46 protein-coding genes, 1 tRNA gene and 1 pseudogene are annotated in these 46,736 nt (G+C 61.9%); 22 read left to right on the top strand and 26 right to left on the bottom strand.

What is annotated here, in order from left to right:
- Positions 1-306 precede the first annotated feature (306 nt).
- From HMPREF3056_RS07090 to HMPREF3056_RS07060, 7 genes are all read left to right on the top strand, one after another.
- Positions 307-852 (top strand): TetR/AcrR family transcriptional regulator, encoded by a 546-nt coding sequence (locus tag HMPREF3056_RS07090; RefSeq protein WP_034666346.1) that lies wholly within the window; start codon positions 307-309, stop codon positions 850-852.
- On the top strand, positions 849-1,208 hold the full coding sequence (locus tag HMPREF3056_RS07085; RefSeq protein ID WP_048733039.1) for a DMT family transporter: 360 nt from the start codon (positions 849-851) through the stop codon (positions 1,206-1,208). The genes HMPREF3056_RS07090 and HMPREF3056_RS07085 overlap by 4 nt, the downstream gene beginning before the upstream one ends.
- Positions 1,205-1,534, top strand: a complete 330-nt coding sequence (locus HMPREF3056_RS07080; RefSeq protein ID WP_003849969.1) for a DMT family transporter — start codon at positions 1,205-1,207, stop codon at positions 1,532-1,534. Before HMPREF3056_RS07085 ends, HMPREF3056_RS07080 begins: the two co-directional genes overlap by 4 nt.
- Positions 1,535-1,633: 99 nt before the next feature.
- Complete coding sequence (locus tag HMPREF3056_RS07075) at positions 1,634-1,948, top strand: NIPSNAP family protein (protein WP_174232238.1); 315 nt, start codon at positions 1,634-1,636, stop codon at positions 1,946-1,948.
- Positions 1,949-2,048: 100 nt separating this feature from the next.
- Positions 2,049-2,654, top strand: coding sequence for a hypothetical protein (locus tag HMPREF3056_RS07070; RefSeq protein WP_070754416.1), 606 nt, complete (start codon positions 2,049-2,051; stop codon positions 2,652-2,654).
- A gap of 328 nt (positions 2,655-2,982) precedes the next feature.
- The gene (locus HMPREF3056_RS07065) at positions 2,983-3,324 is read left to right on the top strand and encodes a transposase (RefSeq protein WP_141759851.1); all 342 of its coding nucleotides are present in this window, start codon (positions 2,983-2,985) and stop codon (positions 3,322-3,324) included.
- Positions 3,321-4,241, top strand: a complete 921-nt coding sequence (locus HMPREF3056_RS07060) for an IS3 family transposase (RefSeq protein WP_011117481.1) — start codon at positions 3,321-3,323, stop codon at positions 4,239-4,241. The genes HMPREF3056_RS07065 and HMPREF3056_RS07060 overlap by 4 nt, the downstream gene beginning before the upstream one ends.
- Positions 4,242-4,264: 23 nt before the next feature.
- On the opposite strand, the pseudogene HMPREF3056_RS07055 reads toward HMPREF3056_RS07060, so the two are convergent.
- The 20 genes and pseudogenes from HMPREF3056_RS07055 to rho all read right to left on the bottom strand — a co-directional run.
- A pseudogene (locus HMPREF3056_RS07055) lies at positions 4,265-5,020 on the bottom strand (ABC transporter substrate-binding protein); the annotation flags it as partial.
- A 209-nt stretch (positions 5,021-5,229) separates the two neighbouring features.
- Positions 5,230-6,165 (bottom strand): tetratricopeptide repeat protein, encoded by a 936-nt coding sequence (locus HMPREF3056_RS07050; protein ID WP_070645969.1) that lies wholly within the window; start codon positions 6,163-6,165, stop codon positions 5,230-5,232.
- Positions 6,162-6,470, bottom strand: a complete 309-nt coding sequence (locus HMPREF3056_RS07045) for a thiamine-binding protein (RefSeq protein WP_070754415.1) — start codon at positions 6,468-6,470, stop codon at positions 6,162-6,164. Before HMPREF3056_RS07045 ends, HMPREF3056_RS07050 begins: the two co-directional genes overlap by 4 nt.
- Before the next feature lie 10 nt (positions 6,471-6,480).
- Positions 6,481-6,765 carry a hypothetical protein gene (locus HMPREF3056_RS13740; protein WP_083317788.1) on the bottom strand — a complete coding sequence of 95 codons (285 nt, stop codon included), beginning with the start codon at positions 6,763-6,765 and terminating at the stop codon, positions 6,481-6,483.
- A complete protein-coding gene (gene nucS, locus HMPREF3056_RS07040; RefSeq protein ID WP_070754414.1) occupies positions 6,765-7,457 on the bottom strand; it encodes an endonuclease NucS in 693 nt (230 codons plus the stop codon). The genes HMPREF3056_RS13740 and nucS overlap by 1 nt, the downstream gene beginning before the upstream one ends.
- Positions 7,458-7,480: 23 nt before the next feature.
- Positions 7,481-7,966, bottom strand: a complete 486-nt coding sequence (locus HMPREF3056_RS07035; protein WP_070528738.1) for a DUF2550 domain-containing protein — start codon at positions 7,964-7,966, stop codon at positions 7,481-7,483.
- Between the two features lie 182 nt (positions 7,967-8,148).
- Complete coding sequence (locus HMPREF3056_RS07030) at positions 8,149-8,517, bottom strand: F0F1 ATP synthase subunit epsilon (protein ID WP_070754413.1); 369 nt, start codon at positions 8,515-8,517, stop codon at positions 8,149-8,151.
- A gap of 10 nt (positions 8,518-8,527) precedes the next feature.
- On the bottom strand, positions 8,528-9,976 hold the full coding sequence (gene atpD, locus HMPREF3056_RS07025) for a F0F1 ATP synthase subunit beta (protein WP_010187062.1): 1,449 nt from the start codon (positions 9,974-9,976) through the stop codon (positions 8,528-8,530).
- A gap of 3 nt (positions 9,977-9,979) precedes the next feature.
- The gene (locus HMPREF3056_RS07020) at positions 9,980-10,963 is read right to left on the bottom strand and encodes a F0F1 ATP synthase subunit gamma (protein WP_070511577.1); all 984 of its coding nucleotides are present in this window, start codon (positions 10,961-10,963) and stop codon (positions 9,980-9,982) included.
- 56 nt (positions 10,964-11,019) lie between these two features.
- Positions 11,020-12,660, bottom strand: a complete 1,641-nt coding sequence (gene atpA, locus HMPREF3056_RS07015) for a F0F1 ATP synthase subunit alpha (protein ID WP_010187069.1) — start codon at positions 12,658-12,660, stop codon at positions 11,020-11,022.
- A 60-nt stretch (positions 12,661-12,720) separates the two neighbouring features.
- The gene (locus HMPREF3056_RS07010) at positions 12,721-13,536 is read right to left on the bottom strand and encodes a F0F1 ATP synthase subunit delta (protein ID WP_010187070.1); all 816 of its coding nucleotides are present in this window, start codon (positions 13,534-13,536) and stop codon (positions 12,721-12,723) included.
- Between the two features lie 6 nt (positions 13,537-13,542).
- Positions 13,543-14,115 (bottom strand): F0F1 ATP synthase subunit B, encoded by a 573-nt coding sequence (locus HMPREF3056_RS07005; RefSeq protein WP_010187072.1) that lies wholly within the window; start codon positions 14,113-14,115, stop codon positions 13,543-13,545.
- Positions 14,116-14,160: 45 nt separating this feature from the next.
- Positions 14,161-14,403, bottom strand: a complete 243-nt coding sequence (locus tag HMPREF3056_RS07000) for an ATP synthase F0 subunit C (protein ID WP_010187073.1) — start codon at positions 14,401-14,403, stop codon at positions 14,161-14,163.
- Positions 14,404-14,501: 98 nt separating this feature from the next.
- Entirely contained in the window at positions 14,502-15,314 is an 813-nt protein-coding gene (gene atpB, locus HMPREF3056_RS06995; protein WP_049155068.1) for a F0F1 ATP synthase subunit A, read from the bottom strand.
- A gap of 447 nt (positions 15,315-15,761) precedes the next feature.
- On the bottom strand, positions 15,762-16,196 hold the full coding sequence (locus HMPREF3056_RS06990) for a Cg1360 family ATP-synthase-associated protein (RefSeq protein ID WP_049155069.1): 435 nt from the start codon (positions 16,194-16,196) through the stop codon (positions 15,762-15,764).
- Between the two features lie 16 nt (positions 16,197-16,212).
- Entirely contained in the window at positions 16,213-17,388 is a 1,176-nt protein-coding gene (locus tag HMPREF3056_RS06985) for an MraY family glycosyltransferase (RefSeq protein ID WP_049155071.1), read from the bottom strand.
- A gap of 10 nt (positions 17,389-17,398) precedes the next feature.
- Positions 17,399-18,076: an L-threonylcarbamoyladenylate synthase gene (locus tag HMPREF3056_RS06980; protein ID WP_049155072.1), complete on the bottom strand. Its 678-nt coding sequence runs from the start codon at positions 18,074-18,076 to the stop codon at positions 17,399-17,401.
- Between the two features lie 54 nt (positions 18,077-18,130).
- A complete protein-coding gene (prmC, locus tag HMPREF3056_RS06975) occupies positions 18,131-19,051 on the bottom strand; it encodes a peptide chain release factor N(5)-glutamine methyltransferase (RefSeq protein ID WP_070754412.1) in 921 nt (306 codons plus the stop codon).
- Between the two features lie 22 nt (positions 19,052-19,073).
- On the bottom strand, positions 19,074-20,150 hold the full coding sequence (gene prfA, locus HMPREF3056_RS06970; protein WP_070754411.1) for a peptide chain release factor 1: 1,077 nt from the start codon (positions 20,148-20,150) through the stop codon (positions 19,074-19,076).
- Positions 20,150-22,093 (bottom strand): transcription termination factor Rho, encoded by a 1,944-nt coding sequence (rho, locus tag HMPREF3056_RS06965; protein ID WP_070511570.1) that lies wholly within the window; start codon positions 22,091-22,093, stop codon positions 20,150-20,152. The genes prfA and rho overlap by 1 nt, the downstream gene beginning before the upstream one ends.
- A 466-nt stretch (positions 22,094-22,559) precedes the next feature.
- Between rho and HMPREF3056_RS06960 the strand changes: the two genes are divergently transcribed.
- From HMPREF3056_RS06960 to HMPREF3056_RS06940, 5 genes are all read left to right on the top strand, one after another.
- Positions 22,560-24,314 carry a long-chain fatty-acid--CoA ligase gene (locus HMPREF3056_RS06960; protein ID WP_070547243.1) on the top strand — a complete coding sequence of 585 codons (1,755 nt, stop codon included), beginning with the start codon at positions 22,560-22,562 and terminating at the stop codon, positions 24,312-24,314.
- 49 nt (positions 24,315-24,363) lie between these two features.
- A complete protein-coding gene (gene moaA / locus HMPREF3056_RS06955; RefSeq protein WP_070754410.1) occupies positions 24,364-25,503 on the top strand; it encodes a GTP 3',8-cyclase MoaA in 1,140 nt (379 codons plus the stop codon).
- 10 nt (positions 25,504-25,513) lie between these two features.
- Positions 25,514-26,731, top strand: coding sequence for a molybdopterin molybdotransferase MoeA (locus HMPREF3056_RS06950; protein ID WP_049155082.1), 1,218 nt, complete (start codon positions 25,514-25,516; stop codon positions 26,729-26,731).
- 126 nt (positions 26,732-26,857) lie between these two features.
- Entirely contained in the window at positions 26,858-27,343 is a 486-nt protein-coding gene (moaC, locus tag HMPREF3056_RS06945) for a cyclic pyranopterin monophosphate synthase MoaC (protein WP_049155083.1), read from the top strand.
- Between the two features lie 6 nt (positions 27,344-27,349).
- Complete coding sequence (locus HMPREF3056_RS06940) at positions 27,350-27,916, top strand: molybdenum cofactor guanylyltransferase (RefSeq protein ID WP_049155084.1); 567 nt, start codon at positions 27,350-27,352, stop codon at positions 27,914-27,916.
- Here HMPREF3056_RS06940 and HMPREF3056_RS06935 read toward each other — a convergent pair.
- Positions 27,903-29,282, bottom strand: coding sequence for a multicopper oxidase domain-containing protein (locus HMPREF3056_RS06935; RefSeq protein ID WP_070754409.1), 1,380 nt, complete (start codon positions 29,280-29,282; stop codon positions 27,903-27,905). The genes HMPREF3056_RS06940 and HMPREF3056_RS06935 overlap by 14 nt on opposite strands.
- On the bottom strand, positions 29,263-30,462 hold the full coding sequence (locus tag HMPREF3056_RS06930) for a beta-carotene 15,15'-monooxygenase (RefSeq protein ID WP_070754408.1): 1,200 nt from the start codon (positions 30,460-30,462) through the stop codon (positions 29,263-29,265). The genes HMPREF3056_RS06935 and HMPREF3056_RS06930 overlap by 20 nt, the downstream gene beginning before the upstream one ends.
- 93 nt (positions 30,463-30,555) lie before the next feature.
- On the opposite strand from HMPREF3056_RS06930, the gene HMPREF3056_RS06925 reads away from it, so the two are divergent.
- From HMPREF3056_RS06925 to HMPREF3056_RS06910, 4 genes are all read left to right on the top strand, one after another.
- Entirely contained in the window at positions 30,556-30,816 is a 261-nt protein-coding gene (locus tag HMPREF3056_RS06925; protein WP_049155089.1) for a DUF2249 domain-containing protein, read from the top strand.
- 22 nt (positions 30,817-30,838) lie between these two features.
- The gene (locus tag HMPREF3056_RS06920) at positions 30,839-31,561 is read left to right on the top strand and encodes a molybdate ABC transporter substrate-binding protein (protein ID WP_070754407.1); all 723 of its coding nucleotides are present in this window, start codon (positions 30,839-30,841) and stop codon (positions 31,559-31,561) included.
- A 9-nt stretch (positions 31,562-31,570) separates the two neighbouring features.
- The gene (locus HMPREF3056_RS06915) at positions 31,571-33,316 is read left to right on the top strand and encodes an ATP-binding cassette domain-containing protein (RefSeq protein ID WP_232751643.1); all 1,746 of its coding nucleotides are present in this window, start codon (positions 31,571-31,573) and stop codon (positions 33,314-33,316) included.
- A 117-nt stretch (positions 33,317-33,433) separates the two neighbouring features.
- On the top strand, positions 33,434-34,135 hold the full coding sequence (locus HMPREF3056_RS06910; RefSeq protein ID WP_070511551.1) for a helix-turn-helix transcriptional regulator: 702 nt from the start codon (positions 33,434-33,436) through the stop codon (positions 34,133-34,135).
- A gap of 1 nt (position 34,136) precedes the next feature.
- Here HMPREF3056_RS06910 and thrB read toward each other — a convergent pair whose 3' ends face one another.
- The 4 genes from thrB to argS all read right to left on the bottom strand — a co-directional run bounded on the left by thrB (position 34,137) and on the right by argS (position 39,566).
- Positions 34,137-35,060, bottom strand: coding sequence for a homoserine kinase (thrB, locus tag HMPREF3056_RS06905; RefSeq protein WP_010187115.1), 924 nt, complete (start codon positions 35,058-35,060; stop codon positions 34,137-34,139).
- Positions 35,061-35,077: 17 nt separating this feature from the next.
- Positions 35,078-36,403, bottom strand: coding sequence for a homoserine dehydrogenase (locus HMPREF3056_RS06900; RefSeq protein WP_070528834.1), 1,326 nt, complete (start codon positions 36,401-36,403; stop codon positions 35,078-35,080).
- A 151-nt stretch (positions 36,404-36,554) separates the two neighbouring features.
- A complete protein-coding gene (lysA, locus tag HMPREF3056_RS06895) occupies positions 36,555-37,892 on the bottom strand; it encodes a diaminopimelate decarboxylase (RefSeq protein WP_070754406.1) in 1,338 nt (445 codons plus the stop codon).
- 12 nt (positions 37,893-37,904) lie between these two features.
- The gene (argS, locus tag HMPREF3056_RS06890) at positions 37,905-39,566 is read right to left on the bottom strand and encodes an arginine--tRNA ligase (RefSeq protein ID WP_070754405.1); all 1,662 of its coding nucleotides are present in this window, start codon (positions 39,564-39,566) and stop codon (positions 37,905-37,907) included.
- A 236-nt stretch (positions 39,567-39,802) separates the two neighbouring features.
- On the opposite strand from argS, the gene HMPREF3056_RS06885 reads away from it, so the two are divergent.
- The 6 genes from HMPREF3056_RS06885 (at position 39,803) to HMPREF3056_RS06860 (ending at position 46,612) form a co-directional block, all read left to right on the top strand.
- On the top strand, positions 39,803-41,455 hold the full coding sequence (locus HMPREF3056_RS06885; RefSeq protein ID WP_070754404.1) for an L-lactate permease: 1,653 nt from the start codon (positions 39,803-39,805) through the stop codon (positions 41,453-41,455).
- A gap of 324 nt (positions 41,456-41,779) precedes the next feature.
- A complete protein-coding gene (locus tag HMPREF3056_RS06880; RefSeq protein WP_070754403.1) occupies positions 41,780-42,565 on the top strand; it encodes a (Fe-S)-binding protein in 786 nt (261 codons plus the stop codon).
- Positions 42,565-44,070, top strand: coding sequence for a LutB/LldF family L-lactate oxidation iron-sulfur protein (locus HMPREF3056_RS06875; protein WP_070443742.1), 1,506 nt, complete (start codon positions 42,565-42,567; stop codon positions 44,068-44,070). Before HMPREF3056_RS06880 ends, HMPREF3056_RS06875 begins: the two co-directional genes overlap by 1 nt.
- Positions 44,067-44,696 carry a LutC/YkgG family protein gene (locus HMPREF3056_RS06870; RefSeq protein WP_070754402.1) on the top strand — a complete coding sequence of 210 codons (630 nt, stop codon included), beginning with the start codon at positions 44,067-44,069 and terminating at the stop codon, positions 44,694-44,696. The genes HMPREF3056_RS06875 and HMPREF3056_RS06870 overlap by 4 nt, the downstream gene beginning before the upstream one ends.
- Positions 44,697-44,800: 104 nt before the next feature.
- On the top strand, positions 44,801-46,402 hold the full coding sequence (locus HMPREF3056_RS06865) for an alpha/beta fold hydrolase (RefSeq protein WP_070754401.1): 1,602 nt from the start codon (positions 44,801-44,803) through the stop codon (positions 46,400-46,402).
- 136 nt (positions 46,403-46,538) lie between these two features.
- Positions 46,539-46,612: transfer RNA gene (locus HMPREF3056_RS06860), tRNA-Arg, on the top strand.
- Positions 46,613-46,736: the final 124 nt, after the last annotated feature.

Raw genomic sequence — 46,736 nt, 5'->3', positions numbered from 1 at the left:
CAGGTGTCTACCAAACAGGGGTCAGGTCCGAGAGTCCACCATGCAGATCTTTCACCCGCGCCAACGCGGGCACAGAGTCAATATGACTTTCAATATGGAAACCATCAGACGATAACACCACACTCACCACTTTCTGTAAACATAAGGCCTAGACCCCACTATACACGTGTAAAACAATGCTAGGAACGGCCCTATTTTACAGGAAACATTCTGCCGCACACCGGCGTAACAATAGGGTGTACCCCAGGTGCCCCTACCAGCGCCCGCAGTTGAAGGCTTCACCTACCAAATGGTAAAGTTAGCTATATGCGAACCAGTCAGCGCTCCGAGATCCTGGAAGCTGCCCTCCGCGTCATGAACGCAGCGGAGGGTGGCGACATTACCCTTGACGCAGTGGCCCACGAGGCCGGGCTCACCAAACCGGGATTGCTATATCACTTCCGCAACCGCGACGTACTGCTCGCCGCGATCGTCGACCACGCTGCGGCCAACGTCGAGAACGACATGACTGCCACCCTTGGCAAGCCCCTCGAGAACGCCAACGCCACCGAGCGGCTCCTGAGCTACGTTCACGTCGCCGCCCACGGGGCCGCCAAGCGCGCCGAGTTCATCATCTGGGGCCAAGCGACGTATCGGCCCGAACTCACCGAACCGTGGACTACGCGGATGGGCCGCTGGCTCGAACTCCCGGACGATCTCGACGCCGCCACCCGAGCCAGGCTGACCACCGCCCGACTCGCCGCCGACGGACTCTGGGGCGCCCAGGCCACAGGTGTGTCCACCCTCCACGGCGCGGATCTCGAAGCCGTCGTCTCCAGCATTCGCTCCCTGATCGAAGGAACAACCCCATGAAGCAGTGGTTCCTGCTCGCTGGCGCCATCACTACCGAAGTGGCGGCGACGCTGTCTCTCAAGGCGGCGCTCAATCACCCATCCTGGTACATCGTGGTTGCTGCCGGATACATCGGCACTTTCGTCTTCCTCACCTTCTGCCTGCGCGAAGGAATGCAGATCGGCGTCGCCTATGGCATCTGGGGAGCCAGCGGGGTCGTGCTCGCCGCCGTGCTATCCGCCGCGATTTTCGGTGAACCTCTGACCGCTGTGATGGGTCTTGGAATGGTTGCGATCATCAGCGGTGTCCTCACCGTCGAACTCGGCTCCCAGAAAGCTCAGCAAACCGCAGCCCAGGAAGCAGGAGTCAACTCATGAGATGGATCTTCCTCGCAGGCGCCATCTTGTCCGAAGTCGTCGCGACCATGTCGCTACGAGCCTCCGACGGTGGCCGGGTGAAGAAATGGTTCATCGGCGTCATCGCGGGGTATCTCGTGGCGTTCGTCGCCTTAAGTCTCGCCTTGGCCGACGGCATGGCCCTTGGCGTCGCCTACGGCATCTGGGCAGCATCCGGCGTAGCTCTCACCGCGATCCTCGCCCGGGTCATCTTCCACGAACCCCTCACCCGAACCATGGCCCTCGGCATCCTCCTCATCGCCGTCGGAGTTCTCACCGTTGAACTCGGCGCCAACTTGGCGAACTGACGCATTTCCGCAGGTAAACCAGGCAGATTGGTGTGCTGCACCACGAGGCGCACAGACAAAGGCTCCCCAATGAGCGCCTGTGGGCCTAGCGTTGTGGATGTGATCACCTGTGTCGTCCACTACACCATCGACCCCGACCAGATCGCAGCCTTTGAACAGTTCGCCCGCGCTTGGATGCGGCATGTCGACGAACACGGCGGCACCCACCACGGGTACTACCTACCCGCGGAAGGTGTGAGTGACCGTGCGGAATCCCTGTTCAGCTTCCCCAGCCTGGCTGCCTACGAGCAGTACCGCACCTTGTTCGGCACCCACTCGGACTTCATCGCCGCTGACCGGATTCGAGACGAGTCCGAGTGCGTCCTGCGGTACGAGCGCACCTTCATGCGGCCGCTCCTACCCCAGGGACACTGAAAGGGACTCCGGCAGCACGCTCGGCACAACCCACAACGCCGCAGGTCAGCGCGTACAGATGGGTGTACTCTATATAACTAATATTACCTACGGAGATGGAATGATTGATTTTTTAGCGTGGAGTGGATCTGGGGCGGTCGTCGGGTCTTTTGCGACAATACTTTTCAATTACGTTAGAAACCGGAAAGTTGACAAGCAAAAGGAAAAATCTCTCGCCGATAGTAAGTTAGAGAAGAAGCGCATTCGGCAAATGGAGGCCGTTAGATCTGTCCTAGGGGAAACGCTAGAAGAAATGCAGCTTATAAGTAAGCCGCATGAAGTAGACAAGCTCGTATCTTCTGAAGAAGACTTTTCGGAAATTTCTAAGACGCTTGTGCAGAAATACCGTTTTCGAGTGAAGTCGGAGTTGGCAAAAGCGGATCCATTTGTATGTGATCCTTCAGTCAGGGAAAGCTTCGACAAGATTAAAGAAGCAGTATCTGATGAATGGTACGGTGATTTCCTTTTTGTTGTCGATTTCGCGACCGAGCGAAATGATGCCGAGGGGGTCATTCGTACATTTAGCGAGTATCTAGCAAAAGTAGCGGCAATTACAAACGAGGCACTTTCTAAGGCAGTGGAAGCATTGGACTCAGATGGACTTCCATTAACTGAGCTGGAAAGCGGCCCCGAGGTTGTCGAAAAGGTCAGACGGAAGCGCCGTTGACGGGACGGGCAAGGAACTACTCTTGCATTAATCGTCTTGTCGCTCTGTGTGGTTTCTTCATCTTTGTTATAGAGGTATGCCACATGTTTGCGTCCCCTGCGGGAAGTGCTGAACAATTCGGTAGTGGTTTCGCGGCACTTCTTGCCTTAGTCGGTTTCGCTGTGTTTCTGACTAGATCTTGTTGGATGCGGAGAGCTTCTAAATGTGGGTATCAAGTGACCGATAATCCGGACGATTATTCCCTAGAGAGAACCACGTTTTTTGCTTGGGTGCTTTTGGCTATCGTGCTGTTCATCGAAGCTTTGAAGTGTCCCAGGTTTTGTTCCGTTTGAGTAGATGGGAAAATCTGGAATATGCCAAGAAATTTGACCAGGATGCGAAGGATCGTGTGGTCCGTCTTGTAGAGGACCGCATCTTGGCGGAAAATATGTCGATGCAAGCCGCGTGCCAGGCAGTAGCCCCAAAGCTGGGGGTGTCATGGCACACAGCCCGTCAATGGACCCAACAGGCCCGCCGTGCGGGAAACATCCCAGAACCCGTGCCTGAAGATCTGGCCGCCGAAAACGCGAGGCTTCGCCGTGAAAATCAAGAGCTACGCGACACCAATGAACTTTTAAAGGCTGCCTCAGCTTTTTTCGCGTCGGAACTCGACCCAAAACGTCGGAAATGATCCGGTTCATCGATGAATACCGGAATCGTTTCTCTGTCGAGTTCATCTGTAAGACGTTGAAGAAAAACCGCGCTGGTGGGTTCATCACCTCGCGTGGGTATCGTCAGTCCAAGGCCCGTGGGGTAAGTGCTCGCGGCCTTCGTGATGCTGTGCTGGTTGAACGCATTAGTGCTATCCATCGGGATAATTACGGCATCTACGGTGTGCGGAAAATGTGGCATGCTCTTCATCGTGACGGAATCGATATCGGTCGTGAACAAACCGCGCGGCTGATGCGTCTAGCCGGTGTATCAGGCAAAGGCAAAGGCCGCTCGCCTATGACCACTCGCACACCTCAAAGGCCGGATTTGCGCCCGGACTTGGTGGAGCGAGAATTCAAAGCCGAAGGCCCGAACAAGCTGTGGGTGGCTGATATTACCTACGTGCGCACGAAGAAAGGCTTTGTGTATGCCGCGTTTGTCACCGATGTTTACTCCCGACGGATCGTTGGGTGGGCGTTATCAGATTCCATGCGCACCGAAGCGTTGCCGCTGCAAGCTCTCAACCAGGCGATCGCGTCTGCTGAGGAAACAACAGGTCTCATTCATCATTCGGATCACGGCTCGCAGTATGTCAGCGTTGTCTACAACGAGCGTCTTGCCCAGCACGGGATTGCCGCTTCCACCGGAACTGTTGGCGACTCCTATGACAATGCTCTGGCGGAAAACGTTAATGGTTCCTACAAAAACGAGCTGATCCATACTCGCAGGTGGGATGAGGTTGTCGAGGTGGAAATCGCGACGTTTGAGTGGGTGTCATGGTGGAACGAGACGAGGCTTCACCAAAGCTTGGGCTACCGCACGCCAGCTGAAGTGGAAACCGAATTTTGGGACCAGCACCCGCCGCAAGCAATAATAGAAATCAAGGCAAACGCCTAGGAACAAAACCCGGGGCACTTCACTTCGAGGACATCGAGGTTATTCGCCAACAGGTCCATGTAGGCTGCGCTGGAATCGGCGTAGAAGGCGAACTCGATGCCCTCGTTCTGTGCTGCACGGTCCCCCTTGTACTCCGGGTTCGGCTCGATGATCAGGTTCTGGTTGTGGTTCCATTCCTTGATCTTGTAAGGGCCGTTCGACACCGGGGATTCGCCAAAGCCCTGCGGGTCCTCCAGCGCGGCCGCCGGAACCGGGAAGTAAGCGTTGTAGCCTAAACGGCTCGGAAAGTCGCTTTCTGGCTGGGTGAGCTCGATGGTGAAGGTGCGTTCATCGATAACCTTGAGGCCCTCCATTTCCTTGACGCCTTCCCCGTAGCCCTTGATGGAGGAGAAGAAGCTCTCATTGAGCTGTTCGTTGGCCACCGCGTAATTCCACGTATCGACGAAGGAATCGGCCGTCACGGCTGAGCCATCAGAGAACTTCAGGTCAGGCTTGAGCGTGACCTTGTAGGTCTTGTCCCCTTCCTTGTCGATGGACTCCGCCATCTCGTTGTGCACGTTGCCGTCGGCGTCGTAGTACACCAATCCGGAAAACAGCATATCGACGATACGTCCGCCACCGTTCTCATTCGTCATCGCGGGAATGAGCCCCTGCTGCGGTTCGGTGCCCAGAACGCGAACATAGTTGGCACCGCCGGCGCTATCGGAGCTATCGCTTCCGCAGGCAGCAAGGGTAAAAGCAAGAGAGGCGGCGCCGACGACGCCGAGGAGCTTGCGCATGAGAGTCCTCCTGAAAGAGCAAAAACAAATTGTGCGTGATAACACTAGAAAGAATTTAGCATGTGGTACCTCACACCGCGGTGTAGTTCAAACACAAAAAGGCCCTCAGGAGAGGACTCAACTGAGCCATCCTGAGGGTCCAGCCCGCGACAGTCCGGGAAGGTCGCTCTCGGGCCCGGCACAACTTGGGCCCTTTTACTACGCCGTCTTTAGTACAACGCGCTGGCCAGCTTCGTGCGCGCGGCCAGCACGCGCGGGTCGCCGGAATCAAAGAGCCCGAAGAGCTCCAAGAGGCGGGTCTTGAGCTGCTCCTTGTCACCCCCGGCGGTACGCTTCATCGCCTCAATGAGGCGCTCGAAGGCGCGGTCGGGAGCACCGGCGACGACCTCCGCGTCGGCGGCGTCGAGCTGCTTTGCCACGTCTTCTGGGGCAGCATCCGCAGCGACGATGGGATCCTCGCTGCGGTTCGCTGGGTCCAAGCGCTTAAGCAGCAGCGTGGTATCACGAGCCTGCTTGATTTCCACGTTGTCTGGCTCAGCAGCCAGGATCTCCTCGTAGGTGGCGATGGCAGCGTCGAAATCGCCGCGGTTGAGCGCGTCCTCAGCAAGGCTCAGGCGCGGATCCGCGGCTTCTTCCTCGGGGTTCTCCCCCGCCACATCTTGGTCAGGCAAGCCCTTGAGCTGGGGGCCGAGCTTATCGACGATCGCCGCTACCCACTGCTCCAGGTTCTCGCGCGGCTGCCCGCCCTCAAAGTTGGTGACGGGCTGGCCGGCGGCGATGGCAACGGTGGTCGGCAGATTCTGTACGCCAAAGACCTGCGCCACCTGGGGCACGACATCGGCGTTGATATAGCCGACGATGAACTTCAGCCCACCTGCGGCCGCCATCTCCTCGAAGTCCTTCTTGAGCTGCTCGGAGGCCGGGGAGCGCGGCGAGCCAATCAAGGCGATGACGGGTACTTCCGCAGAGCGGCGCACCAAGTCATTCTCGAAGTTCTGCTCGGTGACCTCGAAGAAAGGGGCAATTCCTCCGCCGGAGCCGGCGGCTCCGGCATGTGCGGGTTGGGATTGTGCTTGCGCCCGCGCCTCCGCCTGCTGCTTGATGGCGCCTAGGTCGAGGGCTCCTCCTACGTACGGTCCGGTCACTTATTCTCCTCCAGGTAACGGTTAACGGAATCTACTTTTTGGGTTATCTGCCCGGTCACGCCTTCGCGGATATCGGCCTTAATCACCAGGCTCGTGCGCGGCGAGACAGCACGCACGGCATCGGTGGCCTCCTTGATGACTGCGAAGACTTCATCCCACTCACCCTCGATGATGGTGAACATGGCATTGGTCTCGTTTGGCAGGCCGGAGGCCCGGACGACGCGCACTGCTTCAGCAACGGCATCGGACATCTCAGCGCGTTCATCACCCACGACACTGGGGGCTACGGAAAAGGCAACAATCATGCCCGCTATCCTACCGCCGCTCCCAGCAGTGCCGGTGCCAGTGTCGGCGATCATCTGCGCGCCCACCGGTGTCCCGCGGCCACGCCACGATGTGCGCCACCCCGGGAGGGATGTTTTGGTTGCATCCCGGGCACACGTAGTATTTCTGGGCGGCGGCGCTACCGACGTGTCGCATGAGGAATGGCTCCCCATGGGTCCAGCGCGGTCCAGAAACGGTTTGTGAACCGAGGAACGAGCTTCCATCGCGCGGCAGGGAGCGCGGCTCCGCACGAATTCGGCGGTTGCGACGAGGCACTAGAACAACCGCAGTTCGTTGGACTCGATGCCGCGCAGCTCCTGGTAATCCAAGACGACGCAACGAATGCCGCGGTCCTCCGCCAAGGTCCGCGCCTGGGGCTTGATTTCCTGCGCGGCGAACACGCCGTGGACGGGTGCCAGCAAATCATCGCGGTTCAGCAATTCGAGGTAGCGCGTGAGCTGCTCGACACCATCGATACCGCCGCGGCGCTTGACCTCCACGGCGACGAACTCGTTCTTATCATTCTTGGCCATGATGTCCACCGGACCAATAGCCGTGGGATACTCGCGACGCACGAGCGAGTACTTCTCCCCCAACGTTTCGATGTGCTCGGCCAGAAGCTCCTGTAGGTGTGCCTCCACGCCATCTTTGACCAGGCCTGGGTCTTCCCCCAACTCCATGTCGATCTCTTGGTGGATCTGCGAGATGGTGATGCGCAACTGCTCACCTTTCGGGTTCTCCACCAGCCACAGCTTCTCCCCCGTGTCTTCGCCGTCGATATCCTCAATCGCCGACTCCTCAAAGGTGCACGGCGGCGTCATCCAGTTCAGAGGTTTGTAGGCGCGGTCATCCGCATGGATGGACACCGAACCATCGGCCTTGATGAGGATGAGACGGTCCGCCATGGGAAGGTGGGCGTCGAGGCGACCGACGTAATCTACGGAGCATTGGGCGATGACAACACGCATGCCCTCTACCCTATCGTTGGCCGCTACTTCTTAGGTAAACGGGTAGCCCGCTGGCGCATCTGGTGATAATCCAGCTTCTCCTGACGCTTCGACGGGGCGGATTCCACCCACGCGTTCAAGGCCATAATTCCCTGCGCATCGGAGGCAATCTCATAGTCCTGCCCATCGACGCTAATCTGGATGATTTGGTGGCCGGAGGGCATAAAAGAAGCCTCGTCATCGTCCATAGGGCGGATGCTACCCAGTTCGATGTCGAGGCGATTAAAGCGCTTGTTGGCGCGGGGCATGACGGAGCGAAGCTTAAAATACTTCATGAACTCACCGTCATAGCGCACGAGACCATGACGCCATGTATAAGAGTCCTTCGACGGGAGTCGGCGCAACAGAATGCTCGTGCCACGGGATCGCACGGTGAAAAAGCGCACCGCCGCCAGGATGAGGAAAACCAAGAGGACCAGTGCACACAGACCCAAAAGAATTGTTAGCCCCTGAAGCACCTGAGAATTCATGGGTTGATTGTACCGCCGTTGGAGCAGGCAATGCTAGTTCTTGGTGGTACCTCCTAGCCCGCAGGTACCCCTCCCATAGAACACGAAGGAACCCCACCCCCTCGTAGCGAGGGTGTGGGGTTCCTAGGTGAGAGTGGGAAGGGCGGTCATTGCTGCCCGTCGTTTCCCTCTCCGCTCATCCGTTAGCTGTTGAGGCGGCGGGCGGCGCGCAGTGCGGCGTCACCACGGGACCTCGTGAGCTCACGCTCAGACTTCAGGTCTTCCTGTGCCTGGGCTTCATCGACCTCGGAGGCCCAGATGGACCAGTCGGCGAGGACGGTGATCTTGTTGTCGGACACGGAGAGGAAGCCACCCTGGACAGCGGCGACGCGACGGTCGCCGTCGACTGGGTGGATGGTCACAACACCATTGTCGATCAACTGACCGACCATGGGCTCATGACCAGGAAGCACGCCGATCTCACCCTCGGTGGTCTCAGCCGTCACCATGGTGGCCTTGCCGGTCCACAGCAGGCGCTCGACGGAAACCAATTCGGCGGTGATGTCAGCCATGTGCCTCTCCCTACTTCTTCTCAGTCAGCTTCTTGTACGCAGCCTCGACGTCGTCCAAGCCACCCAGGCCGTTGAAGGCCTGCTCCGGGTAGTGGTCGAATTCGCCGTTGCAGATGCGCTCGAAAGCATCGATGGTATCGGCCAGCGGCACGTAGGAGCCCGGCAGGCCGGTGAACTTCTCTGCGACGAAGAAGTTCTGGCCCAGGAAGCGCTCGATACGGCGAGCACGCTGAACGGTAATCTTGTCTTCCTCAGACAGCTCATCCATACCAAGGATGGCGATGATGTCCTGAAGCTCCTTGTTCTTCTGCAGAATACCGATGACGCGCTGTGCAACCTCGTAGTGGCGCTCGCCCACGATGGACGGCTCCAGAATACGAGAGGTAGAGGTCAGCGGGTTCACTGCCGGGTAAATACCCTTCGAAGCAATACCACGGTCCAACTCGGTGGTGGCATCGAGGTGGGCGAAGGTGGTCGCCGGAGCCGGGTCGGTGTAGTCATCGGCCGGCACGTAGACGGCCTGCAGGGAGGTAATGGACTTACCCTTGGTGGAGGTAATACGCTCCTGCAGCACACCCATCTCATCAGCCAGAGTCGGCTGGTAACCCACGGCGGAAGGCATGCGGCCCAGCAGGGTCGACACCTCAGAACCGGCCTGGGTGAAACGGAAGATGTTGTCGATGAACAGCAGCACGTCCTGGTTCTGCACATCGCGGAAGTACTCCGCCATGGTCAGGCCGGACAGAGCCACGCGCATACGGACTCCTGGCGGCTCATCCATCTGGCCGAAGACAAGTGCGGTGTCCTGGAGAACGCCCATCTCTTCCATCTCGAGGAAGAGGTCGGTGCCCTCACGGGTGCGCTCGCCGACGCCGGCGAAGACGGAGGTACCGGAGAACTCGCGTGCGATACGAGTAATCATCTCCTGGATAAGAACGGTCTTACCCACACCTGCACCACCGAACAGGCCGATCTTGCCGCCCTTCACGTACGGGGTCAGCAGGTCGATGACCTTAATACCGGTCTCCAGAATCTCGGTCTTACCCTCGAGCTGGTCGAAAGCCGGCGGCTCGCGGTGGATGCCCCACTGCTCGCCATCGCGGCCCAGACCCGGCTGGTCAAGGCAGTCACCGAGGGCGTTGAAGACGTGGCCCTTGACCACATCGCCCACCGGGACGGAAATCGGCTTGCCGGTGTCGGTCACGGCGGCACCGCGGACGAGGCCGTCGGTCGGAGCCATGGACACGGCACGGACGAGGTTGTCACCGAGGTGCTGAGCGACCTCAAGGGTGACGGTCTTTGCAACAGCCTCGAGGGTCACCTCGACGGTCAGTGCGTTGTACAGTGCCGGCAGCCCGCCACGCGGAAACTCCACGTCGACGACCGGACCGATGACACGCACCACACGGCCGGCGGTAGCCGACGACTGTGTGTTCTGCTCTTGCAGAGCTGTAGTCATAATCTAGTCACTTTCTGCGCTTTCGGCGAGCGCCCCAGCGCCACCGACGATCTCTGTGATTTCTTGGGTAATCTGCGCCTGACGGGCCTGGTTGGCCACGCGCGAGAGGTCCTTGACCAGCTCGGTAGCGTTGTCGGTTGCAGACTTCATTGCGGTACGGCGTGCGGCGGACTCGGAGGCCGAGGACTCCAAGAACATCGCAAATAGGAGGCGAGACACGTACTGCGGAAGCAGCGCTTCCATCAGGGTGTCCGCATCCGGCTCGAAGTCGTAATCAGGGGTGATCTGATTGTTCGGCTCGGCGTCGGAAAGCGCGGACTCACCCAGGTTGTAGTCCTCTTCCTCGATAACCGGTACCACCGGCAGCAGCTGCTGCACACGCGCGGTCTGGGTCAGCATGGACTCGAACTCGGTGTACACGACGTGTACCTGGTCGAAACCGCGAACGGTCTCGCCCTCCACGTTAATGCCCTCGCGGGTCTTGGCCTGGCCGTTCGAACCGGCGACGAAGCCGTCGATAATGTGGCGGCGCACATCGTGCGTCTTTTCCCAGGTCGGATCCTGCGAGAATCCAGTCCAGCTGCCTGCGACCTCGTCCTCACGGAACTTGTAGAAGCCAACGCCCTTGTTGCCGGTCACGTAGCGGACGGTCTCGAAACCCTCGCTCTTGAGCAGGGCTTCCAGCTCGGCCGCCTTCTTGAAGATGTTGTTGTTGTAGCCACCGCACATACCGCGGTCCGAAGAGACCACGAGAATAGCGGCAACCTTCGCATCTTCGCGTTCCCGGAGCATCGGGTGATCCAAGGACGTGTGCGCCGCCAGCTTGTTAAGCACGTTGGACAGTTCACGTGCATAAGGCTGCGCCGCTTCTACCCTGGCCTGAGCCTTGGTAATGCGCGAGGTAGCAATGAGCTCCTGTGCCTTGGTGATCTTCTTGGTGGAATTGACGGACCGGATACGGTCACGCAGTTCACGAAGATTAGCCATGGTGTTCGCTCCTCCCTTCTTTTTCTAGACGGTTAATTCTTAGAGCGTGCGAAACTCTATTTGGCCGTCTTGCGGGAGACGTTGAGCTCGGTCTTATTCACATCATCCGCGGCGAGCGGGTCAACCGGCGCCTCGGTACCAAGGTTGTTGCCCTCGGTCGTGCGGAAGGACGGAGTGAAGTCCTTTGCTGCTGCAACAAGTGCATCCTTGGACTCGTCGGTCAGAGCGGTACCGCCCTGGATCTGCTCGAACACCTGCGGGGTTGCAGAGTTGAGGTGGTCGTGCAGCTCCTTCTCGAAGCGGCGTACGTCCTCGACGGGAACGACGTCGAAGATGCCCTGGTCTGCGAGGAAGATGGACACCATCTGGTACTCGACAGGCTGCGGGGAGGACTCGGACTGCTTGAGCAGCTCGACGAGGCGCTCACCGCGCTCCAGCTGAGCCTTGGAAGCCGGATCCAGGTCGGATGCGAAGGCCGCGAAGGCCTGCAGGTCACGGTAGGCAGCCAGCTCGAGACGGAGGTTACCGGCAACCTTCTTCATACCCTTGGTCTGTGCGGCACCACCAACACGGGAGACGGACACACCGACGTTAATTGCCGGACGGACGCCCTGGTTGAACAGGTCGGACTCCAGGAAGACCTGGCCGTCGGTAATAGAAATAACGTTGGTCGGAATGAAGGCGGAGACGTCGTTCGCCTTGGTCTCAATGATCGGCAGTGCGGTCATGGAACCTGCACCCATGTCGTCAGAGAGCTTTGCAGCACGCTCCAGCAGACGGGAGTGGAGGTAGAAGACGTCGCCCGGGTAAGCCTCGCGGCCCGGCGGACGGCGCAGCAGAAGGGAAATCGCACGGTAGGCCTCAGCCTGCTTGGTCAGATCATCGTAAATGATCAGGACGTGGTTGCCCTGGTACATCCAGTGCTGACCCAGAGCTGCACCGGAGAACGGTGCCAGCCACTTGAAGCCGGCGGCGTCGGATGCCGGAGCAGCCACGATGGTGGTGTACTCCAGAGCGCCGTGCTGCTCCAGGGTGTGGCGCACACCAGCAATGGTGGAGCCCTTCTGGCCGATGGCGACGTAGATGCAGCGGACCTGCTTGTTCTTGTCGCCAGACTCCCAGTTAGCCTTCTGGTTCAGGATGGTGTCGATACAGACGGCGGTCTTACCCGTCTTACGGTCACCAATGATCAGCTGACGCTGACCACGACCAATCGGGGTCATCGCGTCAATAGCCTTGATGCCGGTCTGCATCGGCTCTTCCACCGGCTGACGCTGCAGCACGGACGGTGCCTGCAGCTCGAGGACGCGGTCCTCTTCAGCGGTGATCGGGCCCATGCCGTCAATCGGCTGGCCCAGGGGGTTGATAACGCGGCCGAGGAATTCCTCGCCCACAGGGATGGAGAGAACCTCGCCGGTCCTCTTGACCTCGTCGCCTTCTTTAAGCGACTCGAAGTTGCCCAAGACCACGACACCGATGGAGTTGGTGTCAAGGTTCTGTGCGACGCCAATTACGCCGCCGGGGAACTCGAGCAGCTCATTCGCCATGACGGACGGCAGGCCCGAAACCTGCGCAATACCGTCAGCTGCCGAAATGACCACGCCGACCTCCTCACGGGAGGCCTCCGCGGAGTAGCTCGAGGTGTAGTTCGCAATCGCGCTACGGATCTCGTCGGAGGAGATCGTCAGCTCCGCCATGTTCTTCCTGCTCTCGGTAGTATCTTCCAGCAATTACTTAATCGTTTCTGTCGTTTCGGCTTATGCCATCTGCGCGCGAAGGCGAGCAATCTTGCCTGCCGTCGAACCATCGATGACTTCGTCGCCGACGCGGATGGTCATACCACCGAGGAGGCTGGTGTCAACCTCAGAGTGGATGGACATCGCACGACCATAAATTTTGCCCAGCTTTTCAGCGAGTGCTGCCCGCTGGCTATCGTTCAGCTCACCCGCCGAGGTCACGCGCGCGATGGTACGGCCCTGCAGCTTGGCTGCAGTGTCCGCCAATCCGGCGAGATCATCAATCGGGTTCTGCTCCGGGCGGCCAATGGCCTGCAGCGCAAGCGCTTCAGTAACCATCGTGACCTTGCCGTAGAGCACGCTTGCCAGCAGCCCAACCTTGCGGTCGGACGTCGCAGTACGGTCTGAAAGCAGCTGGGTCAGTTCGCCTTCGCGGTCAAGCACGCGCGACAGGGAGAAGAGTTCGTCTTCCACCTGGCCCAGCTTGCCCTCAAACTCAGCGCCGCGCAGCAGTGCGCGACGGCCAAGGATGATAAGGCCGCGGGCGATATCACGCGGGGTCGACCACTGTGCGGCGGCTGCCTCCTGGAGCACCTGCAGTGCTACCGGGGAAACCTTGCCGCCGAAAAGGGTCTGGACCAGGGACTTGCGCTCCTCAGAGGTGGAGGCGTCGTCGGTCAGCGCGACGCGCAGCTCGCGGTCGCCGTCGAGGACGCGGACCACCTCAAAGAGGTCCTGGCCTGCCTGGGTAGCAGTCGCCACCGAGCGGTCACCGGAGAGGAACTCATCCAGCTTGGACTCAACGGTAGCGAGTGCTTCGCGGCTAGCTGCCTTCATCGTTGCCTACTTTCCGGCCGGTGCCACAGTGTCGAGCTCGGACAGGAAGTTATCAATGGTGGAGGACTGCTTGGTGGCGTCCGAAAGTTCGCCGCCGAGCAGCTTCTCTGCCAGGTTGATGGAGTTCTGTCCGATGTCGGAACGCAGCTCAGACACGACCTGTGCGCGGGAAGCTTCAAGCTGCTTCTCGCCAGCGGTCAGAATGCGACGAGACTCTTCTTCTGCAGCTTCCTTAGCCTCTGCCTCGATCAGCTTGCCGCGCTCGCGCGCCTGCTCACGAATCTCCGCAGCCTCTGCTCGCGCGTCAGCGAGCTGAGCATTGTACTTTTCCAGAGCGGCCTTTGCTTCGGCCTGCTGAGCCTCCGCACGCTTAAGGCCACCTTCGATCCGGTCTTCACGCTCCTGCAGCATCTTGTTGTATGCCGGAAGAACGAGCTTCCAGAACACAATCAGGATGATGGTGAACGGAATGATCGACCAGACCAAGTCGTACATCTTGGGCAGAAGGATAGAGTTGCCCGACTCGAGGGGCAGGGTTTCACTTCCTTCTGCTGCAAGGTAGTAAATGACGTTGTTCATGGGGCTCCGTTCTTAAAGTTCGATTTACTTTGTGTAAAGCGCTCTTTAGAACAGGAAGCCTGCAACGAGGCCAATCAGGGCGAGGGCCTCAACGAAGGCGATACCCAGGAACATGGTGGTACGCAGCTGGCCAGCCATCTCCGGCTGACGTGCCATGCCCTCGACGGTCTTGCCGACGAGGATACCGATGCCCAGACCCGGGCCGATGGTTGCGATGCCGTAGCCGATGGCGCCGAGGCCCTTGAGGGTGGACTCGTCAGCAGCCTGAGCAAGAATGATTTCGTTCATGATGAAAGTCGTTCCCTTTCAAAGTTTTCCCACGGATTCTTCCGCGGGGGATGTGGTGGTTTTGGGGTATTTAGTTAACCGCGAGGTTCGCGTTGTTGTTAGTGCGAATCTGCATGCAGCGACAGTTCGATGTATACCGCCGTCAGCAGGGCGAAAATGTATGCCTGCAGGAAGATGACGATAATTTCGTACAGCGTGAACAGAACCGCTGCGACCAGAGTGAGGCCACTCAGTGCAGTCCAACCGTTGAACTGGAAGAAGAAGAAGTTCGTTGCCGAGTACAACAGGACCAAAATGAGGTGGCCAGCCAGGAAGTTCGCCATCAGACGAAGAGCCAGCGTGACTGGGCGCATGACAAACGTAGAGAAAGCCTCAATCGGTACGACAAGCACGTGCAGCAACGGCGGCAGGTTAGGAATAACCACCGAGGACTTGATGAACTTGCCGAAGCCAAAGCGCTTGGCGCCGGCGTAAATCATGGCGATGTACGCGACGACAGCCAGCACGATTGGCATACCAATACGAGCGTTCGGAGAGATGTTTAGAGCTGGAACAATAGTTGCTACGTTCCAGAACAAAACACCGAAGAAGATCGTGGCCAGGATCGGAAGGAATCGACGTCCTTCCTTGCGGCCCAAGATGTCTTCTGCGATGTGAATTCGTACGAAGTCAATCGCATGCTCCGCTACGTTTTGCAATCCTTTAGGAACCAGCTTCGGGTTCCTGAAGGCGACAACAAAAAGGAGCACCAGGATGGCCGCCATGAACAGACGAACCAGCATGATGCGATCCAAAGCGAACCAACCGTTGGCGAAATCGGCGAAAAGAAGATCGACGACTTCACCATCATCGGTTACGTGCCCCGGGAAAAATTCTGGATCCAGTTCGGGTGCGTGAAACTCACCCTTCATGGCCAATGTCGTAACGCTCAGCGTTCTCTCCCGTGTTCGGGCCACACAGCTTGTCGAAGGCTATGTGGTGCGATGGACGTCTCAAGCTCTTTGCCCTGTCTACGGACTCCGTCGCACATCAGCGTAAACAGGGCAAGGATAAACCGTACTTTTTCGGGATAGCATGGCGCTAACCCGCGGTAACCCGAAGAGAATGCTATCAGTTCGCCCTCAAGTTTTCGCACGTGGGGGCCCCGTTGCGGCCCTAAAGGCACAGCCTAGTGCCAGTGGGCGCTATAAAACGCCCACATTCTGCCGAAACCCTGCCAAGTGTATTTGGTCACACACCCGTGTTTTCCCACCTTGACGGGGGTAACGGGCGCTGTCGCCGTGGCCACTTAACTACACAAAAAGCCACCCTCCCGGGGTCACCGGAAGCAGTGGCTTACTCTAAAAGGTCGAGACTGGCTAAGACACGTAGGTCACGTTGGATGTAATCACACCCCAGACCTCAGTGCCGAGTGTTACCGCCAGCGCCAGCAGCACGGTGACGAACAGCGCCATCGTGTCGTAGAACTCAAGATCCTTAATCAGCAACAGCACCATAATCAGGATGACCACCTTGAGCAGCCAGCCGCCGAGCACCACCGCCATCGTGGTCGACGGCGTGGTGCGCGCAGTAAGAAGAACTGAGGCCGCGGTAAAGAGCACGAAGCCGCCGCCGATGGCCGCGCCGACGAGTACGCCCCAGATTCCGGGCAACCCGCGGACACCGCCCCAGATAGCCAGGGACGCGATGGTCACGACGACAAGGCCGATGGCCCCGAGGCGGAGCGCACGCTTGAGGGGGCGCCGATGATCGTCGTACGGCGAAAGCTCTTCGGAGGTCGTTGAATCAGTCACAGCCCCATACCCTACCTCAGGAGGGATCCGTTTCCAGCACCACGCTGGTGGGACGCGGCTGGCGCCCAAGCTTGCCCTGGCGCAGCGGAATCAGGGTCACGCCAAAGGCCACAACGAGCGCGACAAGCGCTAGTACGACGGCCACGGGCGCGGGGACGATGGAAAAAGAGACCGCCCCGAAGGCCACCGCAGAGACCCACAGGTACAGCACCAACACGGTGCGGCGGTGGGTGTGCCCCAGCGAGAGCAGCCGGTGGTGGATGTGGGCCTTGTCCGCGGCAAAGGGCGAACGCCCCTGAGATACGCGGCGAATAACAGCCCAGACAAGGTCGAGGACTGGAATAAAGACCGCAGCAACAACAACGATAACGGGTGACATCAGCGCCACGATGTCCACGGTTCCATAGAGCGACATGTTGATCTTGCCCGACGCGGAGGTGGATGCAGCCGCCAGCAGCAAGCCAATGAGCATCGCTCCGCTGTCCCCCATGAAGATGCGAGAGGGCTCGAAGTTATGCGGGAGGAACCCGGCACACACGCCCACGAGCGCCGCCGCGATAATCGCCGGCGGATAGGCGGAGACCGCCCCACCCTGGTCGTGCAGCACGGTCAGCGAGAAAACCAGGATGGCACCACCTGCAATCATGCCCAGCCCGGCAGCCAGCCCATCGAGCCCGTCCACGAAGTTGATGGCGTTGATGAGCAGGACCGTAAAGAACGTAGTCAAGAGTGTTCCCTGGACCTGGTCGAGGATGACCGTGGTTCCATCACCAAAGGGCAAGAAGAGAAGAGTCCACGTCAGACCGAGACCGCTCATGATGGCCGCCGCCACCAATTGCCCGATCAGCTTGACCAGAGCACTCAGTTCCAGCAGGTCATCCACCACGCCGACGATGACAATGGCCGCGGCTGACCACAGCACAGCGTTCATCTCCGGCGTGACCGGCATAAACCCGCGAGTCAAGGCTGGAAGCTGGCCCGCGAGATAGACAGCAGCCGCAAACCCCGTAAACATGGCAACGCCACCCAACTGCGGGGTGGGTTGCGAGTGACTATCACGCAGACGAATCTCCGCCACCTGGCCGCTGCGCACCAAGACGCTGCGCACCAGTCCGGTGGTGATGTAGGTAAACGCCGCCGCGACGAAAATGATCAACGCCAGTTCGCGCAGCGGCACTCCGGTTCCAGCCACTGATGTCTCCTTAAGAGGATTGGCTACCCGGCCGGGTGCGCAAGGACTTTGCAGACACTCCGATGACCTCGCCAATCTGCTCGGCGCTCAGCGCGCCTTCGCGCAAGAGGTAGGGGCGCGGACCGGACAAGTCGATGATGGTAGACGGCTTGCCCACCTCGGCTTCTCCCCCATCCAGGTAGACCGTGACGGCCTTGCCCAGCTGCTGCTTGGCGGCAATCGCGGTGGTCGGCGGGGTTTGTCCGGAAATGTTCGCGGAGGAGACCGCCATGGGGCCGACCTCGCGGAGGAGCTCAATAGCAATGGGGTGCAGGGGCATACGCAGCATCACCGTGCCACGGGTATCGCCCAAGTTCCAAGGCAGCGAAGGCGCTTGCGGCACCACGATGGACAGCCCACCCGGCCAGAAGGCCTCGATGAGGGTCTGCGCGGTGTCATCCAACGAAGCGACAAGCCCCTTGACAGTGTCCCAGGAGCCGACGAGCACCGGCACCGGCATGTCCGGGCCGCGGTGCTTGGTGGCCAAAAGGCTGGCCACGGCATCGTTATCGAAAGCATCGCAGCCCAGCCCGTAGAGCGTGTCGGTGGGCATCACGACGAGTCGGCCTGACTTGGCTGCTTTGACGGCAAGTGCCATGCCTTCCTCGCGCTCAGCAGCGTCCGCACAGTTATAAATCTGTCCCTGCATTGGTCTCTCCTTTAATCCCGTTCTTGTCGGCTTGTCGACCAATCTTCGACCAATCTACTGTACTCCCCGCTTCGCTGTGACAAATCGTGCGGTGCCAGTGAGGTCTTTGAGCACCTCGATATCGCTGAAGCCGCCGTGCGCGCGCAGGGCTTCCTGCACTTGTTGGGAGGTCTCGTCGTCGTGCTCAATGCCCACACGCCCGCCGGGGCGCAGCAGCGCGGCGATGGTCGGAATCATCGCGTTGATGGTCTCCATGCCGTCTGCTCCCCCAAACACCGCATCGTGCGGATCCTGGTAGACCTCTGGGTCCAGGTCCGGGGTCTCCGGAACGTAGGGCGGGTTGGTGAGCACGAGGTCAACGGTGCCGTGCAGCTCCGACAAGAGCTGGGCGTCGGTGACGTCGCCCTGCACCACGTTCACAGAACCCGCCCGGCCGCGCACAGCGGTTGCGGCATTGCGCCGGGTGTAGGCCAGGGCGGCGTCGGCAAGCTCCACTGCCCACACCTGGGCCTGCGGCACATAGTGGGCGACGTACAGCGCCAGCGCCCCGGATCCGGCGCACAGATCCACGACGCGGGGAGATTGCGAGTTAAGTTTCGTCGTCCCCAACGAGTTAAATTTCGTCATCTTCCCCGAGTTAAATTTCGTAAGAAATTTAACTCCCCAGTCGGCGAGCACCTCCGTCTCCGGGCGCGGGATGAACACGCCGGGGCCCACCTCGAGTTCGAGGGCGCCGAACCACGCCACGCCCAGGATGTGCTGGAGGGGCTCGCGCGCTTCACGACGCCCCACCAACGCCCCATATGCCACGTCAAAGCCGGGCATCGGAGCCTCGTTAAGCGGGATGTCCATGTGGCCGCAGTGGATGAGGTGGGCAGCCAGCAGGCGCGCGTCCCACTCGGATGAAGGTACCCCGGCAGCGCGAAGGCGCTCCGTGGCATCACGAAGCGCCTCCCGATAGGTGTGAAAAGTCACCGAATTAAACCGTGCCTTAGCCTTAGTCCTCAGCCTCAAGGCGCTCTGCGCGTTCTTGGGCTTGCAGGGCGTCGATGAGGTCCTGCATGTCACCGTTGAGCACGGAATCCAGGTTATTGGCCTTGTATCCGATGCGGTGGTCGGTGATGCGGTTCTCCGGCCAGTTATAGGTGCGGATGCGCTCGGAGCGGTCCATGGTGCGCACCTGGGAAGCACGCTGCTCGCCGGCCTCGGCCTCGCGGGCCTCGCGCTCCATCTGGTCCAGGCGTGCCTGCAGCACCTGCAGGGCGCGCGCCTTGTTCTGGATCTGGGAGCGTTCCTTCTGACAGGTCACCACCAGGCCGGTCGGCAGGTGGGTAATACGCACCGCGGAGTCGGTGGTATTCACGCCCTGGCCGCCCTTACCGGAGGAACGGTAAACGTCGACGCGGATGTCCTTGTCATCGATGTTGACGGCTTCGACTTCTTCCGGTTCCGGGTAGACCAGCACACCAGCTGCGGAGGTCTGGATTCGGCCCTGGGACTCGGTCACCGGCACGCGCTGCACGCGGTGGACGCCGCCCTCGAACTTGAACACGCTCCACGCGCCATCGCGCGAGGGGGTCTTGGACTTGAAGGAGATGGACATGTCCTTCACACCACCGAGGTCGGACTCGTTAAGGCCCAAGACCTCCCACTGGAAGCCGACCTTATCGGCGTAGCGCTCGTACATGCGGGCCAGGTCGCCGGCGAAGAGTGCTGCCTCTTCGCCGCCGGCACCGGCCTTGATCTCCATGATGATGTCCTCGGAGTCATGCTCATCGCGCGGGGCCAGCAGGTCCGCGAGCTTTTCCTCCAGCTGAACGACGAGCGGCTCAAGGCGGTCGACCTCGGGCTGGAACTCGTGGTCCTCGTAGGCCATCTCTTTGGCATCGGCCAGGTCCTGGCGAGCCTGGACCAACTCGTCGTTCACGGCGACGACGGGTCGCAGTTCGGCGTAGCGCTTGGACAGCTTGCGGAATTGGGACTGATCACCGGCTACCTCCGGGTCAGCCATCTGCATTTCGATGCCTTGGAACTCGGAGACAATGTCATCGACGAGGGAAACCTGGTTAGACATTACTTGTAGTCCTCCTCATCCGTGTCAGCCGCCATGGGCGCGGACGAGGCCACCTGCATGAGGAACTCGCCGTTGGAGCGGGTCTTCTTGAGCTGCTTAATCAGCAGGTCAATAGCGGCGAAGGAGTCCAGGCCGGAGAGGATGCGGCGCAGCTTGGTCATGATGCGTGCTTCCTCCGGAACCAGCAGGAGCTCGTCCTTGCGGGTGCCGGACGGGTTGACATCCACGGCCGGGAAAATGCGGCGCTCGGAGATGGCGCGGTCCAGCTTGAGCTCGGCGTTGCCGGTGCCCTTGAACTCCTCGAAGATGACGGTGTCACCGGTGGAGCCGGTCTCCACCATGGCGGTGGCGATGATGGTCAGCGAGCCGCCGTTCTCGATGTTGCGGGCAGCACCCAGGAAGCGCTTCGGCGGGTACAGGGCGTTGGAGTCCACACCACCGGACAGGATGCGGCCGGATGCCGGGGAGGAGTTGTTGTAAGCACGGCCGAGGCGGGTGATGGAGTCGAGCAGGACGACGACGTCCTTGCCCTGCTCCACCAAGCGCTTGGCGCGCTCGATGGCCAGCTCCGCCACCGAGGTGTGCTCTGACGGCGGGCGGTCGAAGGTGGAGGCGATGACCTCACCATTGACGCTGCGCTGCATGTCGGTGACCTCTTCGGGGCGCTCGTCCACGAGGACGACCATGAGGTAGCACTCCGGGTTGTTCGTGGCGATGGCGTTGGCGATATTTTGCAGGATCGTCGTCTTACCGGCCTTCGGCGGGGAGACGATGAGCGCGCGCTGGCCCTTACCAATCGGCATGATGAGGTCGATGACGCGGGTGGTGAGGATTTTCGGGTCCGTCTCCAAGCGCAGGCGCTGGTTTGGGTACAGCGGCGTGAGCTTGGCGAAGTCCGGGCGCTCCTTCGCGGTCGACGGATCTAGGCCGTTGACGGTGTCGACCTCCACGAGCTGGTTGTACTTGCGGCGGTTGCGGCCGTTGCCGTGGGTGTGGGTCGGGCCCGAGACCTTGACCTTGCCGGTCAGGGCGTCGCCGGAACGCAGGCCCAGGCGGCGCACGAGGTTGTTGTTGACAAAGACATCGGAGCTGGCCGCGCGGTAGCCGGTAGTGCGCAGGAAGGCCACGTTGTTGTCGACGACCTCGAGGATGCCGCCCACTACCTGCACTTCATCGCCCTCGCGGATCTGCAGGTCATTGCCACCGTTGCCGCCGCCATCGCGGTCACGCCCGCGGCGGTTGCGACGGTTACGGCGATTGCGGCGGCCACCGCCGCCGTTGTTGTCATCATCGTTGCGGTGGTTATCGCGGCGGTTGTTGTTGCCGCCCCCGTTATTGCCACCGCCGTTGTTGCCACCGTTGCCGTGGTCCCCGTTATCGGAGTTGTCGGAGTTGTTGCCGCCACGGGACTGGTTACCCTCCGACTTGGACTGCTTGTCCTCGGCGCCGTTGCCATTTCCGTTGCCGTTGTTATTGCCCTTGGCTTCTTCGCGGGCCTCGCGCTCCTGGCGGCGCGCGCGGTTACGGCGGGCGCGGCGGGCCTGGGAGCGGGACTCGTAGCGCTGCTCGTCGTGGCCGTCCTTCTGCTCGGACTCCTGAGCGCCGTCCTCGCCCTTGTGAGTGTTCTCAGGCTCCTGCTTCTCGGAGGCCTGGTCAGCAGCGCCGGCAGGGCGGGAAGCCTTGCGGGTCGCGCGGCGCGGCTGCGCGTCCTTCTTCGACTCCTTCTGTGCGGAGTCCTCTGCGGCGGGTGCGTCCTTAGCCTCGCCCTGGGCAGCGGCCTTCGCGCCGCGCGCCGGCACCTGGCCGGTGGTCAGGGCAGTAATGAGATCCCCCTTGCGCAGTCCGGAGACGCCGCGAAGTCCGCGCTCCGCAGCTAGCTTGCGCAATTCCGGCAGCTTCAGGGAGGCGAGATCCTGTGCTGCGGTCTTGTCCGTATCGCTCACGGATATCCTTTCGTCGCTTCACCAACGCGCGCCGTCTTGTCTGCCGCACCTGCACTGTGCGTGGTGCTGTTCCAAGCGGGCGTTGGAAGCCAGTGTGTAATTGGGATGGTCCTCCGCCACCAGCGAGTTCACGCAACCGCGATCCCCGTGGGCGGTGGTTGTCTTGGCTCTCCCCCCTCTCCGGCCCGGCGGTACGGAACGTGAAGGACTCCTTGTTGAACTCCTGAAAGCACTCAAGGAATCGGCCGCGGGTCAAGCGCGGGGAGATATTTTAAGAAGGCGACTGCGAGCGTATCTCTCCCCTCTCACCGTCGCGCGCACCGTTGGACTGCCATGAGAGTGTCACCGCAGGTGTGTGCGCCGTGGAGGGAGCTCGGAGATGCGGGGAAAGCGTTCCCCACCAGTCGCGGATAACTATACCGCATCCTTCCCCCGCGCTCACACTGACACGGCTAAAGTAGTGCGCATGCTCTCCACAATGCAGGATATCCCGCTGTCCCTCACCCGCATCCTGGAGTACGGTTCCTCCGTCCACGGCCAAACCCAGGTCATCACCTGGCACAGCGCCAATCCCGGCAATGAACGCGAGGAAACCACTTTCGCTGATGTCGGCGCCCGCGCCGCCGCCTTCGCCCACGCCCTGCATGACACGCTCGGCATCACCGGTGACGAGCGCGTGGGCTCACTGATGTGGAACTGCGCCGAGCACCTCGAAGTGCTTTTTGGCACCGCCTGTAAGGGAGCGGTGTTCACCCCGCTCAACAAGCAGCTGATGAATGATCAGATCCGGCACATCATCAACCACGCTGAGGTCCGCGTCATCGTCGCGGATTGTCGCCTCGCCGAGCAGCTAGCCCAGGTTCTGGAAGGTGTGGACTGTGTGCGTGCGGTGGTGTTTACGGGCGTCGGCAAGCCCAGCACCGCTCTGCCGGGCAACGTTGAAATCTACAGCTACGAGCAACTGCTGGATGGGCGCTCCACCGTGTATGACTGGCCGGTTTTGGATGAGCACACCGCCGCCGCACTGTGTTACTCCACCGGCACCACTGGTGCACCAAAGGGCGTGCTCTACTCCCACCGCGCTCTGTACTTGGAAGGAATGCAGCTGCGCTCCTCCGATTCCCTGTGTGTGACCCACGGCGAGACATTCCTGTGCTGCATCCCCATCTATCACGTGCTGAGCTGGGGTGTTCCCTTTGCGGCGTGGATGACGGGCACGCCGCTGGTGCTTCCCGACGCCGACGTCTCCCCCGCCACCCTGGCCAAAATCATCGCCGCCACCTCCCCGCGCGTGGCCCATGGCGTGCCCACCATTTGGATTCAGCTCTTCGTGCACTACCTCAAGAACCCGCCTGAGCGCATGACACTGACGGAGATCTTCGCTGGCGGCTCGCCTGTTCCACCGCAGCTCATCAAGAGCTGGGAAGAGCGCTACGGCGTGGACGTGGTCCACGTGTGGGGCATGGCGGAAACCACCACGGTGGGCACGGTGGCCCGCCCGCCCTCAGGCGCCTCAGGTGAGGCTCGCTGGGCCTACCGCATTTCCCAGGGGCGCTTCCCGGCCTCCTTGGAATACCGCGTGGTCAATGACGGCCACGTGGTCAACACCACGGACCGCAACGCTGGCGAGATTCAGGTCCGCGGCAACTTGGTCACCGGTTCTTACTACCACTCGCCCGCTTCGGAGGACGGCGGTGCTGCCCACGAGTTCCGTGGCAAGGATGTCGAGGACGCGGACTCCAAGTTCACGGCCGACGGCTGGCTGCGCACCGGCGACGTCGGCTTCGTCACCGAGGATGGCTTCCTCACCGTGGAGGATCGCGCCCGCGATGTCATCCGCTCCGGCGGTGAGTGGATCTACTCCGTCCAATTGGAGAACCTCATCATGGCCAACCCGGTGGTGCTGGAATGCGCCGTCATTGGCTACCCCGACAAGCAATGGGTCGAGCGCCCGCTGGCTGTCACCGTGCTCGCCGCGGACATCAGCCCCACGATTGAGACCGCCGAGCGCCTGCGCAACGGGATGCGCTCTGAGCTTCCCTCCTGGATGCTGCCGGAGTATTGGACCTTTGTAAAATCCATCGATAAGACTTCGGTGGGCAAGTTCGACAAGAAGGACCTGCGCGCCCACTTGGCGGAAGGCGAGTACAACATCATCCGGCTGAAGGGCCCGGGCGAGGCGCAGCGCTTAGACGCCGAAGAGGGCGGCGCGGAAGACTAGCCCCACCCCGCCTACTCATTCGGCAGGCTTCGATCTAGACTTGCCAGCAATGTCCGCCCAACGATCCCAACCTTCGCCACACACCTCCGCCCCGCTGACGCTGCCATTGCCGCGCGTACGGGGCGCGGGGACTCCGCCCACGGACCTGCCGGCGCCAGGGCCCGACGGCCGCCGCGCGCTCGTGGATCGCTACGGCCGCCAAGCCAGCGACCTGCGTGTCTCCCTGACGGATCGCTGCAACCTGCGCTGCACCTACTGCATGCCCGCCGAAGGTTATGAGTGGCTGCCCACCGAACACACGCTCAGCGATGAAGAAACCATCCGTCTTATCCGCCTCGCGGTAGACAAGCTCGGCATCCAGCAGGTGCGCTTCACCGGCGGGGAGCCGCTCCTGCGCGGCTCCTTAGAGAAAATCATCGCCGCGACCAAAGCTCTGCGGACCGACGAAGGTACGGCACCCACTACTGCTCTCACCACCAACGGGCTGGGCCTAGATAAGCGCCTGCCGGGGCTGCAGCGCGCCGGGCTCGACCGCGTCAATATCTCCTTAGACACCCTCGATCCGGAGCTCTATGCCCGGCTCACCCGGCGCGACCGCCTGGCAGATGTGCTCACATCCATCGACGCCGCGCTGGCCGCCGACATGGACCCAGTCAAGATCAACGCCGTCATCATGCCGGGTGTCAACGAGTCTGCGATCCTTCCCTTGGCTCGCTTTTGCCTCGAACGCGGCGCGCAACTGCGCTTCATCGAGCAGATGCCATTGGGCCCACGGGAGGAGTGGGCGCGTTCCCGGATGGTCACCGCGGAGGATATCTTGGCGCGCTTGGCCGAAGACTTCGAGCTCACCCCGGCTAAGAAACCCCGCGGCTCCGCGCCGGCGGCACTGTGGTCCGCGGTCTCGCGCGATGGCTCCCTCCCCATAGGACACATCGGGGTGATCGCCTCCGTAACTCGGCCCTTCTGCGGGGACTGCGACCGCACGCGCCTGACCGCAGACGGCGCGGTGCGCAATTGCCTCTTCGGCAACTCGGAAACCTCCCTGCGCGACCTCATGCGCTCTGGCGCCAGCGATGCGGAGCTAGCTACCGCGTGGGCGGGTGAAATGTGGAGGAAATTACCGGGCCACGGGGTGGATGATGAAGGTTTCCTCCAGCCGGATCGCCCGATGTCCGCCATCGGTGGCTAGATTGGGTGCAATGACGAGTACCGGGACTGACTTAAGTATCGAGGAATACTTCGAGTGCCTCCACGCGCTGGTCCGCGCCTTGCCTTCGGAACGCGCTGCCTTATCGCAGGGTCGCGTGCTGGCTGAGCCCCTCGTCGCCCGCCTTCCCCTCCCGCCGCAGGATAATTCGGCCATGGATGGCTTCCTCATTCCTCAGCCTTCCTCACCAGACAGTCTCACCGTTCCCTTCACTTTGCCTGTCGTGGGTGATGTGCCTGCCGGCGCGCCGGCCCAAACCCTGCCGCCCGGCACTGCGCTGCGCATCATGACCGGTGGTCCAGTACCCGCGGGCTTTGATGGTCTGGTCATCCCCGTGGAAGACACCGATATTCCACCAGGCCCCGGGCCACTGCCTGAGACCGTCACGGTGCACCGCCTTCCCGAGCGCAACCACATCCGGCGGCGCGGCTCCCACATCGAGGCCGGGCACCAACTAGCCGGTGCCGCCACGCTGGTGGACGCCTCCCTTATCGCCGCCGCCCTCTCCGCCGGCGTCGACACCGCCGTGCTCCACCGCACCCCGCGGGTGACCGTCATTGCCACGGGTGAGGAGCTGCTCAACGGCCAGCTCCCGGATTCCAATGGTCCGATGCTCGACGCACTCCTTAGCACTACCGGCCCCGTTGACATCGCCCGCACGGTATGTGGCGATTCACCCGTTGAGCTGCGCCGCCGCTTCGACGCGGCTGCCGCTGACTCCGATCTCATCGTCACCACCGGCGGGGTATCCGCAGGAGCCTTTGACGTGGTTCGCGCGGTCGTTGAGGATGCCGTGGAGCGCGGCTCTTATTGGTTCGGACACGTCAACCAGCGCCCCGGCGCGCCGCAAGGCCACGCGCTGTGGGACGGTGTTCCCGTGGTGTGTTTGCCGGGCAACCCGGTGGCGGCGTTCGTCTCCGCGCATCTCTACCTCACCCCGCTGATGCGTTCCTTGCGTGGGCTGCCCCGCCCCACCGGAGTTTTAGACCGGCCGCACCTGACGGCCGTCGCTGGGGCTGACTTCCCGCATCCGCACCGCCCGCTTATTCAGCCGTGCTCGATTGCTCTGGACGGAAGCATCACCGCCTTCCCGCCGCCTGGACCACGCATGCGCAGCCACCACGTTGCAGCACTGCCCGGCACGCAAGGTTTCGCGCTGCTGACGAGCCCCGTCACCACAGGGGAGCAACTTACCGTCTACCCCTACTAGCTTCACGGTGCTTCACCACATCCCCCACCCCTCCGTTGTTGCCAAAGATCGCGCCTCTAAACGCCGGATCGGCCCACTCTTCGTCAGATAGGCTAGGTCCACCCAAGGAAAGGACCCGCTGTAGCCATGAAGTTCACTCACCTTAATGAGGCCGGCTCCGCCTACATGGTGGACGTCACCGATAAGAAGCCCACCGTGCGTTCCGCCACCGCCCAAGGCGAGGTGGCCTGCTCGCCGGAGGTCCTCACCGCGCTGCAGGAAGGAACCGTGCCGAAGGGCGACGTGCTTGCGGTTGCTCGAGTGGCCGGTATTGCGGCCGCCAAGAAGGTCCCGGATCTCCTACCGCTTGCCCACACCATCGGCGTGCACGGGTGCGCGGTCGACATCGAGCTGCGCGAAGACCACGTCTTCATCGAAGCCACCGTTCACACCGCCGACCGCACCGGCGTGGAAATGGAGGCGCTGACCGCGGTGAACGTTGCGGCGCTAGCTCTCATCGACATGGTGAAAGGCGTGGACCGCTCCGCTTATATCCGGCGCTGCGGCATCACAGCGAAGTCCGGCGGCCGCTCGGGTGATTGGTCCCGCGACCTGCCGGGTGAGGAAGGATAGTGAACAATGTCAGGTGTCATTATTTTGGCGGGTGGGCGCGGCACACGCATGGGTGGTGTGGACAAGGCAAGTATCATCCTCGCCGGTGAGCGCCTCATCGACCGCCTCCTGCGCCAATTGCCTTATGATGCGCCGGTGGCGGTTGTCTCGCCCTACCACTTGGGCATGCCCCAAGTATGTGAAAAGCCCCTTTTCGGCGGGCCAGCCGCGGGAATCGCCGCGGGCCACGCCGCGCTGGCTGGTGCCGCAAAGTCCACGACCGCCATCTTGGCCGTCGATGCCCCAGATTCCCCACAGATGCTGCCTGCCCTCGAACAGGCATTAGAAAGCTCCGGTGCTGATGTCGCAGTGGCCACACTCGATGGGCTCCCGCAGCCGCTGTGCGCGCTGTGGCGCACCGAGGCCCTCACCCGCGCGCTGGAGGAGCTCAGAGATCCACGCAACAAGCCGGCCATGCACTTACTGAGGCTCGCGGGCACCATCGCCGAGGTCGAGGCAACGCCCGCAGTGCGCGATATCGACACCTTGGACGAGCTACGAGCGCGGCGCGAGCGACTTGCTACTCAACGATGAATTGGCCGTGCTGGCCCTTCTCCGCATTCGTCATCAGGTGATTAACAAAGGAATAAGTGCCCGGCTCGTTGAAGGTCATCTCCACGAATCCGCCCTGGGCCGGTAAAAGGTCCAGCGCCTGGGAGCCGGAGTCCTTCGCGCCCTTAATTAGGTAGGCGCCTTCCTTATACACGGTGTCGAATTGCTCGCCCACGACATGGAAGCTCAATGGCAGATCCGGGCCGAGGTTGACCAGCCAAATGCGCACGGTATCGCCCACCTTGGCGCGCAGCGGGGCTAAGCCCTCGTCATATTGGTTGGGATAGTAGTTGAAGGCGGTGAGGTCATAATCGCCGTCGCTGACTCGCTGCGCATCCGCACCCTCTGCTTCTTTGCCCGCGGAGGCCAGAAAAATCTCGTTTGCCGTCATGACGTACTCCGCATCGACGTCTGCGAGGGCATCCTCGCCGCGCGGATCGATGATCACCGCTCCTGCCATGCCGTTGGCAATGTGCAGACTCATCGGCATGGTCGAGCAGTGATACATCCAGATACCCGCCCTGTGAGCCACGAATTCATAGGTCAGCGATTCGCCCGGCTGGATGGTCTTCATGTTCTCATCCGGGTTGACCTCCCCAGCGTGAAAGTCCACCGAGTGCCCCATCGAGCCCTCATTCTTGATGGTGATGCGGAACGTATCCCCCACCTTGCCGCGCAGGGTTGGACCGGGCGCCTGCCCGTTGAAAAGCCACCGGGTTTGGCGCACTCCCGGGGCAACTTCCATCTCCTCCTCCGTCATCACCCACGTTTCCTCATGAAGGTCACCTTTGGCAGGGGCAAGGGAAGCATCAAAAGCCTCAAATCCTTCGCGAGCTGCCATGCGCTCGGCAGCCGAGGGCACCTTCGCCGGGGCACCAGCAGAGCCCGTGCTTTCCGACGCCCCCGCATGATCATGCCCACTCGAAGCGGAGTCATCGGCGTTGACCATGAACGTCATGCCCTGCATCTTGTGGCCGGCGATCGTGCAATATCCTTCGATGGACTCCTCGATGACCCCGGCATCCAGCTGCACGGTCTCGCCCGGTTCTACCCGTCCGGTCTCCTCGCGTCCGATCTTCAGGTCATGTACCTGGTCGCCGGTGTTGGTGAAGTTCACTACGAGGTGACTGCCCGCGGCCACGTCAATGGAGGACGGGACAAAGGCCATGCCGTCGACTGAGACATCCACAGTGACGGCATCGGCTGAAGCTACCAGCGCCGGATCTTGTTTTCCCATCCGCGAATTGGTCACTGCCAGTGCAATGACCGCCACCAAGGCAACAATGATGATGAGCCAGGATGCCCACTGCTTCTCAGAATGCTCCTTTTTAACGGGCACGCTTGACATGAACTTCTCCTTGAGATGACGAGACGGCCCACACTAGGGCCGCACAATTGGCGATGAGGCCTAGCCCCATCATGATAAGCCCGGCGAAGGACACGCCAGTAATGCCAGTGAGGCTCAGCACGCCGCCAAGGTTGATGAGCGCTACGCGCACGAACCCTGGAAGGTGGCCCCGCGCGGGATGAGCAGCCCCGGCCAGGATGGGCAGCATGTGGTGAAGCACCCCGGTCACCAGCTGCAGCAGGCCGGCACCGACGAACGCTGGCATGAGTAGCAACGTGACTGCACGTGGGTAGGCCCCTGTGATGGTGGCCGCGGCGTCACCGGCGCAGAGAGCCACCATCCATACCAGGCCCGCCATCGCGGACACGCTTGCCGTGGTCTTCTCGCCGCCAAGCGCGCCGGCCAGCAGCGGCTGGATAATGAGCACGGCAGCAAGCACGGTGAGCAGCTGTGCCATGCCGGCGGCGCGGGTGAGCCCGGAGGCGTCGGCAAGCATGGCCACCGCCAGGCCCACGCAATGCACGGTCAAAGCCCGGCTGCACCGCGCCCGGGCAACCGCTGAAATGGGGGTTCGGGTCAACGTGGGCAGCAGTGTAATGACCGTGCCCAGGATGGTCAGCAAGGCAAACCCCCACACCATCCCGCGTGAGTGCGCTGCTACCAATAACGAGTAGTTTCCCACCCCGTGCGCAGCCAGAATCACCAGGACTACTGAGAAGATCATGAAGCAGGCCGCCGCCAGATAAAAAGGCACGGTGACGGCGAAGGAACCAGACAATGACCCCCGGAGCTTGCCCCACAGCGCCCACAGGTGCCACGCAACGGCAGCGATGACGAGAGCGGAGCCGATATCCGCAAGCACGCCCCAGTCGTAGCCCGCGCGATCAACAAGGAGGAGAACCAGCCCCATCTGAACCAGCCCGACCCGCGCGCCGACCCCGCGAAAACCGACAGCCGGGGTGCGAGTGAGTGCCTCCGTGAAGTGAGTACTGAACACGAGGATGGCTGTAGTCAGCGCGCCGAGGGTAAATGGGTGGATAAGGTCCCACCACACCACGGGCGCTCCCCAAAAATTCGCCACTGCGATTCCCACGCCCACTGCGAACCATACGGCGACCAGGCTAAAAGCAATGGTGTGCCAGCGCCGACGAGCAGCCATGGAGACATCACGCAGAGACATATCTGACATTCTTATTTGCACGGATATAATCGTAGTAAATTAGTTGCACGGGCAGCAACGCCCGCCGCCCTAGAACTCGAAAGGGAAAATCCCATGAACTTGCCGCTTATTGACGCCTCCCAAGGCCCCTCCATCCCCACCCTCAACGCCTCCGAAATTCCCCACGCGGTGCGCCACGGCGCCATCCACGGAGCGCTGGGCACCCTCAACGTGGGCGAATCCATGATTCTCATTGCTCCCCACGACCCGCTTCCGCTGCTCAACGAAGTGGACCAGCGCGAAGAATCCTTCGACCGTGAATACCTCAAGAAGGAACCAAAGGAAGTCCATATTAAATTCACGCGGACCGCGTAAAGATGCCGTAACGTAACTGACCATGCGCCGCTTGAAAATTGCTGTCTCTGTTCTCGCCGCCGCGCTGACAGTGGCCGGCTGCACCTCGAGCTCCGACGAGCCGTTGCAGGTCTTTGCAGCGTCCTCCACGCGCGTGCTCAACGACGACCTCTCCAGTGCTTCTGAAACTCCGCTGGCCTTCAACAATGGCGGCTCTTCCGCGCTCGTTCAGCAGATCAATGAAGGAGCGCCCGCAGATCTGCTCCTTACTGCCTCTCGCGAGACCATGGAGAATGCGACTGCGCAAGGCAGCGTGGACACTCCTGTAGCCCTCGCTAGCAACGTTATGGTCATGGTCGTGCCGAAAGGCAATCCCTTAGGACTGCGCTCCGCGGCGGACTTGGATTCCTCCGCGCGCTTGGTCCTCTGCGATCCGAGCGTGCCCTGCGGTGCGATTTCCACGCGCATCATGGAGGCCAACAACTGGGATCTGCAGGCCTCCTCCCTTGAAGGCCAGGTAGCTGACGTCCTAGGTAAGGTCGCCTCCGGCGAGGCGGACGCCGGGTGGGTCTATTCCACCGATGCTGCCGCTAGCGAGGATGTCGAGGCCATTCCGCTTGACCGCGCGGAAGACTTCCGTAACGAGATCATGGGCGCGGTCGTGTCTGATTCGCCCCGACACGATGAAACCCAGGATGTCCTCAACCTCCTCGATTCGGATTTTGACAGCACCTGGGAAAAATTCGGATTTACCCCGGTGGACTAAGTGTCACGAGTGATATTGCGCGAACAGCGCCCGCGGACAACGCGGCCGGTCATCGCCGCCGGCGTGCTCGCTGCGGTCTACATCCTTGCCCCGGTGCTCGCCCTCGGGGTACGAGTGCCCTGGCCGAAGCTCGCCGACACGCTGAGCGCTCCGGCGACCCATGACCTTCTCCGCGTCAGCCTTTCCGCGGCGGCGTTGTCTACCTTGTTGTCCACGTTGCTGGGCACCTGTCTGGCTCTGTGGCTCCAGCAGCTACGCCGCGTGTCTCACCTTGTGCGGCTGGTGGTCTACCTCCCTTTGGCCATGCCTCCCGTGGTTGGCGGCTTGGCCCTTACCGCGCTGCTCGGGCGCCGCGGTCTGCTTGGCCCAGCATTGGAGCAAGCAGGGCTGCACATATCTTTTGCCTTCCCCGGCGTCGTGGCCGCTCATCTATTTGTCACCCTCCCCTTCGTAGTTGTGGCGGTGGACTCCGCACTGCGGCAGCTCGATCCTGAGGTCGTGGCTAGCGCGCGGGGCATCGGCCTGAGCGCAGGGACCATCCTTTGGCGCATCATCCTCCCGACTATCCTTCCTGCCGTGTTCACGGGCGGAGCGCTCGCTTTCGCACGCTCACTGGGCGAATTCGGAACGACGATCACCTTCGCCGGTTCCCTGCCCGGTTCTACCCGAACCATGCCGAGCGGTATCTATCTTGAGCGTGAGGTCAGCGCGGACAATGCCTATGCTCTGTCGGCCGTGTTAATCGGGATAGCCATCCTCACCCTCACCGCAGCCGGAATGCCTCTGCTACTGCGGCGCCGCCGCGAGCAGGCTGTACGCGCTTTGAAACCGATGGACCCAGATGCACTCCGCGCGGCGACTGCCCCGCTGGCGCCACCCCACGAGCTTTCCGTAACGGTCGACAACACCACCACAACTTTCCGTGGCGGGCGCGTAACCGCGGTGGTTGGCCCCAACGGCGCCGGCAAGACCACGCTGATGCGCTTTATTAGCGGGCGCTTGCAAGGAGCCCAGACTAACGCCGAGCGCGTGGTCATGCTCTCCCAAGACCCCGGGCTACCACCCACTGCCACCGTGGCTCAAGCGTTGACCATGGTGACCAAGGACGCACGACGCACCCAGGAGCTTCTGAGCGCAGCCGGATTGCAGAAGCTCGGGCATGTCTCCGAGCTTTCCGGCGGGCAAGCCGCGCAGGTCGCCCTCCTGCGCGCGCTTGCCGCTCGTCCAGAGGTATTGATTGTGGACGAGCCCTTTGCCGCTATGGACGTCGAATCCGCCGCCCGGTGGCGCCACCTTCTGCGTATCTCAGCCGCTGATCGCACCACGGTCATTGTCACCCACAGCCGTGTGGACCTCGAAACTCTGGCAGACGATATCGCTGTAATGGAAGCTGGCGACATTGTCTCCCAGGGCCCTGCAGACCGACTACTGGAGCAACCTACCACCCGCTTCATGGCAGAACTAGCGGGCGTTAATGTACTGCGCGGTTCCTTCAGAGGAGACACGTTTGCTCCAGACCGCAACGGCGAACACTGGGCGGCCTTCCCTCAAACCGCGCTGTGCTTCGACCCCATTGGCGCGCAGGGCGCCACCAGTTTGAGTGCCACCATTGTGGCTGATTTGGGAAGCACTACCCTCGTTGATATTGACGGCCAACGGGTCACGGTGGGCCAGCCAGCGCGTAGAAACGCTCCCGGCCAGGTGGTGCCCGTGGCCCTCGACGCCAGCGCCCTCACGGTCTACACCCGTACTTAATCCAGTGTATTTACCCATGTCGTGAGGGAGATCTCGGTATATGTACTGACCGCAATAGTAGAAAAACAGCGGTCTGGATGTAGGATCCTCGTAGCGTTAATCAAGGAGCTACAGTCCATGTCCACATTTTCTACACAAAGTCCTCGCTCATCGACCGAGCTCTTTCCCGACACGATGAAGCTCTCCCCCAAGCAGCGCGAAGTCCTCTCGGTTTTGCAGAAGTTCCCGCAAGGAGCACGGGCCGCAGAAGTTGCTAAGAAAATGGGCATGCACGTTAACACCGCGCGCGGGCATCTGGATGAACTCGTCAACGCTGGCGCGGTGCGAGTAGTCACCGCCCCAGCGCAGGGGCGCGGGCGCCCCTCCCTGATCTTCCAAGTGCGGGTGCCGGACAACCGTTCGGTCGCGGAGGAGTACGTCACGCTGATCAGTGTGTTGATTAAAGCCCTGGCGGCTAAGGAGCAGCTCAATGATTATGCCTCAGAGCAGGCGCGGGAGCTTGGCCGCGAGTGGGCGAAGACCGCTGCCAGCAGCCATGGTGCTGAGGCGCTCGGTTCGCTTCATCGGATGATGCGCGAAATGGGCTTTGACCCAGTAACCTCAGCCGAGCAATTCGACCAGGAGGGCCGCACCGATGTGGAGCTGCACGCCTGCCCATTTGTCAGCGCCGGTGTGGAGCCCTCCCCCTTTGTCTGTGCCATCCACGATGGCTACTTGGAGCAGGCGGCCGCCGATTCCGGTGGGAGGTTAAGCCTGAAACTGATCCCAAAGTCCGGAAACGGCGTGTGCCGAATCAACGTGGAAAATGAAGCTAGCTAGCCTAACCGCGCTCGACGGAGACCGGCCCGGCGACCTCCAGCTCCAGTACGCGCAGGTTCTGCTCGCGGGCATCGTCGAGGATCGCTTCTTCGATGGGCTCGGTGTGCAGGACCATGACGGTGGGGCCCGCGCCCGACAGGTAGGCGGCGTAGCCGCGGTTGCGCAAGCGGTTCACCCACTCCGCGGTGACCGGCAGGACATCAGCGCGATAAGGCTGGTGCAGGCGGTCGCGGGTGCCCTCCCACAGCAGGTCCGGGTAAGCGGTCAGCGCCGCCACGTTCACCGCGGTGCGGGAGACGTTGAAGGCGGCGTCGGCATGCGTGACGTGCGAGGGCAGCACGCGGCGCACTGCCTGCGTCGAGGCATGGAAGTCCGGGACCAAGGCCGTGGCCTTGATGCTTGGGTGAACCTCTAAGGTGGCGGCGCGGTACTCCGGAAGCGAGCGGCCGTCGACAGGCACGGTGGTCCAGGAGACCACCGCATTGCCCAGCACGGAGGCCGCGGCGTTATCCGGGTGGCCTTCGAAGGCCGAAGACAACTGCACAACCTGCTCCTCGGAGAGCGGGAACCCAGCCAGGCCGTTGCCCGCGGCCACGCCGGCCACCGCGGCAGACGCTGAGGAGCCCAAGCCGCGGGACTGCGGGATGTTATTCGTGCACACCACGCGCAGGCCGGTGACTTCGACATCGGCGGCCTTGAGTGCGGAGCGGATGGCCTTGACCACAAGGTGGGAGCCGTCGCGCGGCAGCTCTTCGGCGCCCTCGCCGAAGATTTCTACCTCCAAGCCGGAGCGGGTGACCTCGACCTCCACGGTGTCGTAAAGGCTCAGCGCGATGCCGAGGGTGTCGTAGCCCGGGCCCAGGTTGGCCGAGGAGGCCGGGACCTGAACCGTGACCTTGGTGCCTACTTCGATATCGATACTCATTGTTGTACCTAAAACCCTTAGACGCCGAGGCGGATGACGGAGTGGACAGCCTTGACCTCATCGAGCTCGCCGAGGGCAGCGACGATATCCTCAAGCACCGCTTCCTTCGCCGCGTGGGTGACCACGATGAGGCGAGCGGTGGCATCGCCGTCTTCCTGGCGCACGGTGCGCAGGGAGACCCCATGGCGGGCAAAGACACCGGAAATGGCGGAGAGCACGCCGGTGCGGTCTTCAACTTCCATGTCGACGTGATAACGAGTTTCCACTTCTCCGAACTCCGCAATAGGTAGGTTGGCGTAGGTGTTCTCCCCCGGCGCACGGCCGCCGTGGACAATGTTGCGTGCCGCACCGATGACATCACCCAGCACAGCGGATGCCGTGGGGTTACCGCCGGCACCATTGCCGTAGAACATCAGAGAGCCAGCGGCCTCCGCTTCAACGAAGATGGCGTTGTAGGACTGGCTGACCGAAGCCAGCGGGTGCTCCTTCGGAACCAGCGTCGGGTGCACGCGGGCGTTGACGGATTCCGCACCGGTCTCCTCATCGACGAGGCGCTCGCAGATGGCGAGCAGCTTGATGGAGTAGCCAGCCTGGTTGGCAGCCTTGATGTCATCCGCGGTGATCTTGGAAATACCCTCGCAGTAGACATCGTCGAAGGTCAGGCGGGTGTAAAAGCCCAGGGAAGCCAGGATGGCGGCCTTGGAGGCAGCGTCGTGGCCCTCCACGTCAGCGGTGGGATCGGCCTCGGCGTAGCCCAGGCGGGTGGCCTCAGCCAACGCATCCTCATAGGAGGCACCAGTGGACTCCATGGCGTCCAGGATGAAGTTGGTGGTGCCGTTGACGATTCCGGAGATGCGCTGGATCTTGTCACCAGCCAGGGAACGGCGCAGCATGCCGACCACCGGGATGGCAGCGGCCACGGCGGCCTCGAAGTACAGGTCAACGTCGGCGCGGTCGGCGGCCTCAGCGAGCTCATCCGCATGCGCGGCCACGAGAGCCTTGTTGGCGGTAACCACGGACTTGCCGGCGTTGAGGGCCGCGAGGACGAGCTCGCGCGGGAAATCAATGCCACCGATGACCTCGACGACGAGGTCGATATCATCGCGCAGGACAAGGGCCTTGGCGTCGTCGGTCAGCAGCTCCGCCGGCACGCCCGGGCGCAGCTTGTTCTTGTTGTGCACGGCGACGCCGCGGATCTCCACGGGGCCGCCGATGCGGTGCGCAAAAGCGTCAGCGTTTTCCTGCACGAGGCGGAAAACCTCGGCGCCTACGGTGCCAAATCCAAGCAGCGCGATTCCTACGGGTTCGCCTTCGGGTTTCTTGCTACGGTTCGTCGTCGTCATGGTGTCCCCTTGTTGAAATTGCGAATGATTGTTACGTGCTAGCCCATCACTATACAGAACGAGCTGTCTATTTCTACGCAAAGTGGCCGGCACAACGCGCGACCGGCCATATCTTTGTGAATAAAATGCGGTGAGCTGTGGCAACGCCGCGCTAGTCGACGTCCAACGCCAGCAAGTCCTCCACCGTTTCCCGGCGCAGCATGAGCGAGGCTTTGCCGTCACGCACGGAAACGACCGCCGGGCGCAAAGCGCCGTTATAGCGCGAAGCCATCATGTACTGATAGGCACCGGTGGTGGCGAAAGCGAGGAGATCACCGGTAGTGATATCCGAGGGGAAACGGCGCTCGTTGACCAGAATGTCACCGGACTCGCAGTGGAAGCCCACGATGCGCGAGTCCACCGGCTCGCCCTGGGTGCGGCGGTTAACCACGCGCACGTCGTACTCCGAGCCATAGAGCGCCGGCCGGATGTTATCGGACATACCACCATCCACGGAGAGGTAGCGGCGCATCGGCAGATCCGCCTTGCCGGTCTCCACGTCCTTGACCGTGCCCACGCGGTAGACGGTGACCGCGGAGGCACCGACCAGAGAACGGCCGGGCTCCACCAGCACGAAGGGCGGCTTGATGCCAAGCTCAGTAGCGGTGCGCTCCACGGCGTCGAGCAGGTCCTTGGCCAGCGTGGCCACGTCCAGGGCTTCCTCGTATTCCATGTAGGGAATGCCGAAGCCGCCGCCCAAGTCCAGTTCCTCGAGGGCAACTCCGAGCTCGGAGTGGATGCGCTTGTACAGGCTCAGCACGCGCTCGGCTGCCAGCTTGAAGCCATCGGCGTTAAACACTGAGGAGCCCACGTGGCAGTGCAAGCCCACGAGCTTAAGGTTCGCGGATTCCAGCACCGTGCGAGCGACATCGAAAGCGGCGCCGGTGGACAGGGAGATGCCGAACTTTTGATCCTCGTGAGCCGTGGCGATGAATTCGTGCGTGTGGGCATCCACGCCAGGCTTCACGCGGATCATCACCGGCTGGACGCGCCCAGCTGACGCCGCGATGCTGTTGAGGCGCGAGAGCTCCTCCTCGTTGTCGAGGACGACGTGCCCGATGCCGTTCTCCACGCACAGCTGCAGGTACTCGTCTTCCTTGTTGTTGCCGTGGGCGGTCATGCGCTCCGCCGGGAAACCCGCGGCCAGCGCCAGTTTGGCCTCGTTGAGGGAGGCCACGTCGAGGCACAAGCCCTCCTCGTCAACCCAGCGCACGATGCGCTTGGTAATGAAAGCCTTGGAGGCATAGTGCACATGCTCAGGCCCGCCGAAGGCCTTGGCCATATCTCGGCAGCGCGAGCGGAAGTCCTGCTCATCAAAGACGTAGAGCGGGGTGCCATATTCTTCGGCCAAGGCGGTCAGCGCCACACCGCCAATTGAGACCACACCATTCGAGTCTCGAGCGGCATTGCGCGGCCATACGTGGGCCGGCAGAGAATTGAAATCAGTCATCGATACCTTTTCTTACATCTTCTCCGGCGCGCTGACCCCGACCATGGTCAAGGCATTCGCCATGACCTGGCGGGTGGCTGCAGCCAGAGCGAGGCGCGCGGAGTGGATCGGCTCAGTCTCTTCGCCTGCCTTCGGCAGCACCTGGCACTGGTCATAGAAGCGGTGGAACACGGCGGCGAGCTCCTCGGCATAGCGTGCGATGCGGTGCGGCTCGCGCAGGGTCGCGGCGGTGGACACAACCTCGGGAAACTCGCCCAAGGTGCGGATGAGGTCGCCTTCCTTGTCGTGGGTGAGGAGGTCGAGGGGGGCGTCGGCAAGCGCGGCAGTATCGAAGCCCAGCTCTTCTGCCTTGCGCAGGATGGAGCAGATGCGGGCGTGGCCGTACTGCACGTAGTAGACCGGGTTATCAGCCGACTGGGAGGCCCACAGGCCCAAGTCGATGTCCAGGCTGGAATCCACGGAAGAGCGCACCAGGGAGTAGCGCGCGCCGTCGACGCCGATGGCCTCGACAAGGTCATCAAGAGTGATGACGGTGCCGGCACGCTTCGACATCTTGACCGCCTGGCCATCGCGGACCAGGTTGACCATCTGACCGATGAGGACCTCGACGGCCTCCGGGTCATAACCCAAAGCCTGGGCCGAGGCGCGCAGGCGGGCGATGTAGCCGTGGTGATCCGCGCCCAGCATGTAGATGGCTAGGTCGTGCCCACGGTCGAACTTATCGGCCACGTAGGCGATATCGCCGGCGATGTAGGCGGCGTTGCCATCGGACTTGATGACCACACGGTCCTTGTCATCGCCGTACTCGGTGGACTTCAGCCACCATGCGCCCTCAGCTTCGTAGAGCTTGCCGTTGTCCTTGAGCTTCTGGATGGCCTTCTCCACGGCACCAGACTCGAAGAGGGAATTCTCGTGGAAGTAGACGTCGAAGTCCACGCCGAACTCGTGGAGGGACTCCTTGATCTGGGCGAACATCATTTCCACGCCGGCAGAGCGGAAGGCCTCCTGCACGTCGGCGTCGCTGCCGTCGAGAGCGCTGGGGTTCTTCTCCACTACCGCCTGCGCGATCTCCTTAATGTAATCGCCGCCGTAGCCGTCCTCCGGGGTGGGCTCGCCCTTGGCCGCGGCCACCAGGGAACGTGCAAAACGGTCGATCTGTCCGCCGTGATCGTTGAAGTAGTACTCGCGGGTCACCTCCGCGCCGGAGGCTTCGAGCACGCGGCCGAGCGAGTCACCCACGGCGGCCCATCGGGTACCACCCAGGTGGATAGGACCGGTCGGGTTCGCGGAGACGAACTCCAGGTTGATCTTCTTGCCCTGGTAGGTGGAGTTGCTACCAAAGTCCGCACCGGCGCTAAGGACTTGGGCCACGATGGCGCCCTGGGCAGCAGCAGCGAGGCGAATGTTGAGGAATCCCGGGCCCGCGATGGATGCTTCATCGATGGCGTCATTGCCGGCGAGGGCATCCGCCAGCCACTGCGCCAGCTCGCGGGGCTGGGTGCCGGCCTTCTTGGCCACCTGGAGTGCCAGGTTGGTGGCGTAATCGCCGTGCTCCGGGTTGCGCGGGCGCTCCACGCTCACGGTCTCCGGCAGGACGGAGGAGTCCAGCTCATGCTCGGTGAGCACGGCGGCGGCAGTGTTCTTGATCAGGACGGAAAGATCTTCAGGATTCATAGGGCCAAAGTCTATCGTCTCCGCCGCTGGGAGGCGCTATCAGGTCGCAGAGGTTAGCAAGGTCACCCACCCCCATCAGGTGAACAATGCGGCACAGCGAAGCACCAAGTTCTACCCTAAAAGGCGTTATCTGAATCGATCCAACCTTTCGCCCTCTCGCTCGGCCGAAACATGCGGTGCCGCATCTTGGGGACCTCCACGGGGACGCCGACGGGAGCCAACTGGAATTGAGCTTTATGTCAACCTTCAATATCACCACCGACGCCATTGCTGGCAACGTCGGGCTCACCGCGCTGGTGTCGACGCTGCCGCTCATCGCGTTCTTTATCATGCTCCTGGGGCTCAAGGCCCGCGCTCACACCTCGGGTGCGGTCGCGCTCGTAGTGGCGGTTCTCATCGCCATTTTTGGCATGGGCATGCCAACCGGCATGGCTTTGTCCTCCGCGGTGCGCGGTGGACTCTTCGGCCTCTTCCCCATCGTCTGGGTGATCATCACCGCCATCTGGTTCTACGAGGTCACCGTGGCCTCTGGCCGCTTCAATGACCTGCGCAAGACCTTTGATCTCTTGGGCGATGGCGATATTCGCATCCAGGCCATCCTCATCGCTTTCTGCTTCGGCGGCCTGTTGGAGGCCCTCGCCGGTTTCGGCGCCCCCGTGGCGATTACGGCAACCATGATCCTGGCACTGGGTGTTAAGCCCCTCAAGGCAGCCACCACGGTACTCATCGCCAACACCGCGCCCGTGGCCTTCGGTGCGGTGGGCATCCCGGTGACCACCGCCGGCTCCGTGGGCGGGCGCACCGCCGAGCAGACCGCCGATATTGCGAGCCTCATCTCCCTGCAGGTGCTGCTCATCGCTGCGGTTGTTCCGTTCTTTATCCTCTTCATCCTCGACGGCATGCGTGGCGTCAAGGAAGCCGGCCCTGCCGCCGCTGTCATCGGCATCTCCTTCGCTATTGCCCAGTGGGCAGCCGCCACGTTCTTCGCCTACCAACTCACTAACGTCGTGGCCTGCATTGTCTCCCTCGGCGCGGGCTTTATCTTCCTGCGTGTATGGAAGCCCAAGGGTGTCGACAGCCTGCGTGAGCGCATGGAGCTGCCCGCCCAGGAAGGGGTCACGGACCTCAACGGCAGCCGCATCTGGATGGCCCTGCTGCCCTATGCCGTGGTGACCGCTGTCTTCGCCATCGCCACCGCGTGGCCGGCCATCTTCGGCTTCCTGCAGGTCAACGTTGCCTGGCCGCTTCTCGACGGCACCGTCTTCGACGCCGAAGGCCAAGCCATGGATACCGCCTTCAAGTTCAACGTGCTGGGCAACCCGGGCACCTTGCTGCTCATCTCCGGCATCATCGTGGCCATCATCTACATGGCCTTCAATGAGAACGGCCGCTACACGCTGGAGGCCTCCGCACCAGTGGCCAAATTCGGCGAGGTAGTCAACCGCATGAAGTTCTCCGCGCTGACCATCATCTTGGTCCTGGCGCTGGCCTACACTATGAACTACTCCGGCCAGACCATTTCCATTGGCCAGTTTGTAGCCTCTGTAGGCGGCATCTTCGCGCTCTTTTCCCCCGTTCTGGGCTGGATCGGCACTGCGGTCACCGGCTCGGACACCTCTGCCAACGCGCTCTTTGCCAACCTGCAAGTCACCGCCGCCGAGCGCATCGGCGTCAACCCGGACCTCATGCTGGCCGCCAATACCTCGGGTGGCGTTGTGGGCAAGATGATCTCCCCGCAGTCGCTGGCCATCGCCGCCACCGCGGTCCAGATGGAGGGCGAGGAATCCCGCATCTTCAAGGCCGTCGTGGGCTACTCTGTGGCCTTCCTCGTCGTCGTGTGCATCATCGTCTTCCTCATGACCAACGTGCTGGGCTTCTTGGTCCCCTAAAAAGGTTTAGCCACACAGTTCTACACCGCTAACTACCCCCAGATTCGGGCGTCTTCATCGCCCAGTCTGGGGGTTGTCTCATATCGGCCGCGACCGCTGCGAGCATCACCGCACGTTAGGAATTTCACAACATTAGTGTTGCGATAAAAAGCCAGGTAGGAGGGATAATCCCGTCTCGATAATGTGAGTTTTGGGCGGTAGGCTCAAAGATACAAACTCGAAAAATGCCCAGTGCGGCTGTCCTGGTAGCGCGCATCCGAGTGCAACTCCGCTGTGCCCAGCACGGGACAAGCCACATGGAGGCAGATTAAGGAGCGCTCACGAATGCGAATAGCATTGTTTTCCACCTGCATCGGTGATTCACTCTTCCCCGATGCCCACAAGGCCACAGCCCTCATCCTCTCCCGCTTGGGCTATGACGTCGTCTTCCCAGAGGAGCAGACCTGCTGCGGCCAGATGCACATCAACACCGGCTACCAGGAGCAGACCTTGGGCATGATCCGCACCTATGCGGACGCCTTCGCGGACCCCTCCATCGACTACGTCGTCTCCGCCTCCGGCTCCTGCGTGGGCGCCGTGCGCGAGCAACACGAGATGATTGCCAACCGCTTCGGTACCGCCGCCGATGTGGACGGTGCCAAGAAGGCCGCCGGCAAAACCCTGGATCTGCCGGAGTTTCTTGTCGACGTCGCCGGGGTCACCAACGTCGGCGCCTTCTTCCCGCACCGCGTGACCTACCACCCCTCCTGCCACGGCCTGCGCTTTCTCAAGTTGGGTGACCGCCCGTACCAGCTCCTTAAGGAGGTCGAAGGAATCGACCTCGCCCCGCTGCCTAATGCGGAAGAGTGCTGTGGTTTCGGTGGCACCTTCGCCCTCAAGAACGCCGAGGTTTCCGCAGCGATGGTCGGTGACAAGACCCGCCACATCCGCGAAACCGAGGCCGAATACGTCACCGGCGGTGACTCCTCCTGCCTGATGAACATCGGTGGTGCCCTGGCCCGCCAGCGCTCCGGTGTTCGCGCTATCCACTTGGCGGAAATCCTCGCCTCCACCAAGGAACACCCGTGGACTCCTACCTCTGCGGCCTACTCCAAGGAGAAGATGCTCTAATGACTTCCTTCCTCGACACCACTCCTCCGCGCGCTCCTGAAGGCTACGGCAACCTGCGCGGCTCGAAGGCCTTCGTGCCGCTGGCTCACGTGGGCCTCAACAACGCCACCCAGCGCCGCAACCTGCACCACGCCACCACCACGATTCGTGACAAGCGCCAGCACGCCGTGGATGAAACACCGGACTGGGAGCAGCTTCGCGACGCCGGCTCGGCACTCAAGGATGACGTCGCCGTGCGCATGGGCGAACTGCTGCTCCAATTCGAAGAGCAGGTGACCAAGCGCGGAGGCATCGTCCACTGGGCACGCGACGCCAAGGAAGCCAACGAGATCATCGAGGGGCTTATCCGCGAAACCGGTGAGACCGACGTGGTCAAGATTAAGTCTATGGCTACCCAGGAAATCGCTCTCAACGAGCACCTGGAAGAGGCCGGCATCCACGCCCAGGAAACCGACCTGGCGGAGCTCATCGTCCAGCTGGGTGAGGACAAGCCTTCCCACATTCTGGTCCCGGCTATTCACCGCAACCGCGCGGAGATCCGTGACATCTTTGTCAACAAGATGCCGAATACGGATGACTCCCTCAAGGCCGAGCCGGCGGAGCTGGCTGAAGCATCCCGCCAGTTCCTCCGCGAGCAGTTCATGAAGGCCAAGGTCGCCATCTCCGGCGCTAACTTCGGTGTGGCAGAAACCGGCACCATCAACATCGTGGAGTCCGAGGGCAACGGCCGCATGTGCCTGACCCTGCCGGAAACCCTCATTACCGTGATGGGTATTGAAAAGCTGGTTCCCACCTTCCAGGACCTCGAGGTCTTCCTGCAGCTGCTGCCGCGCTCCTCCACTGCAGAGCGCATGAACCCGTACACCTCCATGTGGTCTGGTGTGACCGAAGGTGACGGCCCGCAGAACTTCCACATCGTGCTGCTGGATAACGGCCGCACCGCTGCTCTGTCCTCCCCCAAGGGCCACGAGGCACTCAAGTGCATCCGCTGTTCTGCCTGCCTGAACGTCTGCCCGGTCTACGAGCGCGCCGGCGGCCACGCTTATGGCTCCGTTTACCCGGGCCCGATTGGTATCTCCCTGACGCCGCAGCTGACTGGCATGAAGGACCACAACGATCCGTCGGCAAGCTTGCCCTATGCCTGCTCCCTGTGCGGCCGCTGCGACGAGGTGTGCCCGGTGCGCATCCCGCTCTCCCAGGTCATTCTGGAAAACCGCTACCAGAAGGTCACCCACGCCACCCCGCCGGTCGAAGAGAAACTCTTCCAGGTAGTTGAGCTGGTGTGGAAGAACCCGAAGATCTGGAACCAGATCACCCACATGGTGGCACTCGGCCGTGTCCTCGGTGGTTTCAACGGAGTCATCGACAAGCTGCCGCTGTTCATGTCTGGTTGGTCCGAGGTACGCGATACTGCCGTTCCGCCGAAGAAGTCCTTCCGCCAATGGTTCAACACTGACGAAGCTCAAGAACTCCTCGCCCAAGCCAAGAAGGAGGGCATCAAGTGACCACCGCCAAAGAGGAAATCCTCAACCGCATTTCAGCCGCCCAGAAGCAGGCCGGCCTGCCGGACCACGTAGACATCCCGCGCGAGTACCAGAAGGAAGGCACGCTCAACGAAGATGAGCTGCGCGAGATGCTGGTGGACCGCCTCGAAGACTACAAGGCTGATGTGCACGTCACCGATGAGTCTGAACTGAACTCCACCCTCGTGGGCATCCTCAAGGAGCGCGGCTGTTCGAACGTCGTCTACGCACCCGGCATGGACGCCGGGCTTCTCGACGGCTTCGAAGGCACCGTCACCCCGGATGACAATGCCAAAAACCCGCGCGAGCTCGACGCCGTCGACGCCGTGGTGACCGAATCCCACGTCACCTCCGCGCAGACCGGCACCATCGTGCTCGAGTCCAATGAAACCTGTGGCCGTCGCGCGCTGACCTTGGTGCCGGACCGTCACGTGTGCATCGTGCGTAAGGACCAGATTGTCTACGGCGTCCCGGAGATGGTCTCCCGCATGAACCCGGAGCGCCCGGCGACGTGGATCTCTGGTCCGTCCGCAACCTCGGATATTGAGCTCTCCCGCGTGGAGGGTGTCCACGGCCCGCGCGATCTCATTGTGGTGATTGTTAAGTAATGTGACGTTCGGGGGCACCCGCCCCTTCCGAACACTCGGCTCACATCACCCCCGGCGCATAGGATAAGGCACGTACTAATTAACGATTTTAGGAGCCTTATTCTATGCGTCTTTCTCGCGTTTTAGGCTCGGTGCTGGGGCCCGTAGCTGTTGCTGCCGGCCTGGTTGCCGCGCCCGCTGTTGCTCACGCCGACCAACCCACCATCAACTGGGGGCCGTGCCCGGAAGGGGTCACCGAAGAGCGCGCTGAGTGCGGTCACGTGACCGTTCCGACCTATCACGATGCCCCGGAGAAAGGCACCATCGACGTCGGCCTCATCCGCCTCAAGGCCACCGGAAACCGTCAGGGCACCCTGTTTACCAACCCGGGTGGCCCGGGCGGTGACGCGTATAGCTGGGTGAGCTTCGCCGCGTGGCCGGAGGAAGTCAAACAGAGCTACGACATCATCGGTGTGCAGCCGCGTGGCCTGCGCGAGTCGGGAGAGGTGAACTGCACGTCCAGCGAAGTGGGCGGAAACCCGCTAGCGCAGCTGACGAAGATCGGCGCAATTACCCGCGATGACTGCGAGAAGAACACCCCGGGCTACACCGATTCCCTGACCACGGAGAACACCGCTAAGGACTGGGAGGTTGTGCGCCAGGCACTCGGCGAGGAGAAAATCAACATCGCCGGTCTCTCCTACGGCACCTTCCTGGGCTCCACCTACGCCACGCTCTACCCACAGCACACCGACAAGGTCGTGCTGGATTCCGGTATGAATCCGAAGATGGCATGGAACCAGATCTTCGCTTCCCAGCAGGCAGGCTACGAGAATGCGCTGCATGACTTCTTTGCGTACGTGGCCAAGAATGACGACTCCTACCACGCCGGAAAGACCCCGCTGAAGGCCTACGAGCGCTGGTCCCAGATTGTTGCCGCCGAGGCAGGCGTGCGCCCCACCGTGCTTCCACCTAACGCCCAGATTGGTGACCTGCCCCCAGGACTGGAGTTCGCCGGCCAGCCAGGCGCCAACATTATGACTGCTACCGGTGAGCTGCGTGTGCAGGCGGAGCACCTCGCCGGCAAGGTACGCAACCCGCAGGCTGTCCAAGCTTCCTCGCCGACGCTGTCCGCGACCCGTGAGCTTCTCCCCCGCCCAGAGTCCTGGGACACGCTGGCTAAGCACATCGGCGGCATCGAGCCAATCAACTTTGAGGAGCAGGCGGCACAGCAGCAGGCCCAGCAGGATCCGCAGCAGGCTCAGCAGGACGTTCTCAATGCCGTGAGCATGCAAAACATCATCATGTGCAATGAGAACACCGCGCCGACGGATCCCACCCTCATTCCGGCGTTCCTCTGGTCGAACTACGTCACGATTGACCCCTTCACGCTGTTCAACTCGATGTACGCCTCCGGCGCAGGGTGCGGTGGCCGCGCACCGGTCAACACTCCAATTGCCGTCTCCGGCCAGAACCTGCAGACCAAGCCGCTGCAGCTGCAGGCCACCGGTGACCCGCAGACTCCGTACGCCTTCTACCGCGGCCTCTCGGATCCAATGCAATCCCGCGTGGTGACCGTCCACGGCCCGGGTCACGGCCACTTCGCGATGGGCAACAAGGCCGTCGACCAGATCGTGGTTGATTACCTGCGCACCGGTGAGGTCCACACCGCGGATGCGCCGGGCTTCTTTGACCAGCCCCAGGCACAGGAGCAGCCCGCCCAGTAATACAGGCTGCGAAACAATGAAGGGGCGACTTACCTAGCCGCCCCTTCCTCCCGCCACACCCCCATCGGCGTGAGGCCAATTACTGCGCTTCAGTCTTTATAGGCTAGAATCGCATCGTTGGCATTTCGCCAGCAATGCCCTTGTAGCTCAGCGGATTAGAGCATCGGTTTCCGGTACCGAAGGTCGCAGGTTCGATCCCTGTCAGGGGCACTTTTTCATGCCCACATCTCTCCCATCAGGCCGCACCCCGGCCCTCATTTTCAACGACGCCACGTGCGGGGGGCGCCTTGCGCATTCTGCATTCCCCCAGACCTGAAACCCGCAACCTGCAGGT

The sequence above is a fragment of the Corynebacterium sp. HMSC056F09 genome (assembly GCF_001815785.1).
GTDB classification, from domain to species: domain Bacteria; phylum Actinomycetota; class Actinomycetes; order Mycobacteriales; family Mycobacteriaceae; genus Corynebacterium; species Corynebacterium hiratae.
Note: the sequence above shows the minus strand (reverse complement) of the source record. Positions and strands in the feature narration are given on the sequence as shown.

Coding starts and splice junctions, on each gene's coding strand:
- HMPREF3056_RS06900 (WP_070528834.1), bottom strand. CDS start 36,403: ATGACGACGACGAACCGTAGCAAGAAACCCGAAGGCGAACCCGTAGGA.
- prfA (WP_070754411.1), bottom strand. CDS start 20,150: ATGTCTAACCAGGTTTCCCTCGTCGATGACATTGTCTCCGAGTTCCAA.
- HMPREF3056_RS06935 (WP_070754409.1), bottom strand. CDS start 29,282: ATGTCAAGCGTGCCCGTTAAAAAGGAGCATTCTGAGAAGCAGTGGGCA.
- HMPREF3056_RS07090 (WP_034666346.1), top strand. CDS start 307: ATGCGAACCAGTCAGCGCTCCGAGATCCTGGAAGCTGCCCTCCGCGTC.
- HMPREF3056_RS06950 (WP_049155082.1), top strand. CDS start 25,514: ATGACGAGTACCGGGACTGACTTAAGTATCGAGGAATACTTCGAGTGC.
- HMPREF3056_RS07060 (WP_011117481.1), top strand. CDS start 3,321: ATGATCCGGTTCATCGATGAATACCGGAATCGTTTCTCTGTCGAGTTC.
- HMPREF3056_RS06865 (WP_070754401.1), top strand. CDS start 44,801: ATGCGTCTTTCTCGCGTTTTAGGCTCGGTGCTGGGGCCCGTAGCTGTT.
- argS (WP_070754405.1), bottom strand. CDS start 39,566: ATGAATCCTGAAGATCTTTCCGTCCTGATCAAGAACACTGCCGCCGCC.
- atpD (WP_010187062.1), bottom strand. CDS start 9,976: ATGACTACAGCTCTGCAAGAGCAGAACACACAGTCGTCGGCTACCGCC.
- atpB (WP_049155068.1), bottom strand. CDS start 15,314: ATGAAGGGTGAGTTTCACGCACCCGAACTGGATCCAGAATTTTTCCCG.
- HMPREF3056_RS06925 (WP_049155089.1), top strand. CDS start 30,556: ATGAACTTGCCGCTTATTGACGCCTCCCAAGGCCCCTCCATCCCCACC.
- HMPREF3056_RS06920 (WP_070754407.1), top strand. CDS start 30,839: ATGCGCCGCTTGAAAATTGCTGTCTCTGTTCTCGCCGCCGCGCTGACA.
- HMPREF3056_RS07020 (WP_070511577.1), bottom strand. CDS start 10,963: ATGGCTAATCTTCGTGAACTGCGTGACCGTATCCGGTCCGTCAATTCC.
- atpA (WP_010187069.1), bottom strand. CDS start 12,660: ATGGCGGAGCTGACGATCTCCTCCGACGAGATCCGTAGCGCGATTGCG.
- HMPREF3056_RS06960 (WP_070547243.1), top strand. CDS start 22,560: ATGCTCTCCACAATGCAGGATATCCCGCTGTCCCTCACCCGCATCCTG.
- HMPREF3056_RS07080 (WP_003849969.1), top strand. CDS start 1,205: ATGAGATGGATCTTCCTCGCAGGCGCCATCTTGTCCGAAGTCGTCGCG.
- moaC (WP_049155083.1), top strand. CDS start 26,858: ATGAAGTTCACTCACCTTAATGAGGCCGGCTCCGCCTACATGGTGGAC.
- HMPREF3056_RS06940 (WP_049155084.1), top strand. CDS start 27,350: ATGTCAGGTGTCATTATTTTGGCGGGTGGGCGCGGCACACGCATGGGT.
- HMPREF3056_RS07045 (WP_070754415.1), bottom strand. CDS start 6,470: ATGATTGTTGCCTTTTCCGTAGCCCCCAGTGTCGTGGGTGATGAACGC.
- HMPREF3056_RS07035 (WP_070528738.1), bottom strand. CDS start 7,966: ATGAATTCTCAGGTGCTTCAGGGGCTAACAATTCTTTTGGGTCTGTGT.
- HMPREF3056_RS07005 (WP_010187072.1), bottom strand. CDS start 14,115: ATGAACAACGTCATTTACTACCTTGCAGCAGAAGGAAGTGAAACCCTG.
- HMPREF3056_RS07000 (WP_010187073.1), bottom strand. CDS start 14,403: ATGAACGAAATCATTCTTGCTCAGGCTGCTGACGAGTCCACCCTCAAG.
- HMPREF3056_RS06930 (WP_070754408.1), bottom strand. CDS start 30,462: ATGTCTCTGCGTGATGTCTCCATGGCTGCTCGTCGGCGCTGGCACACC.
- HMPREF3056_RS07010 (WP_010187070.1), bottom strand. CDS start 13,536: ATGAAGGCAGCTAGCCGCGAAGCACTCGCTACCGTTGAGTCCAAGCTG.
- HMPREF3056_RS06980 (WP_049155072.1), bottom strand. CDS start 18,076: ATGCAGGGACAGATTTATAACTGTGCGGACGCTGCTGAGCGCGAGGAA.
- nucS (WP_070754414.1), bottom strand. CDS start 7,457: ATGCGTGTTGTCATCGCCCAATGCTCCGTAGATTACGTCGGTCGCCTC.
- lysA (WP_070754406.1), bottom strand. CDS start 37,892: ATGACTGATTTCAATTCTCTGCCGGCCCACGTATGGCCGCGCAATGCC.
- moaA (WP_070754410.1), top strand. CDS start 24,364: ATGTCCGCCCAACGATCCCAACCTTCGCCACACACCTCCGCCCCGCTG.
- HMPREF3056_RS07070 (WP_070754416.1), top strand. CDS start 2,049: ATGATTGATTTTTTAGCGTGGAGTGGATCTGGGGCGGTCGTCGGGTCT.
- HMPREF3056_RS06910 (WP_070511551.1), top strand. CDS start 33,434: ATGTCCACATTTTCTACACAAAGTCCTCGCTCATCGACCGAGCTCTTT.
- HMPREF3056_RS06885 (WP_070754404.1), top strand. CDS start 39,803: ATGTCAACCTTCAATATCACCACCGACGCCATTGCTGGCAACGTCGGG.
- HMPREF3056_RS06875 (WP_070443742.1), top strand. CDS start 42,565: ATGACTTCCTTCCTCGACACCACTCCTCCGCGCGCTCCTGAAGGCTAC.
- HMPREF3056_RS07085 (WP_048733039.1), top strand. CDS start 849: ATGAAGCAGTGGTTCCTGCTCGCTGGCGCCATCACTACCGAAGTGGCG.
- HMPREF3056_RS07030 (WP_070754413.1), bottom strand. CDS start 8,517: ATGGCTGACATCACCGCCGAATTGGTTTCCGTCGAGCGCCTGCTGTGG.
- thrB (WP_010187115.1), bottom strand. CDS start 35,060: ATGAGTATCGATATCGAAGTAGGCACCAAGGTCACGGTTCAGGTCCCG.
- HMPREF3056_RS06880 (WP_070754403.1), top strand. CDS start 41,780: ATGCGAATAGCATTGTTTTCCACCTGCATCGGTGATTCACTCTTCCCC.